The organism is Azospirillum sp. OGB3 (assembly GCF_014192915.1).
GTDB lineage: Bacteria > Pseudomonadota > Alphaproteobacteria > Azospirillales > Azospirillaceae > Azospirillum.
In genome coordinates this window covers 109675-165175 of record NZ_JACHYN010000002.1, presented here as the reverse complement: position 1 = coordinate 165175, position 55501 = coordinate 109675, and the positions used below count along the sequence as shown (strand labels likewise).

Here is a 55501-nt window from a genome sequence, read left to right as displayed (position 1 = left end):
CGGGCGCGCTGCCCGGCGTTGGGCGCCAGAGTGGTGTCGGTCATGCCGAAGCGGTCGGTGACCACCCGTTTCAATAGGGCCTCGTAGGGAATGCCGGAGGCGGTGGACAGCGCCTCCCCCAGCACCGCCATGCCGACGTTGGAGTAGCGGAAGCGCGTGCCCGGCGGCACCGTCAGGCTGAAGCCGGACAGCCACGCCCCCACCTCTTCCCGCGTCAGCGGCTTGTAGGGGTTGCGCGGGTCCTCCAGCCGGCTCCACGAGAAGCGCGGCGTCTCCGGCACGTTGGGCAGCCCCGCTGTGTGGGTGGCGAGGTCGAGCAGGCGGATCGGCGTGCCGTCGAAGTCCGGGGCGTGGACCGGCTTGGGCAGATGGCGGGCCAGCGGATCGGTCGGGGCGACACGCCCGGCGCGGATCAGCTCCGCCAGGATGGTGCCGGTGAAGGGCTTGGTCAGCGAGGCGATCTGGAACAGGGTCCGCCCGTCCGGCGGGCCGCCGTCGGGCCGCCCGCTGACGCCGCGCCCGACGACGAGGCTGCGCCCGTCGCGGATCACCCCGACGACGATGCTGCCCGCCCCCGCCTCCTCGAGACGGCGATCGGCCAACGCCGTCACCGCCTCCCGAAGACGGTCCGGGGGCACCGCATCCGCCGGCGCCGGGGCTGTCGCCCAGACGGTGAGCGCAAGAAACGACACGACACCGAGCACCGGCCCCCGCATCCCCACCCTCCGTCATCGGCGCGCGGAATGGGCGCGCTGAAGGAAGAGTGGGAAGCGGCCCCGCCCGCCGGTACGCCCGCGGACGGACATCACGCCAACGGAGCAGGCCATGCCGGGCGGGTTAGACCGGTGAGGCCCGGGCCACCCGGCCGAAATTTACCCGGCCAATTTCTACTCGGCCATTTCTACTCGGTGGGAATTTCCGCCTGCGGCGGGCGGCGGTCCTTGACGATGGTCAGCGGCACGTCGTCGGCGGCGACCTCGATGATCGGCTGGCCGCCCAGCAGGCTGGGACACTGCTTGACCTGGGTGAAGGCCATGAAGAAGTCGGCCTTGCGCCAGTCCAGACCGGTGCCGTTGACCAGCTTCAGCCAGGGCGGCAGCTCGAAGCGGACGGCCAGCGTGTTGCCGCAGACCGACAGGGTGTACTGGCGCGGCGGCGCCCTGCCGCCATTCTCGCGCTCCACCAGGGCGATCAGCTCGGCCAGCGCCTCGTGCTGGGAGTTGCCCCAATAATCCAGCTCGAACCGGCCCTCGGCGCCCTTGAGCCCGCCGGTGAACTGGTTGTAGTAGACGTACTGGTTCGGGTGCATGGCGCCGAGCTGCCACGCGTACAGCACGGCCACCGCAATGGCCGCCGCCCCGTACGCCTGCCCCGTACGCCTGCCCATCGCCTCGGCTCCGCTCCACAGCCGGTCGAAGGCGATGCCGGCCAGCACCGCCATGGGCGGCGCCACGAACAGGAAATGGCGGATGCCGTTGTAGACGGACGGGCGCATCAGCATGAACAGGATCACCGGCAGGAAGGCCGCCAGCGCCAGCGGCACCCAGCGCACCGCACCGAAGGCGCCGTCCACGCTCCGCCAGCCGCCGCGCACCACCCACAGGGCGGCCAGAACCACCGCGGCCAGGGTGCCCAGCAGCACCGCCTCCGGCAGCTTCACCCCCAGATAGACCGGCAGGTAGAGCGCCGGCGGGGCGGCGGAGCTGACCATCTGCCCCATGAACAGCGTCTGGATGTCGATGGGGAAGTGCGAGACGACGCGCAACGCCTCCAGCGGGTTCAGCGGCTTTTGCACCGCCCACGGCCAGAACAGCGCCATCACCGCGTAGGCCAGCGGAATGGCCGGCAGCAGGGGCGGCACGGCCCGCCGCACGACACCCAGCGCCGGCCGCAACCCGCCCTGCCACGCCACCAGCACCACATAGAGGGCCAGCGCCACCGCGAGGTAGAAGCCGGCCAGCACCCCGCCCACCCGGATCGACAGGGTCAGGCCCAGCGCCAGCCCGAACTTCAGCACGGCGCTGCGCCGCGGGGCCGGCATCTGGCCGATGATGCGGGTGGCGAAATAGAGCGTCCACACCATGCCCGCGGCGAAGGGCACGTCCTTGGTGTTGTTGAACATGGCGCCGTAATAGACGCCGGACAGCGCCAGCAGCGCCGCCGCCAGGAAGCCCGCCCGCGGCCCGGCCAGCAGCCGCGCGTAGCGCCAGCAGCCGGCGATGCCCAGCACCCCGACCAGCGCGCAGAGCAGGTGGCGCGTCTCGTACTCCTCGAACGGCGAGATCGGAACCACCAGCGCGGTCACCAGATCGAACAGCCCGCCATACAGGTACAGGTCCTTGAAATGGAAGGCCGACCGGTCGGTGAAGCCGGACAGGTAGAAGGACAGCAGCTTCTTGCCGTAGATGTGCTGCACCTCCTCGTCGGTGCTGATCCCGTAGTTCCGGAAGGTCAGCGCGGCGAGGATGATCAGGCACAGCAGAAGCGCGCGCGCCATGTCGTCCCACAGGGCGCCGGCGCGGCGTTGCGTCAGGGCGCCCGCCGGGGGCGACGCCCCGAGGGGATTCAGGCCGAGCGGCGGCATCAGGCTCATGAAGGGCGGTCCTCGCTTCCGGGCCGGCGCCAAGCGCCTGCGTTGGCCCCCGGATTGGCCACCAAATTGGATGCCGGAGCGGCGGCCTCGTCCTCGAAGCCGTGCGCGGACCGGACGATGTAGAGGGGACGTCCCTTCACCTCGTTGAACACGCGGCCGAGATAGTCGCCGATGACCCCCAACGTGACGAGCTGGATGCCGCCCATGAACAGCACCGCGGCCAGCAGCGATTCATAGCCGGGCACGTCGATGCCGTAGATCAGGGTGCGCAGCAGGCGCATCAGGATGTAGACGAAGGCGAAGCCGGAGATCGCCATGCCCACCAGGCTCCACACCCGCAGCGGAAAGGTGGAGAAGGCGGTCAGCCCGTCGAAGGAGAGGCTGAGCAGCTTCAGGAAGCCCCATTTGGTGTCGCCGCCGGCGCGCTCCCCCTGCTGGTAGGGGATGCTGGCCTGACGGAAGCCCACCCAGGCGAAGATGCCCTTCATGAAGCGCGTGCGTTCCGGCATGCGGTTGATGACGTCGACGACCCGGCGGTCCATCAGCCGGAAGTCGCCGACCTCGCGCGGCAGCTTGACCTCCGACAGGTTGTCGAAGATCCAGTAGAAGGCGCGGGCGAACGCCCGGTGCTTCAGGCTCTGCCCCACCCGCGCGTGGCGCACGGCGACGACCACGTCGTAGCCCTCGCGCCATTTGGCGAGGAACTGCGGCAGAAGCTCCGGCGGGTGCTGGAGGTCGGCGTCCATCGGGACCACGGCGTCGCCGGTGGTGTGGCGCAGCCCGGCCGACAGGGCCAGCTCCTTGCCGAAGTTGCGCGACAGGTCGACCACCTTGACCCGCGGGTCGGCGTCATGGACGTCCAGCAGGCGGTCGAGCGTGTCGTCGCGGCTGCCGTCGTTGACGCAGACCACCTCCCACTCGGCGTCCAGCCGGTCGAGAACGGGCACCAGCCGCTCGAACAGCGCCGCGATGTTGGGGCCTTCGTTGTAGAAGGGGATCACCACCGACAGGCGCCCCCGCTTCGTGCGGGCGGAGCGCGACGGCTTCGGGGCGGAAGCGGCGTCACCGGTGATGGGGGCGGGTGTGGGGACGGTGTTGGCGGAAGCCGCCGGAGTGGGCGCGTCGGTCGTGGGCGCGTCGGTCAGGGACATGGCCGGCCGTTGGGTCAGATGATCACGAGCCGGGTCGGAAGGGTCCAGGCAGGCGTCCCCGGCGGGGCGCTTCGCCCTTTGGCATATAGCACGATACATGTGGATGAGCAAAACGCCTCTATTGTGACCATCCACGGCCTAAGCCGTGACCAGCACGCCGCTGGAACCGGCGCCGGAACGGTCCGTCGCTGGTGGGCTAACGCCACGGTCCCGACAAATATTCCAAGGCCCCGCGAAACCGCCAGAACCCGGAAGGATAAGGACATCCCCAAGCGTGCGCGGAGGGACCCCATGCCCGTTTTCGGGGACCGGAAAGCGGTTGGCACACTTAATGAATTGGTAAGCGGACACTGCCATGTTTTGTATCTAAACCATTCAGCCTCATCCGGAGTTTTCCCGACCATGAGCCTGTTCAACCATCTTCGGGTCGGCACCAAGATCACGGCGGCGAACGCCGGGGTTCTGCTCTTCCTGGTCGCCATCGGCGGCATCGGGGTCTATGCCCTGATGGACGCCAAGCACGGCTTCGCGACCTATCAGACGCTGGCCCGCCAGACCACCGAGGTCGGGCGCATCCAGGCGACGATGCTGGAGGTCCAGCTCCAGGCCAAGACCTTCCTGCTGACCGGCAGCGAGGAGGCCGCCCACACGGTGGACTCGCTGGCCGCCGACCTGGACGGGCGGATCGACGAGGCCAAGACCCTGTTCACCGAGCCGACGCTGAACCGCACGGTGACCCAGATGGACAACGAGCTGGGCCAGTACCGCGAGGCCTTCACCCGCATCATGGAGTTCCAGGCGACCCGCAACGAGGCGGCGGCGGAGCTTGTGGACCTCGGGGCCAAGATGGAAAAGGCGCTGAGCGGCGTCATGGACAGCGCCTACGCGGACGGCGACACCGAGGCCGCCTATCAGGCGGGCATGGCGGCCCGCCACTTCCTGGCCGCCCGCAACATGGTCAACCGCTTCCTGACCGACGGCTCGGCGGAGAGCGCCGACATCTTCCGCAAGGAGCTTCAGAGCGCCCGCGAGCGCGGCAACGCGATGCTCGCCAAGCTGACCGAGCTGGAGCGCCGCCGTGGCGCCTCGTCCTTCCTGGCCTACCAGCGCGTCTTCGCCACCCAGTTCGAGAAGGCGGTCGTCGCCACCACCAAGCGGGACGAGCTGGTCGCGCAGGTGCTGGAGACGCTCGGCCCGACCGTCAACGCGCGGGTGGAGCAGTTGCGCGACGCCAGCGCACGCCAGCAGGCGGCGCTCGGCGCCACCGCCACGGAAAACATCGACCGGGCCCGCACCGTGGCCACCGCCGCCGCCGCGGTCGCCGTGCTGCTCGGCCTGATCTCCGCCCTGCTGATCGGGCGCGGCCTGTCGCGGCCCATCGTCTCGATGACCGACACCATGACCCGGCTGGCCGGCGGCGACCGCCGGGTGGACGTGCCCGGCCTGGACCGCGGCGACGAGATCGGCGGCATGGCCAAGGCCGTCGAGGTCTTCAAGCACAGCCTCATCCAGGCCGACCGTATGGCCGCCGAACAGGCCGCCGAGCATGCGACCCGCCGCGAGCGGTCGGAGCGCATCGACACCCTGACCCGCGAGTTCGACCGCATGGTGATGGAGGTGCTGTCCCGCGTGTCCTCCGCCGCCACCCAGCTCAACAGCACGGCCCAGGGCATGTCGGCCACCGCCGAGCAGACCACCCGGCAGGCCAGCGCCGTCGCCGCCGCCTCCACCCAGGCCACCGCCAACGTGGAGACCGTCGCCGCCGCCGCCGAGGAGCTGACCAGCTCGATCCAGGAGATCAGCCGGCAGGTCGCCCAGAGCAACAGCATCGCCGGGCAGGCGGTCAGCACCGCCGAGCGGACCGACGCCACCGTGCGTGGCTTGGTCGACGCCGCCCAGCGCATCGGCGAGGTGGTGCAGCTCATCAACGACATCGCCAGCCAGACCAACCTGCTGGCGCTGAACGCGACCATCGAGGCGGCCCGCGCCGGCGAGGCGGGCAAGGGCTTCGCCGTCGTGGCAAGCGAGGTCAAGAGCCTCGCCAACCAGACCGCCAAGGCGACCGAGGACATCTCCGGCCAGATCGCCGGCATCCAGCAGGTCAGCCGCGAGGCCGCCGGGGCCATCGCCGAGATCGGCCGCGTGATCGGCGAGATCAGCCACATCTCCACCACCATCGCCGCGGCGGTCGAGGAGCAGGGCGCGGCCACCCAGGAGATCAGCCGCAACGTCCAGCAGGCCGCCCGCGGCACGCAGGAGGTGTCCGGCAACATCGCCGGGGTGACCCAGGCGGCGGAAGCCACCGGCGACGCCTCCCGTCAGGTGCTCGACGCCGCCGACGGGCTGAGCGGCGAGGCCGAGGGGCTGCGCGGCTTCGTCTCCCGTTTCCTGACCGACATGCGGGCCGCCTGACGGTTTCGTCTTCCCCCTCCTCCATCCGATTGCGATGGAGGAGGGGTTTTTCTTGCGCCGCCCCGGCCCTGTTGGGCAAATAGGGGTCATTGCGCACCCCGGACTGCTTTTCCCATCATGATCCTGACCCCGATCCCGGCCGAGACGATGCCGGAGGCCCTGGCGACCTTCGAGCGCCTGCTGGCCGGCAAGCCCCTGCCCCTCGCCGCCTTCCGGCGCATCGCCGCCACATGGCCGGTGCCCGGCGGCGTCGACACGCCGGAGCAGCGCGCCGAAGCGGTGCGGCTGGCCCACGCCCACGGCATCGGCACGCTGGACGAGCCGCCGAACGCCTCCTTCATGTGGGACGGCGACGTCATCCGCACCGACGTGGAATCGACGGTCATCGTCCATGAGGTCGCCCACTGGCTGGTCGCAGCGCCCGAGCGCCGCCCGCTCTACGACTTCGGCCTGGGGCCGGGGCCGGAGACGACGCTGCGCAAGGAGGCGCGCAGCCAGCAGAAGCTGACCTTCGAGGAATGCATGCACGAGGAGCAGCAGACCTCCCTGCTGGGCGTGCTGTGGGAGGCCGAGCTGGGCCAGCCGGCGATCCTCGCCTTTCTGGAGCAGAACTGGATGGAGCGCTGGGAGCGGGAGAGCACCGCCGCCTTCTTCATCCGCCATGTCGAGGAACTCTTCACCCGCGGCCTGATCGACGCCGAGGGCCGCCCGTCCACGGCGCGCGCCTGGGCGGACAAGCGGGCGGACGAACGGATGCGGGCTGCCTGAACTTTGCACTGCCCATAAATCAATCATAATTCCCCTGGAGGCTGGACCGTCATGACCCGCAACCTGCTTACGCTGGCCTCCGCGCTGGCCCTGCTCGCCACCCCGGTGGCGGCGGACACGCTGAAGATCGGCATGATCACCACGCTGTCCGGCCCCGGCGCGGGTCTGGGCATCGACATCCGCGACGGCTTCGCGCTGGCGGTGGAGCATGCGGGCGGCAAGCTGGGCGGTCAGGACACCCAGGTCATCGAGGCGGACGACCAGCAGAAGCCGGACGTCGCCGTCGGACTCGCCAACCGCATGGTCGAGCGCGACCGCGTGCAGGTGGTGACCGGCGTGGTCTGGTCGAACCTCGCGCTGGCCATGTTGCCGACGCTGGCCGGCGGGCAGACCTTCTTCATCAGCCCGAACGCCGGCCCGTCGCAGCTGGCGGGGGCGCAGTGCAACCCGTACTTCTTCAACGCCGCCTACCAGAACGACCAGATCCACGAGGCCGTGGGCAAGCATGTCCAGGACGAGGGCTTCAAGAAGGTCTATCTGATGGCCCCCAACTACCCGGCGGGCAAGGACGGTCTGGCCGGCTTCAAGCGCTACTACAAGGGCGCGGTCGCCGGCGAGGTCTACACCCAGGTCGGGCAGCTCGACTACGCGGCGGAGCTGGCGCAGCTCAAGGCCGCGGCGCCGGACGCCGTCTACGTCTTCTACCCCGGCGGCATGGGCATCAACTTCATCAAGCAGTATGAGCAGGCCGGGCTGAAGGGCGCCGTGCCGCTGTTCGGTCCCGGCTTCTCCTTCGACCAGGACATCCTGTCGGCGGTCGGCGAGTCCGCGCTCGGCGTCAAGAACTCCGCGCAGTGGAGCCCGGACCTCGACAACGCCGCCAACAAGACGTTCGTCGCCGACTTCAAGGCCAAGTACGGGCGCATCCCGTCCATGTACGCCGCCCAGGGCTACGACACGGCGCTGCTGATCGACACCGCGGTGAAGGCGGTCGGCGGCAACCTGAAGGACAAGGACAAGCTGCGCGCCGCCCTGGCCTCCGCCAAGCTGCAAAGCCTGCGCGGCGAGGTGGCCTTCAACACCAACCATTACCCGATCCACAACATCTACCTGCGCGAGGTCGTGAAGGGCGTCGACGGTGCGGTGACCAACAAGACCGTCGCCACGGTCTTCACCAACCACGCCGACGCCTACGTCAAAGACTGCCCGATGAAGTGAGGCGCAGCCAGGACGCCGGAGAATGGACGCGCTCCTCCTCGTCGAACAGGGGCTGAACGGGCTTCAGCTCGGGGTGATGCTGTTCCTGATGGCCGCCGGGCTGACGCTCGTCTTCGGCATCATGGACCTCATCAACCTCGCCCACGGCACCTTCTACATGGTCGGCGCCTACCTGACGGCGGCCTTGGTGCCGGTGCTGGACAGCTTCCCGCTGGCGCTGGCGGCGGCGGTCCTGCTGACGGCGCTGCTCGGGCTGGTGGTGGAGGCGGTGGCGCTGCGCACGCTCTACCGCCGCGACCACCTGGATCAGGTGCTGGCGACCTTCGGGCTGATCCTGTTCTTCAACGAGCTGGTGAAGATCGTCTTCGGCCCGATCCCCATTTTCCTCAACCCGCCGGCGGCGCTGGCCGGGACGGTGGACCTGTTCGGGCTGAAATACCCGGCCTTCCGGCTGGCGATCCTGGCCGTGGGCATCGCCGTGGCGGTGTTCCTGTGGCTGCTGATCGCCCGCACGCGGGTCGGCATGCTGATCCGCGCCGGGGCCACCAACCGCGAGATGGTGATGGCGCTGGGGGTGGACGTCCGGCTGCTGTTCGGGCTGGTCTTCGCGCTGGGCTGCGGGCTGGCCGGGCTGGCCGGCGCCATGGCCGGGCCGGTGCTGGCCGTTCAGGTCGGCATGGGCGAGCAGATCCTGATCCTGACCTTCGTGGTCATCGTGATCGGCGGCATCGGCTCGATCCGCGGGGCATTGGCCGGCGCCCTGCTGGTCGGCATGGTGGACACGATGGGCCGCGCCCTGCTGCCCGCCGCCTTCCGTCTGGTGATGGACGCCGCCAACGCCAGCGCCGCGGGGGCCGCGCTCGCCTCAATGGCGATCTATGTGCTGATGGCGGTGGTCCTGGCGATCAAGCCCAAGGGGCTGTTCCCCGCCCATTGACGGCGTGCGTCACGCCCCGCCATAGGCCACCGGATCGGCCAGCCCGGCCTCCTGGAAGCCCTTCAGCCGCAGCAGGCAGCTGTCGCAGGAGCCGCAGGCCGCGCCGTCCGGCGCCGGGTCGTAGCAGGAGTGGGTCAGGCTGTAATCCACCCCCAACTCCAGCCCGCGGCGGATGATGCCCGCCTTGTCGAGGGTCATCAGCGGGGCGTGGATCGTGAACCGGCTGGTCCCCTCCACCCCCGCCTTGGTGGCGAGGTTCGCCATGGTCTCGAAGGCGGCGATGTATTCGGGCCGGCAGTCCGGATAGCCGGAATAATCCAGCGCGTTCACGCCGATGAAGATGTCCGACGCCCCCAGCGTCTCGGCCCAGGCCAGCGCGAAGGACAGGAACACCGTGTTGCGCGCCGGGACGTAGGTCACCGGGATGCCCGTCCCCAGATCCGCCGCGCTGGCGTGCTTGGGCACGTCGATGGTGTCGGTCAGGGCCGAGCCGCCGAAGGCCCGCAGGTCGATGTCGGCGATGACGTGGCGGTCCACCGCCATGGCCGCGGCGACGCGCCGGGCCGCCTCCAGCTCCACCGCGTGGCGCTGACCGTAGCGGAAGCTGAGCGCGTTCAGCCGGTAGCCCTGCTCCCTGGCGATCGCCAGCACCGTCGTGGAGTCCAGCCCGCCGCTGACCAGCACCACCGCATTCTTCGCGTTCATGTCCCTGCCCTTTTCCCATGCCTACAGGCCGGCCCGGCATAATCCCGTCCTGCCCGCAGGTCAACGGCGGCGGCCAACAGGCGGCGATTCCGCGCCCGGCAAAAAACCTCAGGCTGTTAACGCTTCAGAAATTCCCCTTGGAACACTCTTGTTCGTGAGGCGAACATTCAGAAGGCAGCCATAGAACCGGCACCAAGACATCCGCCGGTTGCGAGGGAGACATGGCCGTGAACGCAGTCCAATCGCCGCCCAGCGCCCAGGACGACCACGCGGACCGGACCGGCACAGAGCCCCCCTGTCACTGCGACGGTGCCGCCAAGGCGGCGGATTGCCAATCCTCCTGCCACCTGAAGGACGCGTCGTTCCGGGAGCGGGCCAAGGAAATCCTCTTCAGCGGCCGGGTGATCACCGCCGGGGCGGTGCATCTGATCGGTCTGGAAGACATTCGGGAGGAACTCGGCGACCGCTGGGAGCGGGTGAGGGAGCGGGTCCACGTCTACACGGACCGCCTGCTCGAAAAGATGCTGTCCTCCCACGACGTGTGGTTCCGGCACGGCGATTCCCAGTTCATCATCGTGTTCGCCCACATGGACATCCAGGCGGCGCAGCTCATCTGCGGGAAAATCGTCGAGTCCCTGCACCAGTCCTTGCTGGGGCACAGCGACACCAGCCAGATCGTCGTCAAGACCGCGCTGGTGGAGATCGACGGCAGCATCGCGGTCGGCAGCGCGCGGCTGGACGCGTTGCTCGACGCCGCCGGCCAGTCGAAGGGACCGGCCGGCCAGCCGCAGACCGAGGAGCGCCGACGCCCCTCGCTGTCGGCCTTCGCGCTCGGCAACGGCGAGCCGCCGCCGCGTCCCAAGGTGCTCTTCCGCCCGGTCTACGACGTGCGCAACAAGGTGATCTCCACCTACACCTGCCGCCCGGACCTCGTGACCTGCCGGCACATCAACCAGATCATCATGGCCGAATTCATGCAGGAGGAGGCCATCTTCGATTACGACATGGAAGCCTTGTGCCATGCGGTCTGCACCTACAACGAACTGTACAAGAACAATTTCCGCTACGCCCAGACCATCCCCGTGCATTTCGAGACCCTCGCCTCGGCGCGGCGGCGGCGGGAGTATCTCCAGTCCTGCCGGATGATTCCGGCCTGCCTGATCCCCTTCCTGGCCTTCGAGCTGGAAGGGTTGCCGCAGGGTGTTCCCAGCGGCCGGCTGGCCGAACTGGTCACCCTGCTGCGCCCCTTCGGGCGCGCCACCATCGTCATCCTGCGGGAGGAGAACAGCGACATCGGCACCTACGCCAGAGCCGGCGTCAAGGGTGTCGGGCTGTCCATGGACTTTCGGGACGGTGATCAACACTGCATCGACAAGATCAACGCCTTTTGCCCCGTCCCGCGCAGACACGGCCTGTTCGCCTATCTGGACGGCATCCGGAACGTCGAGCAGTTCCAGGCCGCGATCGAGGCCGGGGCGGCCTATGTCGGCGGGGCTGTGGTCGGCGAGGACTCCGACCTCCCCAAACACATGCGGCGCTGCACCGAGCGGCAGATGCTCATGAGGGCCAGAGTAAAGGCACGGCGCGAATCGGCATAGACAAGTCCGGCGAAGACACGCCCCTTTGCGCATAGGACATCAGGAAGCGCCAACCGGGCAGCTTTGTTAACGCATTAGCAAGTGCGAAAGGACCATTCTAAACTCAACGTCGATCCAGTGATGTCCGTACCCAGTCAAGGCGGCTGTCCTGCCGTTGGGTTCGCGCTCCCCCACAACCGGAAAGGGAAGCTCGGCCATGCTCATGCATCAATCCTCCGGTCCGGACGGCGCCATTCCGGAACAGGACGACGGCGCCACACCGTCCTCGCCCCCCACCCCCGGCCAATCGATCGACGAGTCCTTCAAGGAACGCGCCCGGCAGATCCTGGCGCACGGCCAAACGGTCACCGCGGGGTCCGTCCACCTGATCGGCCTCGACGAGATCCGGAATGAGCTGGGCGACCGCTGGGGAAGCGTGAACGAACGGGTGCACGTCTACACCGAGCGCATGCTCAAGAAGGTGCTGTCGCCGCGCGACGTCTGGTTCCGCTATGGCGAGAACCACTACATCATCGTCTTCGCCCAGGCCGACCGGAAGTCGGCGCAGCTGACCTGCAGCAAGGTGATGGAAAGCCTGCATCAGGCCCTGCTGGGCCACGCCGACACACGGCGCATCACCGTCAAGACCGCGGTGGTCGATGTCGGCGGCGGGGTCGCCCTGGACACCGCGCGGCTGGCCGATCTGCTCAAGGACGCCGCCCACAAGCCGGAGGGCGCCGCACCGGCCGCCCCCCTGCCGGCTGTCCCCCTGCCGGCCGCCCCCCTGCCAGCCTATGGCGCCGTTCCGACGGCGGAGGCGCGACGCCCGCACTGGCCCGAGATGCCGACGGACACCGTCACCCTGCAGCTTCGGCCCAAGGTTCTGTTCCGTCCGGTCTTCGACGTGAAGCACAAGGTGGTGTCGACCTACTGCTGCCGCACCGACGTCGACACCACCCGCTATCTGAACCTGATGGACGCCTTCGATCCGGAGCGCGAGGAGGCCGTCTTCGACCTCGACAGGGAGACGCTGAGCCTCGCGGTCAGCACCTACAACGAGCTGTACGCCAACAAATTCCGCTACGCCCAGACCATCCCCGTCCATTTCGGCACGCTCGCCTCCAGCCGGCGGCGGCGGGAATACATCCAGGCCTGCCGGATGATCCCGCGCGTGCTGATGCCGTTCCTGGCCTTCGAGCTGGACGGGCTGCCGGCCAGCGTACCCTATGGCCGGCTGGCGGAGATCGTGGCGATGCTGCGCCCCTTCGCCCGCGCCGCCATGGTCATCCTGCACGACGACGCCGGCGACCTGTCGGTCTACGCCACCGCCGGCGTCAAGGGGGTCGGGCTGCGGCTGGACGGGCGGGAGGACGAGCCGCACATCCTGGAGCGGCTCCAGACCTTCTGCCCCGGACCGCGCAAATTCGGCATGTTCGCCTACGTGGACGGCGTGCGCAATCCGGTGGAGTTGGAGGCGGCGGAGGCCGCGGGCGCCGCCTACCTGAGCGGCCCCATCATCGGCGAGGACTCGGAGGTGCCGGAGCACATGAAGCGCTGCACCGAACGCCAGCTCCTCCAGCGGTCGCGGCGGCGGCGCCACGACATGCCCTGGGATTGAAGGGGCGGAGGTGAGCCGGGTGACATGAGCGGGCCGACACACGCCGCCGACGCGACCTTTTGTGTTCAAGCCCGCCCAACTGTGCGAAAAGACGGGCCTACCGATTGGCCCACCGATTGGTTGACCGCCCCTCTGTTCCGGCCCTCCATGCCCCCGACCGCGCCCCGAACCGCCCTGCTCACCCGCCCCCGCATCGCCCTGCTGGTCCTGCTGGCCGTCGCACTGGCGCTTCCCACCGTCGCCGACTGGATGGGGGAACCCTTCTACGTGCGGCTGGCGACGCGCATCCTGGTCTTCGCGCTGGCGGCGGTCAGCCTCGACCTGATCCTCGGCTTCGGGGGGATGGTCAGCTTCGGCCACGCGGCCTTTGTCGGAATCGGCGGCTATGCCGTCGGCATCCTGTTCGCCCACCAGTCGGACGGATCGACGCTGTTCGGCCTTCCCGGCACGGTGAACGGGCTGATCGTCTGGCCGTTGGCCATGCTGGCCGGGGCGCTGGCGGCGCTGCCGGTGGGGGCGATCTCGCTGCGCACCACCGGCGTGCCCTTCATCATGATCACGCTGGCCTTCGCCCAGATGCTCTTCTACCTGATGACCGGGCTGAAAGCCTATGGCGGGGACGACGGCATCGCGCTGTGGAGCCGTTCCACCCTGCCCGCCCCGTTCAACATCGCCGACCACACCACCTTCTACTACGTGGTGCTCGGTCTTCTGGTGGCGGCGCTGGTCCTGGGCTGGCGGCTGGTCAATTCCCGCTTCGGGCGGGTGATCCGCGGCGCCAAGGACAACGAGCGGCGGATGGCCGCGCTCGGCTACCCGGTCACCCGCTACAAGCTCGCCGCCTTCGTCATCGCCGGTGCGCTGGCCGGGCTGGCCGGCGCGCTGCTCGCCAACGCCACCATGTTCGTCGGGCCGCAGTACCTGCATTGGAGCCGGTCGGGCGACCTGATCGTGATGGTCGTGCTGGGGGGCATCGGCACGCTGATCGGCCCGGTGCTGGGCGCCGCCGCCCTTCTGCTGCTGGAGGAGTTCGTGCCGGAGCTGATGGACCTCGCCCACGCCGGGCTGGGCGAGCATTGGAAGATCGTGCTGGGGCCGGTGCTGATCCTTCTGGTGCTTTACGCCCGCAAGGGCCTGTGGGGCGTCGTCGCGGGGAAGCGCCCGTGAACCGGCCACTTCTATGCACAGACGGACTGGTCAAGCGCTTCGGCGGTCTGGCCGCCACCGACGGCCTCTCGCTGTCCGTCGCGGAGGGGGAGCTGCACGCCCTGATCGGCCCGAACGGAGCGGGCAAGACCACCCTGATCGGCCAGTTGTCGGGCGAGCTGAGCCCCGATTCCGGGACCATCCTGTTCGACGGGCGCGACGTGACCAGCCTGCCCGTGCACAAGCGGGCGCAGCGCGGGCTGGCGCGCAGCTTCCAGATCACCTCGATCTTCCCCAGCTTTACCGCGCTCGACAACGTGGCGCTGGCGGTGCAGGCCCACGCCGGGCACAGCTTCCGCTTCTGGCGCGACGCCGCGCGCGACCGGCGGCTGGCCGATCCCGCCCGCGCGGTGCTGGAACGGGTGGGGCTGGGCGCGCGGGCCGACACCCGCGCCGACGCGCTGGCCCATGGCGAGAAGCGGCAGCTCGAACTGGCGATGGCCCTGGCCACCGGGCCGCGGCTGCTGCTGCTCGACGAGCCGATGGCCGGCATGGGGCCGGAGGACTCCGCCCGCATGGTCGAGCTTCTGCAAGAGCTGAAGGGCGGCGTGACGATCCTGCTGGTCGAGCACGACATGGACGCCGTCTTCGCGCTGGCCGACCGCATCACCGTGCTGGTGCGCGGCAAGGACCTCGCCAGCGGCACCCCGGCCGAGATCCGCAACGACCCGGCGGTGCGCGAGGCCTATCTGGGCGACGAGCTGGAGGTCGCCTGATGCTGCGCGTCGCCAACCTGACCGCCGCCTACGGCTCCAGCCAGGCGCTGTTCGGCATGAAGCTGTCCGTCGACGCCGGCGAGGCGGTGACCCTGATGGGCCGCAACGGCATGGGCAAGACCACGACCATCAAGGCCATCATGGGCCTCGTGGCGCCGACCGGCGGCTCGATCACGTTCGAGGGGGAGGAGATCGCCGGGCGCCCGCCGCACCGCATCGCGCGGGCCGGCATCGCCCTGGTGCCGGAGGGGCGGCAGGTCTTCCCCACCTTGACCGTGCGCGAGAACCTGATCGCCACCGCCGCCAACCGCTTCGCGCGGCGCGATCCCTGGACGGTGGAGCGGGTGCACACCCTGTTCCCCCGGCTGGCCGAACGCGCCGGCAACCTTGCCCGCAACCTGTCGGGCGGGGAGCAGCAGATGCTCGCCGTCGGGCGCGCCCTGATGACCAACCCCAAGCTGCTGATCCTCGACGAGGCGACAGAGGGGCTGGCCCCGCTGGTCCGCCAGGAGATCTGGGATTGCCTTGCCCGCCTGAAGGCCGAGGGGCAGGCGATCCTGGTGGTGGACAAGAACGTGCACGCCCTCGCCGCCCTGGCCGACCGCCATCACGTCATCGAGAAGGGGCGGCTGGTGTGGTCCGGCGGTTCCGCCGCCCTGCTGGCCGATCCCACGTTGAAGGAGCGTTATCTTGGCGTCTGAAGCCCTGTTTGGCGGCCCCCAATCACAAAAGTTGACCGCCGCCGAGATCGACCGCCAATACAATTTCCGCAAGCTGGTGCCGGGGCACCCGGCCTATTTCGCCCGCTGGCAGGCGGAGAGCGAGGCGGTGCGCGCCCGGCTCGGCGGCCGCTGCGACATCCCCACCGGCCCGCACCCGCGCCAGCGCGCCGACGTCTTCCCCGCCGGGGAGGGCGCGCCGGTGCTGGTCTTCATCCACGGCGGCTACTGGCGGGCGCTGTCGAAGGACCTGCACTCCTTCATCGCCGCGCCCTATGTGGAGCGCGGGGTGGCGGTGGTCCTGCTCGGCTACGGCCTGTGCCCGGACGTGACGATGGACGAGTTGTGCGGCCACGCCCAGGCCGGGCTGGACTGGGTCTTCGCCAACGTGGCGGATTTCGGCGGTGATCCGCGGCGGGTGGTGGTGTCGGGCCATTCGGCGGGCGGCCACCTGACGGCCAAGCTGGTTTCGGAGAATCGGGACCGCGTCGCCGGCGGCATCCCGATCAGCGGCATCTACGACCTGGAACCGATGCTCGGCTTCGAGGTGAACGAGCAGTTGCGGCTTGATCCCGACTCGGCGCGGCGGCTGAGCCCGATCCACGCCGTTCCCGCCCCCGCCCCGCTGATGATGCCCGCGTTGGGCGGCGACGAGACCGACGCGATGCACCGCCAGCAGGCCGACTACGCCCTGGCCTGGGCCGCTCAGGGCAACGCGGTGCGGGAGATCGTGGAGCCGGGCGCCGACCATTTCAGCGTGGTGGACCGCTTCGCCGAACCGGGCAGCGCGTTGTTCGAGGCGGCGCTGGGCATGATCCGAGGGCGATGACCCAAGACGCCGACGCGGGATGCCGCCTCCGGACGCCGACTTCGGTCGACCGCCGCCTGACGACCGGTTCGCCTCACGCGTCATGGCGTGAAATGCCCGGCATCATCAGTGTTGAACTTGTGGCCATTGCTGGATTTGTGGTGCGGGCGGCGGGACTCGAACCCGCATGCCTAAGCGAGGGATTTTAAGTCCCTTGCGTCTACCGATTCCGCCACGCCCGCGCACCGTCGCGGATCGGCCTGGAGAGCGGGTTGCCCCCGCCCGCCGGAGTTGCATATCATTGTATGCAGCCCACCGTTCCGCTGGATTGACTTAGACAATCAGCGGGCGTTTGGTCAAGGATTGAGCGCGCTTCGGGCGTCGGAGACGCAAAAATCCCCGCAACCTTGACGTTCAAGGGAGGTGAGTTTGGAATCGATCAACTGGCTGGGTGTGGTGAGCGTGCTGATGGTCGCGGTTCTGGTCGTCCCGGCCGCCTTGCGGCGCAACCGCAACACCTGGCTGCCTTACGCGGCGGTCTGGATCGCCGCCATCGTGGCGCTGGTCTGGGCGTATGACAGCTTCGGGCCGTTCTGAGTGGCCCCGGCCTGCATGGGTGTCGTCGGGGCGAGTGTCCGCCCGGCGCCGGTCAGGGCCGCGTATCCTCGTTCAGGGTCATGATGCCGATGCCCATCGCCACGCTGCCGAAGGTGAGGATGAGGCTGGCATACAGCATGATCCCAGCGACGATGCCGTGATCGCTGTTTCCCATCAGCGTCGCCAGATTGGCGACGTCAAGAACCAACAGCCCCGTCGCCAGAACAACAGCCCCGGCCACGCCGGATGCCAGATGTTTCAGCAAGAACAGGATCGCCGCTTTTTCGAAGGGTTTCATGGCACGACTTTTCATGAGCGTCACTTCACAGTCCTCAACATAGAATTACCCAGAGCGGCGACAATATGACCAAGGATGGCTTGGTGTCGTAGGGACCTCTCTAGCCTTTGGTCCCCACCGTGACGTTCGGCGTACCGCCCAAGCGCAGGACGATGCCCGCCAGTTCCTCCGTCGCCGCCGCCACGCGGCCCTCGTCGGTGCCGCGCAGCACGAGGCTGACGCCGAAGAAGCCGTTGCGGAAATAGGGATAGCTGCCGATCTCCAGGTCGGCGTAACGGTCCTGAAGAGCGCCGAGATCGGCGGCGATCTGCCCCTCGGCCAGCTCGCAGGCCACCGTGCGGGCGTGCAGGTCCGGCCCGCCCTCCAGCTGCGGCAGCACGCCGTCGAGCATCGCCTGCATGATGTTGGGCACGCCGGCCATGACGAAGACGTTGCCGATGCGGAAGCCCGGCGCGGCACTGATCGGGTTGTCGATCAGCGAGGCGCCGGCCGGGATGTTGGCCATGCGCAGCCGCGCCTCGTTCAGCTTCGACGGGTCGCCGTAATGGCGCTCCAGCCGGGCCACCGCCTCGGCGTTGCGCTCCAGCGGCACGCCGAAGGCCTTGGCGACGCAGGCTGACGTGATGTCGTCGTGGGTCGGCCCGATGCCGCCCGTGGTGAAGACGTAGCCGTAGCGGCCGCGCAGGGCGTCCAGCGCCGCGATGATCTCCTCCTCGACGTCCGGGACGACGCGCGCCTCGCGCAGGCGGACGCCGATGCCGGCCAGCTTCTCCGCGATGTGCGGCAGGTTGGCGTCCTTGGTGCGGCCCGACAGGATCTCGTTGCCGATGACAAGGACGGCGGCGGTCGGGTTGGGCGTGGCGGCGGGTGCAGCGGCAGGCGTGGACATGCGGAGTCGGCTCCGTTCTCGGTCGAGGGGGGATGGCGGGACCGGCGGGCTTGCCGGGCGGCGGGGGCGCGCTTTAACCTAGGGCCCAAGATGCGCTTCCCCACCCCCCTCCTGCAAGGCCGCCTCGTCCGCCGCTACAAGCGGTTCCTCGCCGACGTGGACCTCGACGGCGCCCTGGTCACCGCCCATGTGCCGAATTCGGGCAGCATGATCGGGGTGGACGCCCCCGGCTCCGCCGTCTGGCTGTCGCGGTCGGACAATCCCAAGCGCAAGCTCGCCCACACGCTGGAGCTGGTCGAGGCGCTGGACGATCCGGACGCCCCCTGCCTCGTCGGCGTCAACACGTCGCATCCCAACGGGCTGGTCGCCGCCGCCATCGCCGCCGACACCATCCCGGAACTGGCCGGCTACGCCCGGCTGCGCCGCGAGGTGAAGTACGGGCGCAACTCCCGCATCGACATCCTGCTGGAGGACGAGGCCCGGCCGCCGGCCTATGTCGAGGTCAAGAACGTGCACCTGCGCCGCCCTACGCAGGGCGACGGGCAAGCCGCGGAGTTCCCGGACTGCGTGACCGCCCGCGGCGCCAAGCATCTGGTGGAGATGGCCGAGATGGTCCGCCAGGGCGCGCGGGCGGTCATGGTCTACCTTGTGCAGCGCGCCGACTGCGCCTACTTCCGAGTCGCCGCCGACATCGACCCCGCCTACGCCGCCGGATTGCGCCTCGCGCTCGAATCGGGGGTGGAAGCCGTGTGCTGGTCCTGTAGGATCACCCCGCAGGCGATCGAACTGGAACGGCCGCTGCCAATCCGCCTGGGCTGATCCGCACGGATTGTCCGCGCTTTCTGTTCACCGCCGGGCCTGCCGGCGCGTTTTTTTGGGACCTGATCTGTAGGGGACGATTCTCTTGGACCACGACGACCTCGATTCCCATCGCATCCGGATTCATGGGCCGGAGGATTTCGAGGGCATGCGCAAGGCCGGACGGCTGGCCGCGGCCACGCTCGATTTCATCACGCCCTACGTCCAGCCGGGCGTCACCACCGGCGAGCTGGACCGGCTGCTGGAACAATACATCCGCGACCATGGCGGCGTCCCGGCGCCGCTCGGCTACCGCGGCTTCCCGAAGGCCAACTGCATCTCCGTCAACCATGTGGTCTGCCACGGCATCCCCGGCGACAAGCGGCTGCAGAACGGCGACATCCTGAACATCGACGTCACCCCCATCCTGGACGGCTGGTACGGCGACAGCAGCCGCATGTATCTGTGCGGCGACGTCGGCGTGAAGGCGAAGAAGCTGGTGGACGTCACCTACGACGCGCTGATGATCGGCATCAATCAGGTGAAGCCGGGCGCCACGCTGGGCGACATCGGCCACGCCATCCAGACCTTCGCGGAAAGCCACCGCTACTCGGTCGTCCGCGACTTCTGCGGCCACGGGCTGGGCCGCGTCTTCCACGAGCCGCCGTCGGTCCTGCATTTCGGCAACCCCGGCACCGGCGCCGTCCTGCGCGAGGGCATGATCTTCACCATCGAGCCGATGATCAACGCCGGCCGCTACGACGTGAAGATCCTCGGCGACGGCTGGACCGCCGTGACCAAGGACAAGTCGCTGTCCGCCCAGTTCGAGCATTCGATCGGCGTGACCAAGGACGGCTGCGAAATCTTCACCCTGTCCCCCGCCGGCTTCCACAAGCCCCCCTACGCCGTCCCGGCCGAGGAGGCGACCGCAGCCGTGTGAGTTTCCTGCGGCTGTGATTTTCGCGCGGAAGAGGTATAGTCCCGACGCACACATTCGTATGGTGGCGTCGGGATGGCGGGACGGAAGAGCGCGAAGCGGTCGGGGGAAGCAGAGGAGGCAAAGGGGCTTCCCGGGCTGGAGCCGCCCCCCGACGTCTCCGTGGAAGAGGCCCATCGCGAGGCTCATCACAAGGGCCACCGCCAGCGCCTCTACAGCCGCTTTCTCGATGGCGGGCCGGACGCGCTGCAGGATTACGAACTGCTGGAGATGATCCTGTTCGCGGTGAACCCGCGCCGCGACGTGAAGCCGCTGGCCAAGGCGTTGATCCGTGATTTCGGCGACATCTGGAGCGTCGTCAACGCCCCGCCGCCCCGCCTGCGCGGCTATTGCGTCGGGGAGGTCTCGCTGGCCTCCGACAAGGCCGTCGCGACGCTGCGGGCGGTCGGGGCGGCGGCGCTGCGCGGAATGCGGCAGCGGGTGATGGACCGGCCCGTGCTGGCCAACTGGCAGTCGCTGCTGGACTACTGCACCGCCGCCATGGCCCACCAGCCGATGGAGCAGTTCCGCCTGCTCTTCCTCGACCGCAAGAACAAGCTGATCGCCGACGAGGTGCAGCAGACCGGCACGGTCGACCACACCCCGGTCTACCCGCGCGAGGTGGTGCGGCGCGCGCTGGAGCTGTCGGCCAGCGCCATCATCCTGGTGCACAACCACCCGTCCGGCGACCCCACCCCCAGCCGCGCCGACGTGGAGATGACCAAGGAGATCCTGCGCGCGGCCCACAGCCTGGGCATCGCGGTCCACGACCACGTCATCGTCGGCAAGGGCAAGCATGTCAGCTTCAAAGCCCAAGGGTTGATGTAGCCGCAACCCTGTCCTGCAGTCCCATCTTGTGGACCGGACCGGCGCCCCCATATGTGCGGCGTTCGTGACCACAGAGGTAACACCATGGGCCTTTTCGACATGTTCAAGGGATCGGCGCCGCTGGATCTCACTCCCCGCCGGGCGCTGGTCGTCTCGCTGATCTATTGCATGGGCTCGGACGGGGAGATGGACCCGGAGGAGGTCGGCCACCTGCTGTCGGTGATGGGCCGCAGCGCCACGCGGGAGGAGCTGGACCGCTGCTTCAAATACGCGCGCAGCACCCCGCCCGACGCCTTCCTGGCCGCCGCCACGCCGAACCTGAACGAGCAGCAGCGGCTGTGCATCCTGCTGAACATGCTCGACAGCGCCATGGCCGACGGCCAGGCCGAACAGGGCGAGCGTGACCTGATCGCGCGCTTCCAGCAGGCCTTCGGCCTCGACGACGCCAAGCTCGGCCCCTATTTCCAGGCGCTGGTCGCTAAGAACGACCGCAGCGTGCTGGGCGCGTAACACCGCGCTCGCGGCGCATCGCCCGTCAGCCGACCGCCTCCCCGACCACCTCCGGGGAGTCGGCATGGCGGGCGATGAAGGCCACGAAATCGTCGTAGGGCATGGGGCGGCCCAGCAGATAGCCCTGGATCTGGTCGCAGCCCAGCCGGGCCAGCCCGCCGAACTGCTCCTCCGTCTCCACCCCCTCGGCCAGGGTCTGCATGCGCAGCGAGCGCGCCATGCCGATGATCGCCTCGGCGATGGCCCCGCCGTCGGAGCCGTCGGTCAGGCTGGTGACGAAGGAGCGGTCGATCTTCAGCTTGTCGACGCGGAAGCGCTTCAGATAGCTGAGGCTGGAATAGCCGGTGCCGAAATCGTCGATGGCCAGCGCCACCCCCATCTCGCGCAGCCGGGCGAAGGTGCCGGTCACCATGTCGGACTCGTCCATCAGGACGCTTTCCGTCACCTCCAGCTCCAGGCAGCGGGCCGGCACCTTGTAGGCGTCCAGCCAGAAGGCCACGCGGTCGGCCAGACCGGGGCGGCGCAGCTGCACCGCCGACAGGTTGATGGCGATCAGCAGCGGATGGCCGCGGGCGAGCAGGTCGGCGGCGCGGCGGCAGGCCTCGCCCAGCACCCAGTCGCCGATCGGCTGGATCAGGCCGGTGTCCTCGGCCACCGGGATGAACTGGCCGGGCGGGATCATCGTGCCGTCGCGGCGGCGCCAGCGCAGCAGGCCCTCCGCCCCCACCAGACGGCGGCCGTCCACCGCGAACTGCGGTTGGAAATGCAGCTCCAGCTCGTTGTCGGCCAGGGCGTGGCGCAGGTTGCTCTCCAGCCACATCCGCTCCGACGCCCGCTTGTTCAGCGCCGGCGTGAAGAACTGGTGGTTGGCGCGCCCCGCCTCCTTGGCGGCGTACATCGCCATGTCCGCGCATTTCAGGAGCGCGTCGATGGTGGTCGCGTCGTCGGGATAGAGCGCGATGCCGATGGACGGGGAGATTTGCAGCTCGTGCCCGTCCACCGGGAAGGAGTCGGTCATCGCGCGCAGCACCTTGCGGGCCACCGCGCAGGCCGCGTCGGGACCATCCAGGTCGTTAACGAGGATGACGAACTCGTCGCCGCCCTGGCGGCTGACGGTATCGCTGGCCCGCACCGTCTCCAGCAGCCGCGCCCCCACCGCGCGCAGCAACCGGTCGCCGACGCCGTGCCCCAGGCTGTCGTTGATGGTCTTGAACCGGTCCAGATCGACGAACAGCAGCCCCACCTTGGTGCCGTGCCGGTCGGCGGCGAGCATCGCACGCTCCAGCCGGTCGCGCAGCAGGAAGCGGTTGGGCAGGTCGGTCAGGAAGTCGTACTGCGCCAGATGCCGGATGCGCTCCTCCTGGGCGCGCTTCTCGGTGATGTCGGAGAAGGCGGCGATGTAGTTGACGGCCTCCCCCGCCTCGTTGCGCACCATCTGGATGCTGAGCCACTCCGGATAGACCTCGCCGGACTTGCGCTTGTTCCAGATCTCGCCGGACCAGTGGCCCTCCTCCTTCAGCTTCACCCACATCTCGGCGTAGAAGGCGCCGTCCTGCCGGCCGGAAGCGAGCATGGCCGGATCGCCGCCGATCACCTCCTCGCGGCTGTAGCCGGTGATGCGGCAGAAGGCGTCGTTGACCGCGACGATGCGGTTCTTCTCATTGGTGACGACCATGCCCTCGGCGGCGTTGTCGAACACCTTGGCGGACAGCCGCAGCTCCCACTCGGCGCGCTTGCGCTCGGAGATATCGCGGGCGATGGCGCAGTAATAGGCGTCGCCCTCGTAGGTGACGCGGCTGGCCGTCACCTCCAGTTCCAGCGTCCGCCCGTCACGGGCGCGGTAGAGCGTCTCGTAATGGGCCGACGCCTCGGCCGCCGCGTCGCGGAAGCGCTCCAGAAGGTCGGCATGGCCGCCGGCCAGACCGGCCAGCGGGGCGCCCAGCGCGGCACAGCCGAAGGGGTTGACGTAGGCGATGCGCAGCTCCGAATCCGCCAGCACGACGATCTCGGACACATGGTCGACGAAGAAGTTGGCGAGGTAGAGCTGCCGCGCCCGCTCGCGCAGCATGCTGTCGCTCTCCCGCATGTTGGACTGGTAGCCGCGAACGATGCGGCGCACCCAGCCGGTGACCAGCCAGGACACCCAGGCCGAAGCGCCCAGCGCCAGCGCCAGAACCGCCACCGTGGTCAGGATGCGCTTCTTCATGCCGGCACCGATCTCCGCCTGCCGCTGCTCCAGCACCGCGTCGAGATCATCGGCGTAGAAGCCGGCGACCAGCACCCACCCCCAGACGTCCGGCGCCATGGCGTAGGACAGTTTCGGCGCCGGGCGCCCGGTCACCGGATGCACCCAATCGAAGCGCAATTCCCCGCCGCCCGACAGCCCGGCCTCCAGCAGGCGGGTGACCAGGTCCCGCTCGGTCTCCCAGGGCAGGTCGCGCGCGTTCTTGCCCTCCGCCGCCGGTGAGGTCGGGGAGAGCAGCACCTCGCCATCCTCCCGCAGGACGGCGATGAAGCCCGAATCCCCGAAGCGCCGGGCGCGCAGCCGCTCCAGCGTCTCGTGCTGGAGCTTCTCCTCCACGGCGGCGACGTAGTCGCCGGTGCCGATCAGCCAGTTGAACGGTTCGAAGCGGCGGACATAGGCGAACTTGTCGGACATGCTGTGCGGGTTGCCGGGCGCGTACCAGCGGTAGCGGGTGAAGCCCTGCATTTCCGGATCGTCCACGGCGCGGATCAGGTTGCGCATGATCGGGCGCCCCTGGTCGTCGTGGTTGTCGAGCAGCGAGCTGCCCTCCCGCTGCGGGTCGGTGGGCAGCAGCACGCAGGTGCCCTGCAGGTCGTCGATGAAGTAGTAGCCGCGCCCGCCGAAGAAGCGCAGGGGCCGCAGGGTTTCCTTGATCGACTGCCGGATCGAGACTTCCGGCAGATACTCCTTCTCGCGCTCGTAGATGGTCCAGGCGATGCCGTAGGCCTCGTCCACCTTGGCGCGGAGTTCGGCGCGCAGCAGCGGCTCGGTGCGCGACCGCATGTAGGCGAGATAGGAGCGCGCGTTCTCCAGCTCCTCCTGCAGGGTCCGCCGCTGCTCCTCGCGGTAGCGGGATTCGGTCTGCTTCAGGTCGGCTTCGAAATCCAGCCGGTGCTGCCAGATGAAATAGGCGCCGAGGCCCACCACCACCGCGGCGACCAGAAACAGGGAGGCCAGGAACTGGAGACGGTAAAGCTGCCTCTCGTCCGAAGTCCGGGACGGCTCGCGCATCAACTCGGCGATCGGATCGGACAAGGAAAGCCCTCCTGGAACCACGCCCGGCTTAGCCCGTCCGCGGCGCACCGTGTAAATCATTAGTGCGCGTGACAGGGACTCGGCAAGATCAAGGTGAAGAAGCCGGCGCGACGAATTGCCAGTCTTTGCGATTTTTCCGAGAAGACCAGCCTGCCCTGGATAACCTTGTGACGCACACCCCGCGCCCGGCGGGACCGCGAAGGGGCTTTGCAGCGCCGTCCGGCGCGGTTATGGTCCCGCGCGCGAGCAACAGGGGGCCGTTTCCGCCGCGGCAAAGTCCCGATGCGCCCCCGCCCGCCGCCGAAGCGTTCAGGTCCGCCACCCCCGGAGAGTCCGATGATCCCCCGCTACACCCGCCCCGAAATGGCCCGCATCTGGGAGCCGGAGAACCGGTTCCGCATCTGGTTCGAGATCGAGGCGCACGCCTGCGACGCGCAGGCGGAGCTGGGGGTCATCCCGAAGGAGGCCGCCGCCGCCGTGTGGGAGCGCGGCAAGTGGGAGATCGACCGCATCGACGAGATCGAGCGGGAGACCCGCCACGACGTCATCGCCTTCCTGACCAACCTTGCCGAGCATGTCGGGCCGGAGGCGCGTTTCGTCCACCAGGGCATGACCTCGTCGGACGTGCTGGACACCTGCCTCGCCGTGCAGATGACCCAGGCCGCCGACCTGCTGCTCGACGACATGGACAAGCTGCTGGCCGTGCTGAAGCGCCGCGCCTACGAGCACAAGGACACCGTCACCATCGGGCGCAGCCACGGCATCCACGCCGAGCCGACGACCTTCGGCCTGAAGCTGGCCGGCCATTACGCCGCCTTCGCCCGCGGGCGCGAGCGTCTGGTCCAGGCGCGCGCCGACATCGCCACCTGCGCCATCTCGGGCGCGGTCGGCACCTTCGCCAACATCGACCCGCGGGTGGAGCAGCACGTCGCCGCCAAGATGGGGCTGACGCCGGAACCGGTGTCCACCCAGGTCATCCCGCGCGACCGCCACGCCTTCTACTTCTCGGTTCTGGGCGTCATCGCCTCGTCGATCGAGAATCTGGCCGTGGAGATCCGCCACCTGCAGCGCACCGAGGTGCGCGAGGCGGAGGAGTATTTCCATCCGGGCCAGAAGGGCTCCTCGGCGATGCCGCACAAGCGCAACCCGGTGCTGTCGGAGAACCTGACCGGTCTGGCGCGCATCGTCCGCGCCGCCGTCGTCCCGGCGCTGGAGAACGTCGCCCTGTGGCACGAGCGCGACATCTCCCACAGCTCGGTCGAGCGCATGTTCGGCCCCGACGCCACGGTGACTCTGGACTTCGCGCTGGCCCGCCTGACCGGCATGATGGACAAGCTGGTGGTCTATCCGGAGCGCATGCAGAAGAACCTGGACGACCTGGGCGGCCTGGTCTTCTCGCAGCGCGTCCTGCTGGCCCTGACCCAGGCCGGGATGAGCCGCGAGGACAGCTACAAGGCGGTGCAGCGCAACGCCATGCAGGTGTGGGAGAAGGGCGGCAACTTCCTCGACCTGCTGTCGTCGGACGCCGACGTGGCGAAGCACATCTCCCGCGAGACGCTGGCCCCGATGTTCGACATGACCTACCACACGAAGAACGTCGACATGGTGTTCAAGCGCGTGTTCGGGGAGTGAGGGTTTGGGGGGCTTCGGTCTTCGGTGCCCCCACCCTTCCCACGGCTTCGCCGCGGGCCCCTTCCCTCCCCCGCTAGCGCAGGAGAGGGAGTTTTTATCCCCTCCCCTGCGCTAGCGGGGGAGGGCTAGGGAGGGGGCAATAACCTCCCCCACCCTAGAATTCTACTCCGCGTGCACCTGCTGCCGGGCGACGTCCAGCAGACGGGCCAGTTCCTTCTCCACGCGGTGGTCGGAAATGTCGACGCCCCTGGCGTGCAGGTCGGCGGCCAGACGGTCGCGGACGTCGTGCGGACCGGTGGCCGCGATGTCGGCGTCGATGATCTGGCGGACATAGGCGTTGGCCTCGCCCCCCGTCAGGCCCAGCAGGCCCGCGGCCCAGAGTCCCGCCAGCCGGTCGCGGCGCGCGCGAATCCTGAAGAGCAGGTCCTGGTCGTGCTGGAACTTGTTCTCGAAGGCCCTCTCGCGCTCGTCGAAGGTCGTCATGGGACCCGGCTCCTTGGATTGGTTTTGCGCTCCCAGATACAAGACTATATAGCCGGTGGAACGGGCGTCGTCATCGCCCCCACCCACCGGCCAATCGGCGAATCCGGCGTGCGGCGACATACCCAAGAGGGAAGCGGAAGGCAAGATTCCCCATGTGCAGCGTGATCCTCCTGCGACGACCGGACGCAACGTGGCCCCTGATCCTGGGCGCCAACCGCGACGAGATGGCCGGACGGCCCTGGAAGGCGCCGGCGCGCCATTGGCCGGACCGCCCCAACGTCGTCGCCGGGCTGGACGAGCTTGCCGGCGGCTCCTGGCTGGGCATGAACGACGAGGGCGTCGTGGCCGCCGTGCTGAACCGCATGGGCACGCTGGGGCCGGAGGCCGGCAAGCGCTCGCGCGGGGAGCTGGTGCTCGACGCGCTGGATTTCGCCGACGCGGCGGAGGCGGCGCTGGCCATGGCGCAGCTCGACACGCGGGCCTACCGCCCCTTCAACCTGCTGATCGCCGACAACCGCGACGCCCGGCTGCTCGTCCACCGCGGCCCCTCCCCGCGCAACCGCCCGGAGATGATCGAGATCCCTGCAGGCATGCACATGGTCACCGCCAGCGATCTGGACGACGTGACGGAGGACCCGCGGCAGGCCCAGTACCTGCCCCTCTTCCGGCACGCCGCACCGCCCGACCCGGAGCGGGCCGGGGACCTTTGGGGCGGCTGGCCGGAGCTGCTGGCGAGCCGCATCTGGGACGACGGCGAGCGGGGCGAGCGCGGGGCGATGAACTTCCTGCTGCCCACCGGTTTCGGCACGGTGTCGAGCGCGCTGATCGCCCTGCCCGCCGTCGAGCGCCCGGACCTCGACCCGGTTTGGCACTTCGCCGCCGGCCGCCCCCACGAGGCGCCGTGGCAGCCCGTCTCCCTGGGGTGAGGCCGCAGCAGCCCCCGCGCATTGTGTTCCCTGGGCCAGCTTGCTATATCACTCGTGCATATCCCCTGGACCGGTCACCCATCGGCCCAGGCTACACGTTTTTGGACGATCTCTCATGACACGACGTCGGCGCATCTACGAAGGCAAGGCGAAGGTCCTGTTCGAAGGTCCCGAGCCGGGCACGCTGGTGCAGTACTTCAAGGACGACGCGACCGCCTTCAACAACCAGAAGAAGGGCATCATCACCGGCAAGGGGGTGCTGAACAACCGCATCTCCGAATACCTGATGAGCCGTTTGTCGGAAATCGGCGTGCCGACGCACTTCGTGCGCCGTCTGAACATGCGCGAGCAGCTGGTTCGCGAGGTCGAGATCATCCCCATCGAACTGGTCGTGCGCAACACCGCCGCCGGCTCGCTGTCCAAGCGCTTCGGCATCCCCGAGGGGACCCCGCTGCCGCGCTCGATCATCGAGTATTATTACAAGTCCGACGAGCTGAACAATCCCATGGTCACCGAGGAGCACATCACGGCCTTCGGCTGGGCGGCTCCGCAGGACCTCGACGACATGGTGGCGCTGTCGCTGCGCGTGAACGACTACCTGTCGGGCCTCTTCCTCGGCATCGGCCTGCGGCTGGTGGACTTCAAGCTGGAGTTCGGCCGGCTGTGGGAGAACGAGGAGATGCGCATCGTCCTGGCCGACGAGATCAGCCCCGACAACTGCCGCCTGTGGGACATCAAGACCAACGAGAAGCTGGACAAGGACCGTTTCCGCCAGGATCTCGGTCAGGTCGAGGAGGCCTACCAAGAGGTCGCCCGGCGCCTCGGCATCCTGCCCGAAGGCGGCCCGGTGGACGTCAAGGGCCCCAAGACCGTTCAGTAATCAGTTTTTCCCTAACCCATCAGCACCATCAAGCGAGCGGACATCCGATGAAGGCGAAGGTTCACGTCACCCTCAAGCGCGGCGTTCTCGACCCCCAGGGCAAGGCCATCGCGCACGCGCTGCACACGCTGGGCTTCGACGGCGTCGAGGACGTCCGCGCCGGCAAGGTCATCGAGCTTCAGCTCAAGAGCACCGACGAGGCCGCCGCCCGCAAGGAGGTCGAGGCCATGTGCAGCAAGCTGCTGGCCAACACCGTGATCGAAGATTACGCGATCGAGCTGGTGGCCTGAGAGCTGGTGGCCCAAGGCCGTCCGCGCTCAATCCTGCCTGTCGGAAAATGGGGGATGCGCAACCGCTGCGCATCCCCCATTTTCGTTCGACCATGTCCATCGACCATCTCTCCGCGCTCGATCCCATCTTCGCCGAGTCCCTGCGCGTCGGCGGTCCGACGGTGCGCGACTTCCGCCGCCCGGACGGCTTCTCCGGCCTGCTCTGCCTGATCATCGAGCAGCAGCTGTCCACCACGGTCGCCGCGGCGCTGTGGGCCAAGCTCCAGGCCATGGTCGGGACGGTGACGCCCGACGCCATCCTGGCCCTGCCCGACGAGGATCTGCGGGCCTGCGGCCTGTCGCGCCAGAAGATCGGCTACGCCCGCGGGCTGGCCCAGACCGTCGCGGACGGCCGGCTGGACTTCGACGCCATTCACAAAATGGACGACGAGGAGGCCATCGCCGCCCTGATCGCGCTGAAGGGCATCGGGCGGTGGACCGCCGAGATCTACCTGATGATGGCGCTCGGCCGGCCGGACATCTGGCCGGTCGGCGACCTCGCCATCCAGCTCGGCGTGCAGCGGCTGAAGGGCTGGGCGGAGAAGCCGACCCAGGCGCAGCTTCTCGCCGTCGCCGAACCCTGGCGCCCGCACCGCAGCCTCGCCGCCCAGCTCGTCTGGCACCATTACGTGGCCCTGCAGGAACAGGCCCGGGCCCTCAAACCGGCCAAAAACAAGAAGACGCCCAAAGGAAAGACGACACCGTGACCGAGACCACCATCACCGCCGTCCTCGTCGGCAAGGCCGCCCCCTTCGGCCCGCCGGGGCGGACCAGCGCCATCGCCAAGCTCCCGGTGGACGGCCCGCGCGCGGTCGGCCCCGAAGGTTTCCTCGACGACGAGCAAGCCGACCGCCGCGTCCATGGCGGGCCGGACAAGGCCATCCACCATTACCCGCTGGACCACCACCCGGCGTGGCGGAACGAGCTGGGCGGGGACGTGCCGCTGCTCGGCCAGCCCGGCGCCTTCGGCGAGAACATCGCCACGCTGGGCCTGACCGAGGCCGACGTCTGCGTCGGCGACCGCTTCCGCGCCGGCACCGCCCTGCTGGAAGTCGCCCAGGCCCGCCAGCCCTGCTGGAAGCTGAACCACCGCTTCGCCGTGCCCGACATGGCCAAGCGCGTCCAGACCACCGGGCGCACCGGCTGGTACTATCGCGTGCCGGAACCCGGCCAGATCGGCCCCGGCGACCGGCTGGCCCTGGTCGAGCGCCCCTACCCGCAATGGACGCTCGCCCGGCTGCTGCACGTCCTCTATGTGGACACGCAGAACCAAGACGCCCTGGCCGAGATGGCCTCGCTGCCGGTGCTGGCCCAGACGTGGCGGACGCTGGCCGAGCGTCGGCTGACCCAGGGCGTCGAGGACTGGAACAAGCGCCTGAACGGCGGCGACTGATTCCTCAGCGGCGGGCGGTCGCCCACAGCACCCCCGCCGCGCCCACCGCCACCAGCGCCAGGACGGCGGAGAGCAGAAGCGCCGCCGTCTCCCCGGCCCGCTCGATGATGACCGCGTAGCCCATCGGCGCCAGGGCGGCGGCGTAGAAGCTCGGCACCAGCAGCCGCCCGACCGTCCGCCCGTAGCTCTGCGGATCGAACAGCACCAGCGGCAGCGTGCCGCGCACGATCGTCGCCAGCCCGGCCCCCGCTCCGAACAGCAGGGAGAAGGCGACTCCGGCGGCCAGCACCGCGCCGCTCCACAAACCGATGATGAAGCCGGGCAGCAGCAGGCCGCAGGCGAGCAGCGCCAGGACGGTGGGATGCAGGCGCCCACCGGACAGCACCTCGCACAGCCGGGCCGAGGACTGGCCGACGCCGCGCACCGTGGAAATCCACACCGCCGCCGCGGGCGCCGCCCCCAGCCCGACCAGGATGCCGATCATGTGCGCCGACATCGCCGAGGTCAGCACGCCGACCGCCGTGGTCATCACCATGTAGAACACGGGCGCCACCCAGGCCCGCCGCCGCGGGTCCGCGGGTCCGGGGGGCTCCGTCCCGGCGGGCACCGGCGGGCGCACATAGCGGTCGGATGGGATGGCCGCGTGCAGCGGGATCGTCAGAAGCGCGATGACGGCGTAGGCGACCAGGGCGCCGCGCCAGCCCCAGGCGTCGGCCATCGCCTGCCCCACCGGCCACAGCACCGTCGAGGCCAGCCCGCCCAGCAGCGTGATCTGCGAGATCGGCACCCGCGCCAGCGGGCCGCCCAGCCGCGCCAGGGCGGCGAAGGCCGCCTCGTAGAGGCTCGTCCGCATCGCCAGACCCAGCACCAGCCAGGAGGCGTAGTAGCTCACTAGCCCCGTCGATGAGGCCAGCCCCAAGCAGCCCGCCGCCGTCAGCAGCGAGCCGATGACCATCACCGGGCGCCCGCCCCAGCGGTCGATGGCCCGCCCGACGCTGCCCGACACCACCCCCATGACCAGCAGCGCCGCCGTGAAGCCGCCGAAGGCCACCGGCAGGCTCAGGCCCAGGTCGGCGGCCATGGGGTTCCCGAAGATGGCGATCAGGTAATAGGAAATCCCCCAGCACAGCAGCTGCGAGACGCCGAGGAACCAGACCAGCCGGCGGGTGATGTGCGACATGACGGACCAGGAGACGACGGAAATCGGCAGGCACCCTAGCCAGCCGGTCGGACACCGACAAACGACTTGTCTTCCGCTGACCGGTGAGAAAAACTCAACGGATGTCCTCTCGCTTCCCGCCGTTGAACGCCCTGCGCGCCTTCGTCGCCGCCGCCCGCCATTCCAGCTTCCGCCTCGCCGCGGAGGAGCTGAACGTCACTCCCGGCGCGGTCAGCCGCCAGATCCGCAGCCTGGAACTCTTCCTCGGCGTTCCGCTGTTCGACCGCAGCCAGCGGCAGGTCCGGCTGACCGAGGCCGGGGCGCGCTACTTCACCCGCATCGCCGACCTGTTCACCGAGATCCAGCAGGCGACCGACACGCTGCTCGACGGCGACGGGCGGCGCACGCTGCGGGTGGACTGCATCCCGACCTTCGCCATGCACTGGCTGCTGCCGCGCCTGCCCCTGTTCCAGCAGCGCTTTCCGGAGCTGGCGGTGTCGCTGTCCACCGCCCCCGGCCCCATCGACATCGGCCGGCCCTTCGACTACGCCATCCGCCGCGACCCCGCCCATTTCGCCGGGCTGAAGCCGCTGCCGCTGATGCGCGAGCATTGCGTGCCGGTGTGCAGCCCGTCGCTGCCGGGGCTGGAGACGCTGCGCAGCCCCGCCGACCTGACCCGCCGCACGGTCATCACCATCCGCGCCCGCGCCGACCTGCTGCCGGCCTGGAGCACGGCCCACGGGCTGGAGTTGGACGCCTTCCGCAACCGGATGGAGGTCGACCACACCTACTTCGCCATCCAGGCGGCGGAGGACGGGCTGGGCGTCGCCATCGTGCCGCGGCTGTTCGTGGAACGCCCGCTGGAGACCGGCCGGCTGACCGCGCCCTTGGGGGCCGAGGGGGTGGTGTCCGGCCATTACTACCTGCTGGAAAGCCGCCAGCGCGGCCACACCGAGGCGCCCGCCTTCCCCGATTGGCTGCGCGAGCAGGCCATGACGTTCGGCAATCCCTCTCCCGCCCCGGGAGAGGGTGGCGCCGAAGGCGCCGGGTGAGGGTCGTGCGAGGATCAAGGCGCTGATCCTGGACGGCACCCTCACCCTCCCGCCGCAAGCGGCGGGCCCCTCCCTCTCCCGGGGCGGGAGAGGGGTTTGAAGGGCGATCACCTTGCGGAATGGGTCCTTGCCCTTGCTTTGGCGGGGCGGGGCCTTTAGTGTCCGGCCTCGAACCGTTCCCCCCACGACGCCGGATTTTCCAAGCCCCATGAAGGCCGCCGTCATCGTTTTCCCCGGCTCCAACCGCGAACGCGACGCCGTCGCCGCGCTGGAGGCCGCCAGCGGAACCAAGCCGCATCTGGTCTGGCACCGCGACACCGAACTGCCCAAGGTCGATCTCATCCTCGTGCCGGGCGGCTTCTCCTATGGCGACTATCTGCGCTCCGGCGCCATGGCGGCGCACTCGCCGATCATGCGCGAGGTCAAGGCGCGGGCCGATCAGGGCGTGCGGGTGCTCGGCATCTGCAACGGCTTCCAGATCATCACCGAGGCGGGGCTGCTGCCCGGCGCGCTGATGCGCAACGCCAAGCTGAAGTTCATCTGCCGCACCGTGCATCTGCGGGTGGAGAACACGGACAGCCCCTTCACGGCCAAGTACCGCAAGGGCCAGATCGTCCGCTACCCGGTGGCGCACGGCGACGGCAACTACTGGACCGACGCCGAGACGGTGAAGCGGCTGGACGGCGAGGGCCAGGTGGCCTTCCGCTACGTCAGCGACGAGGGCGACGCCGCCCCGCGCTGGAACCGGAACGACTGGAATCCGAACGGTTCGCTGGACAACATCGCCGGCATCTTCAACGCCAAGCGCACCGTGCTCGGCCTGATGCCGCACCCCGAGGACGCGGTGTCCGCCTTCCATGGCAACACCGACGGCAAGCCCATGTTCGATGGTCTGGTGGAGGCCCTGTCGTGACCACCGCGCAGCAGCCCGCAGTCTCCCTGGAGATGGCCCGCGAGTTCGGCCTGTCCGAAGGGGAATACAACAACGCCCTGGAGATCCTGGGGCGCCAGCCGACCTACACGGAGCTGGGCATCATCTCGGTGATGTGGTCGGAGCATTGCTCCTACAAGTCGTCGAAGAAGTGGCTGATGACGCTGCCGACCACCGGCCCGCAGGTCATCTGCGGCCCCGGCGAGAACGCCGGCGTGGTCGATGCCGGCGACGGCGACGCCATCATCTTCAAGATGGAGAGCCACAACCACCCGTCCTACATCGAGCCCTTCCAGGGCGCGGCGACGGGCGTGGGCGGCATCCTGCGCGACGTGTTCACCATGGGCGCCCGGCCCATCGCCAACATGAACGCGCTGCGCTTCGGCGCGCCCGAGCATCCCAAGACCCGCCATCTGGTGTCGGGCGTGGTGGCCGGCATCGCCCATTACGGCAATTGCGTCGGCGTGCCGACGATCGGCGGCGAGACCAACTTCCACCCGGCCTACAACGGCAACATCCTGGTCAACGCGATGACCGTGGGCGTGGCCAAGGCTGACCGGATCTTCTATTCGGCCGCCGCGGGCATCGGCAACCCGGTGGTCTATGTCGGCTCCAAGACGGGCCGCGACGGCATCCACGGCGCCACCATGGCGTCGGCCGAGTTCAGCGAGGATTCGGAGGAGAAGCGCCCGACCGTGCAGGTCGGCGACCCCTTCACCGAGAAGCTGCTGATCGAGGCCTGCCTGGAACTGATGGAGACGGACGCCATCGTCGCCATCCAGGACATGGGTGCGGCGGGCCTCACCTCCTCCTCGGTCGAGATGGCCGGCAAGGGCGGGCTCGGCATCGAGCTGGTGCTCGACGACGTGCCGATGCGCGAGGAGGGGATGACCCCCTACGAGATCATGCTCTCCGAAAGCCAGGAGCGCATGCTGATCATTCTGAAGCCCGGCCGCGAGGAGGTCGCCAAGGCGATCTTCGACAAGTGGGAGCTGGACTTCGCCGTGATCGGCACGCTGACCGACACCGGCAAGCTGGTCATCAAGATGCACGGCCAGACCTGGTGCGACATGCCGATCGCGCCGGTCTCCAACGCCTCGCCGCTCTACGACCGCCCGTGGGAGCCGACCCCGGCCGCCGCGGAGTTGGAGGACGCCGTGCGCGCCCTGCCGGCCGACAAGTCGCTGGGCGACATCCTGGAAAAGATCATGGCCTGCCCCGATCAGGCGTCCAAGCGCTGGATCTGGGAGCAGTATGACAGCCTCGTGAACGGCGACACCCGCTTCATGTCCGGTCAGGCCGACGCGGGCGTGGTGCGGCTGCCCGGCCAGAGCAAGGGCATCGCCGTCACCACCGACTGCACCCCGCGCTACTGCCTCGCCGACCCGGTGCGCGGCGGCGCCCAGGCGGTGGCCGAGGCCTACCGCAACCTGTCCGCCGTCGGCGCCCTGCCGCTGGCCGTCACCGACAACATGAACTTCGGCAACCCCGAGAAGCCGCGGATCATGGGCCAGTTCGTCGGCGCCATCCAGGGCATGGCCGACGCCTGCCGCGCGCTGGACTTCCCGGTCGTGTCGGGCAACGTGTCGCTCTACAACGAGACCAACGGCGAGGCGATCCTGCCGACTCCGGCCATCGGCGCCGTCGGCCTGCTGCCGGACGCCATGATCGCCGTCGGCATCGCCTTCAAGAACGAGGGCGACACCATCCTGCTCGTCGGCGAGGGCACGGGCCATCTCGGCCAGTCGCTCTACCTGCGCGAGATCCTGGGCCGCGAAGAGGGTCCGCCGCCGCCGGTCGATCTGGCGGTGGAGCGCCGCAACGGCGAGTTCGTCCGCGGCCTGATCGCCGAGGGTCTGGTGGTGTCGAGCCACGACATCCAGGACGGCGGCCTGCTGGTCACCGTGGCCGAGATGGCCATGGCCGGCGGCATCGGCGCCAACCTGTCTGGCCTCGACGGTGCGGACGCCGGTACCCTGTTCGGCGAGGACCAGGGCCGCTACGTCCTGGCCGTCCGCGCCGACAAGGCCGCCGCGGTGCAGGAGAAGGCCAAGGCCGCCGGCGTGCCGGTGAGCGTGCTCGGCAAGACCAACGGCACCGCCCTGACCGGCCGCGGCGGCGAGGCGATCACCATCGCCCGCCTGAAGGCGGCCAACGAGGCCTGGCTGCCCGGTTACATGGCCGCCGCCGAGTGATCGGACGCGGTCGTGGGGTCGAAGAACGGGAGGCCGGGCTGACGCCCGGCCTTTTCGTTTTGGGGCGGAGTTTTGCCCCCACCCTTCCCACGGCTTCGCCGCGGGCCCCTTCCCTCCCCCGCTTCGCAAGGGAGGGAGAAAAGTCCCCTCCCCTGCGTAAGCGGGGGAGGGCTAGGGAGGGGGCGAGTGCTTCGCACCGCGGAATGTCGTCTCTTCTCCGGTGACAAACCCGGTTGCTCCGCCTAATTATACGGGCAGCGCCCGCATGGGCAGGGTTTGACGGAACAGGATGACGGCCATGGCGATGGAAGCCGCGGTGATCGAGAAGCTCATCAGGGAAGGCATCCCGGACGCGACGGTGGAGATCGCCGACCTGCGCGGCGACGGCGACCATTACGCCGCGCTGGTCACCTCCGCCGCTTTCAAGGGCAAGTCGCGCGTGCAGCAGCACCAGATGGTCTACGCCGCCCTCCAGGGCCGGATGGGCGGGGAACTGCACGCCCTGGCCCTGACCACCGCCGTGCCGGAAGGCGCGTAGAACGGCATCCCGCAAGACACCCCCCAAGTCACGATGACATCGTAAGAAGGCCGAGAGACATGGTTGACCAGAACGTCAAGGATCGCATCGAGCAGGACATCAAGGGCAACGATGTCGTGCTGTACATGAAGGGCACGCCCGTCTTCCCGCAGTGCGGCTTCTCCGCCGCCGTCGTCCAGGTGCTCAGCACCGTCGGCGTGAAGTTCAAGGGCATCAACATCCTGGAGGACCCGGGCCTGCGCCAGGGGCTGAAGGACTACTCGAACTGGCCGACCTTCCCGCAGCTCTACGTCAAGGGCGAGCTGGTCGGCGGCTGCGACATCGTGCGCGAGATGTACGAGTCGGGCGAGCTGCAGTCGCTGCTGGCCGACAAGGGCGTCGCGACGGGCGCCAACGCCTGATCGGCCATCCCCGTCGAAGGGATGTGACAAAGGGCTCCGCCACCGCGGAGCCCTTTTCCTTTGGCGGAACAGGCCCCGGCCCGCCTCTGTTTTTCCAAGGACGAACCCGCGGAGGTGTCGGCACGAAAAAGGAGGCCCGGTCATGGACAGGCGCGTGTTTCCAGCGGCGGCGCTGCTGGCTCTGATGGCTCTTCCCGCTCTGGCGCAGGGTCAGGACGGAACGGTGCCCAAGCAGGAGCGGCTGACCGCCTGCCGGGACGAGGTGTCCCGCTTCTCCGACCTGTTCCTGGGCGACAAGGTGGTGGCCGGCGGGCGCAACCACACCGCCCTGACCGGTGAGCAGAAGGACCGGCTGCGCGGTCTGCTGGGCGAGGCGCGGTCCGCCACCGGCAAGGGCGACCCGGACGGCTGCGTGGACCGGCTGCGCGAGGCCCGCGCGCTGGTCCGCAACGAGGGCGTCGGCACCAACGTCCCGATCGGCCGGGGCTCGTCGGGGTCGTCCGGCGCGATGCCGCGCAGCGGAGCCCCCGCCGGCAGCGGAAGCGGCACCGCAGGCGGCGGAGGGGGCTGACCGGGAAAACCCCTGCGGGAAATGCGGCATTCCCGGCGCGCAGTGCGGGCATGAGGGGGCGTTCCTATCGCCCATTTCTTGGGCATGGTAAAGGGGAGTCATGGCCCAGACTCCCTCCCCCTCCCTGCCGCAGGCCGACGGGCGCAACCCCGCCACCCTGGGCTTCGCCGCCGCCCTGACCGCCTTCCTGATCTGGGGTGGGCTGGCGCCGATCTTCTTCAAGCAGCTCGGCAACGTCGGGGCGGTGGAGGTCGTCGCCCACCGGGTGCTGTGGACGGTGGTGCTGATCGGGCTGTGGCTGGTGCCGACGCGCGGCCTGTCCGGCATCGTGCGCGGGGTGGGAAGCTGGCGGCGGCTGGGCATCTTCCTCGTGACGACGGCGCTGATCGGCAGCAACTGGACCATCTTCATCTGGGCCGTGAACAACGGCCATTTGGTGCAGTCCAGCCTCGGCTACTACATCAACCCGATCATCAACGTGCTGCTGGGCATGGCCTTCCTTCAGGAGCGGCTGTCGAAGCGGCAGGGCGTGGCGGTCGTGATCGCGGCGGCGGGTGTCCTGAGCCTCGTCCTGTCCTACGGGGAGGTCCCCTGGGTGGCGCTGTCGCTGGCCTTGAGCTTCGGCGTCTACGCGCTGGTCCGCAAGAAGGCGGCCATCGACCCGGTGATCGGTTTGCTGGTGGAAACCGTGCTGCTGGTGCCGCCGGCCATCGCCTATCTGCTGTGGCTCGGCGCCCACGGGCTGGGGAATTTCGGCGTCCACGGGCTGGGCACCGACCTGCTGATGATCCTGACCGGCCCGGTGACCGCGATCCCGCTGGTGCTGTTCATGGTCGGCGCCGCCCGGCTGAAGCTGTCGACCATCGGCATCCTGCAATACATCAGCCCGACCGGGCAGCTGCTGCTCGGCGTCGCGGTCTATGGGGAGGCCTTCACCTCCTCCCATCTGCTGGCCTTCGTCTGCATCTGGGTGGCGCTGGCGCTCTATTCGGCGGACGCGCTGGTCACCCACCGGGCCGCCCGCGCCGAAGCCCGCGCGGAACAGGCGCGGGCGGAGCAGGCCCGCGCCGCCGCCTGCCGAGCGGACTGAGGAGGGGGTCAGGCCCGCGGCGCGAGGCCGTGGGCCATGGTGTGGGCGAGCGTCTTCACCACCTCGTTGACGCGGTCCGGGCAGCGCCCGAACACCACCTGATCGAGGAAGCCCAGCCCGAAGCTGAGCGTGGCGATGCCCGCCGCGACATGGGCGAGGTCGGCGTCCGCCGCGATCGCCCCGCGTTCGCGGAAGATCTCCAGCCGGCTGAGCAGGCAGGGGATGCGGCTTTCCGACAGGGTGCGGGCCATCTCGTTCGCGATGTCCGGATCGACCAGCGCGCGGGCCAGCATCACCCGCGTGAAGTCGCGGCATTTCCAGGCGTGGCGGAGCTGGTGCAGCAGGAAGGCCGCCAGATCCTCCTCCAGATCGTCGCCGGGCGGCGGCATGGCGCAGCCGCTCCCCTCCTCGCGCCCGTAGCGCTCCACGACGGCCAGCAGCAACCCGGCCTTGCCCGAGAAATAGCGCTGGATCAACTGCTCGTTCACACCCGCGCGTCCCGCGATGTCGCGCGTGGTCGCGGCGTCGAAGCCGCGCTCGGCGAACACCATCTTGGCCGCGTCCAGCAGCACGCCCTTGGTCGCCTCGCGGTCGCGCTTGCGCGCGGGTGCGTCGGCTCCGCTGCCGCAACTGCCGTCGTCGATCGCCGGGGCGGTGGCCGGGGTGTCGGTCTTGTCCACGATGCAGGCCCTCTCACTCGCCGCCGATCCGTGTGGCGGCTGAAATGATAATAGGTATGCACGTGCATACTTGACAAGCCCGGATGGTGCTGACAAGTATGTACCCACATACATACCGGGCGCCGCCCAACCCGCGGACCCCCGGACCTCACTTTGGGACGCCCCAACGTGGGACCCGATTTTTGAATCGAGAGGGCAACCGCATCATGACCACCGCCGATCTGTTCACGCCGCTGCGTCTTGGCTCCATGGAGCTGCCGAACCGCGTCATCATGGCGCCGATGACCCGCAGCCGCGCGGGCGAGGGCAACGTCCCGACGCCGCTGATGGCCGAGTATTACGGCCAGCGCGCCTCCGCCGGCCTCATCATCACCGAGGCGACGCAGGTCTCGGCGACCGCCCAGGGCTACCCCAGCACGCCGGGCATCCACACCGACGCGCAGACGCTCGCCTGGCGCCGCATCGCGGAGGAGGTCCACGCCAAGGGCGGGTTGATCGCCGCGCAGCTCTGGCACGTCGGCCGCATCTCCCACACGGAATTCCAGCCGAACGGCGCCCTGCCGGTCGCCCCCTCGGCGATCGCCGCCGCCGGCCAGTCCTACACCAGCAAGGGCCTCGTGCCCTTCCCCACCCCGCGCGCCCTGGAAACCGACGAGATCCCCGGTCTGGTCAAGGCCTTCGCCGACGCCGCCAAGCGCGCGGTGTTCGACGCCGGGCTGGACGGGGTGGAGATCCACGGCGCCAACGGCTACCTGATCGACCAGTTCCTGCGCGACCGCACGAACAAGCGCACCGACCGCTACGGCGGCGGGGTGGAGAACCGGGCGCGCTTCCTGCTGGAGATCGTGGACGCGGTGACCACCGCCGTCGGCCCCGGCCGTGTCGGCGTCCGGCTGTCGCCGACCGGCACCTTCAACGACATGGCGGACAGCGATCCCCGGGCGCTCTACACCCACGTCGCCGAGGCGCTGAACCCCTTCGGCCTCGCCTTCCTGCACGTCATCGAAGGCCAGCCGGGCCACCACATGGCCCCGCCCGAAGGCGCCCCGCATCTGGCGGCGGAGCTGCGCCGGATCTTCAAGGGTCCCTTCATCATCAACGGCGGTTACAGCAAGGAGCAGGCCGAGGCGGCCCTTGCCGCCGGTGCCGCGGACGCGGTGAGCTTCGGCGAGCCCTTCATCGCCAACCCGGACCTGCCGGAGCGCTTCCGCCGCGACGCGGCGCTGAACACGCCGGACAAGGCCAGCTACTACGGCGGCGACGCCCGCGGCTACACCGACTATCCGGCGCTGGAAACGGCCGACGCCTGATCCCTCTCCCCCGCGGGGATTGCCCCCGATCCCCGCACCTCAAGGCCGGGACCCGCAAGGGTTCCGGCTTTTTTCTATGAAAGCCGGCAGCTCTATCGCGGCAGAAGTCCGGAGGTCACCGCGGTCACGGTCAGCCGATCGGCCTCGGCCAGAGTGCCAAGCCCGTAGAGCACCAGATCGTTCTGGAGCGTGAAAAGTTTGCAGCGGAATTTGCAAGGCTTCTTCAGACCGGCTTCGGCATAGGCGACGAGATCGACATCTGAAGGCCACGCGCTGTGCGCGGCGCTCGTGACCATGCCGCACAGGATGTGGCCATGAGCCTGCTGAAAATTCGCCGGTGAGAGAACCAGCGCGGACCGTCGCTTGGCTGTGCCAAGATCCGTGAAGGGAAACGGAAGGACCACCGCAGACCAGCGGTCAAAGATCATCGAACGCCTCGTCGTCCTCGGGCGAGGCCCATTCCGACAGACCGCCTTCCAGCGCTTTCAGATAAGCGGTATCGACAACGGGCGCCTTGCGGATCACCGCCTGCCCGTCCTTCACGGAAAACAGGATCGGGTCGCCTTCCTTCAAGCCCAAGGCGGCGCAGACATCCTCGGGAATCAACGCCCTGTTGTCGGCGGCCAACCGCGAGATGTGCATTGCCGTCTCCATCGCCCGGTGCTCTACAACAGTAGCACCGGCGGCCACGGCCGCCCATCCCAAACGAAAAAGGCCCAAACGAAAAAGGCCGCGCCCGGAGGCGCGGCCTTTCGCGTGTCGGCTGGGCCGAACGGTCAGCGCGAGTAGAACTCGACGACCAGGTTCGGTTCCATCTGGACCGGGTACGGAATGTCGGCCAGCAGCGGGACGCGGACGAAGCGGCCCTTCAGGGCGCCGGAGTCGACTTCCAGGTAGTCCGGGGTGTCGCGCTCACCCGAGGCGGCGGCCTCGAGGATGAGGGCCATCTGCTTGGACTTGGCGCGCACCTCGATGGTGTCGCCTTCCTTGATCTGGGCCGACGGGATGTTCAGGCGGCGGCCGTTGACCAGGATGTGGCCGTGGTTGATGATCTGGCGCGCGGCGAACGGGGTCGGCGCGAACTTCATGCGGTAGACCACCGCGTCCAGGCGGCGCTCCAGCAGGCCCACCAGGTTCTCGCCGGTGTCGCCCTTGCGGCGCACGGCCTCGGCGTAGATGCGGCGGAACTGCTTCTCGCCGATGTTGCCGTAGTAGCCCTTCAGCTTCTGCTTCGCCATGAGCTGCAGGCCGTAGTCGGACGGCTTCTTGCGGCGCTGGCCGTGCTGGCCCGGACCATACTCACGCTTGTTGATCGGCGACTTGCCACGGCCCCAGAGGTTGACGCCGAGGCGGCGGTCGATCTTGTACTTGGACTGTTGACGCTTGGCCATTTTGGTCCTCGGTGGAACACGAGTTGGTTTTGTCCCGGTAGTTCCGCGGAACAGGCCGCGGACGGGGCGCAAACAAGAGGCACGCCCGCTTTCCCAGGAGTGAAGGCGCGCACTATACGGATTCGGCGCGCCTTGTCAAACCATGAGTCGGGTCAAACCATGAGTCGTGTCGACCACACGGCGTCAGCAGCACTCGTCCTCAAGCTGGCGCAGCATCGCCAGACCTTCCTCGTCCTCGTACTCTTCGAACAGGTCGGAGATGTAATAGACGTTGGCGCAGAGCAGGCACAGCCCGTCCGCCTGACGCTTCAACGGATCGTCGGCCACGGCCAGCTTCGCCCGGAAACGTTCCCAGAAGGCGTTGGTCTTGGCCGGGTCGTCGATGTGCATGTACAGGCGCTCGATGATGCGGCGGGAGTTTCCCTCGCAGTCGATGCCCTTGAAGGAGACGTAGCGGTCGGGGGTGTCGGTTGCGTCCACGGTCGTAATTCCCACAAAGGAGGATGTCTTGACATTCCTCTTCGCGGAAGGCGGGCCTTGGAACAAGACCCGCTGCACGAACGGCGGGCGGACGGCGTGAACGGCGGGTGTCCTGCGCGAACGGTTCGCGCTCTTACCATTCAGACACCCCATTCAGGCGGCGTGCGACAGCTCTTCCTCGGTGAAGTCCAGCAGCGTGTTCAGCCGCTGCGGAGTCAGCGCCTCGATCCCCTCGTGCCACATCACCTCGCCAAACAGGGCGTGCAGAGCGGCGAGACGCTCCGGCGCCATCCCGGTCAGGCGGTCGCCGTAATACTCCACCACGAGCTGGTCCACATAGGCGTGGTCGTCGTCCAGGAAAGCCATGGCCGTGTCTCCTCGTCATCCTGGCGCCCACCCGATGCGGGCGCCGGCCATGGCTTTGTTCTACGCCCGCAACGGCTCGGAGCGATTGAGGCGGATCAACCGACGCGGGATGTCACAGGGCGGCGGGAACAACCCTGATGCGCGCGAGGGGAAAAGCTAAAGAGCCAGCAGCTTCTTCAGCTGCTCGATCCGGCCGCGGCTGACCGGCACGCGGGGGGAGCCGGGGGCGGCCATGACGAAGGCGGCCCGCCCGTCGCTGCGGTCGATGGCCTGGGCGTGGCGCAGGTTAACCAAGTAACGGCGGTGCGCCCGCACGAACTGCCGCCCGTCGAGCCGCGCCTCCAGCTCCGACAGGGAGAGCGAGCAGAAGAAGGCGCCGTCCGCCGTGTGAACCCGCGTGTAATGCCCGTCGGCCTGCACATAGACCGCGTCGGCGGGGTCGATCAGAACCACGCCCTGCCGCGTCGTGATCGGCAGCTTCACCAGCGGCGTGACCGGTTCGGGCGCCGCGTCCGCGGGCGGCGGCGGTGCCGGCTCGCCAAGCGCCTTCCCGGTCACCTCGAACAGCATCAGGGCCAACGCGGCGCCGCCGCCCGGCGGCAGGGCGGTGGCCTTCACCACGATGGTCCGCCCCGGCAGGGCCACCATCATGGAGCTGGCCGCCGCCGGGGAGTCCGGGTCGTGCGCCGCGGCCAGCAGCAACTCCACCTTGGCGCGGCTGCCCGGCGGGTGCAGGTCGTGCAGGCTGGCCCCCAGCAGCGGACGGTCGCGCCCCAGCATCCGCGCCACGGACGCGTTGACCGACACGACGCGCCGGTCGCCGTCGAGCAGGACGAGGCCAACGTCCATATGCTGCAAGGTGTATTCCATGGGGCAGTATAGGCAGCGATTAGCCCCGGAAGGGAAGAGGGTTACGGTTCGCCCTTGCGCCGCCCGGTCAACGCCGCGACGACGCCGTGGAAAGTGCGGACCTCCTGCTCGGTCATCTGCATCCGCTCCAGGGCGTTGCGCAGCGTGCGGACCATGGACGGGCGCTTCTCCGGCGAGGTGAAGAAGCCGGTGCGGTCGAGGTCGCCCTCCAGATGCTCGAAGAAGTTCACAAGCTCCGCCTTGGTCGCCGGGCGGGTCTGGCCGGTGTGCAGCACGCGGTCCGGCGGGGTCTCGCCGGTCTGGAACCACTCGTAGCCGATCAGCAGCACCGCCTGCGCCAGATTGAGCGACGAGAAGGCCGGGTTCAGCGGCACGGTGATCAGCGTTGAAGCCAGCGTCAGGTCGTCGTTGACCAGACCGGTGCGCTCCGGCCCGAACAGCACGCCGGTCTTGTGCCCGGAGTCGACATGGGCGCGCAGCTCCGTCGCGGCGACGCGCGGGGTGACGAACTCCTGGATCATCCCGCGGGTGCGGACGGTGGTGGCGAAGACCACGTTCAGGTCGGCCACGGCCTCCGCCGTCGTGTCGTAGAGCTTGGCCCCGTCCAGCACCGGATCGGCGCCCGACGCCGCGGCCACCGCCTTTTCGTTCGGCCAGCCGTCGCGCGGCTTCACCAGACGCAGTTCGGTCAGGCCGCAATTCAGCATGGCCCGTGCGCAGGCGCCGATGTTCTCGCCGAGCTGGGGCTGCACGAGGATGATGGTCGGCCCGCCCAGGACGGAGGGCCGGTTGGGGTCTTTGCCGGAGGTCATGATCTGAACGTTGGTCTCAGCTTCGCGGTGTTGCGCCGCCTTTAAACAGCTTGAATGTGTAACTGTCCACCAGCGCCTCCATCGACGCCTCGATGATGTTGGTGGAAACGCCCAGCGTCGACCATTCCTGCCCGTCGCCGTTGCGCGAGCGGATCAGCACGCGCGGCATGGCGCCGGTGCCGTCCTTGGCGGCCAGGATGCGCACGCGGTAGTCGGACAGCTTCACCCCGCCGAGCAGCGGGTACAGCGGCTCCAGCGCCTTGCGCATCGCGGTGTCCAGCGCGTTCACCGGGCCGTTGCCCGACGCCACCTCGTGATACTCCTTGCCGCCGATCTTCACGCGGACGACGGCCTCGGACTCCACCACCAGCTCGCCCTTGGCGTTGTAGCGGCGCTCGTCGGTGACGTGGAAGCGTTTCAGGGTGAAATAGTCGGGCACCTCGCCCAACTCGCGGCGGACCAGCAGCTCGAAGCTGGCCTCGGCGGTGTCGTAGGCGTAGCCCTCGGTGTCGCGCTGCTTCACGACGTCGAGCAGGCGGTTCAGCCGCTCGTCCTTCGGGTCCACGGCCATGCCCATCTCGCGCAGCCGCGCGATGACGTTGGAACGGCCCGCCTGGTCCGACATGACAATCTGGCGGCGGTTGCCGACCGCCTCCGGCTCGACATGCTCGTAGGAGGATGGGTCCTTCTCCACGGCGGAGACGTGCAGCCCGCCCTTGTGGGCGAAGGCGCTGGCGCCGACGTAGGGGGCGTGGCGGTTCGGCGCGCGGTTCAGCCGCTCGTCGAACTTGCGGCTGATCTCGGTCAGCAGCGGCAGGTCGACGGGCCGGATGCCGACGTCGCAGCCCATCTTCAGCATCAGCGACGGGATCAGCGAGACGAGATTGGCGTTGCCGCAACGCTCGCCCAGCCCGTTGATCGTCCCCTGCACCATCCGCACCCCGGCGCGCACCGCGGCCAGCGAGTTGGCGACGGCGTTCTCGGTGTCGTTGTGGCAGTGGATGCCCAGCCGGTCGCCGGGGATGCCATGCTCCTCGATCACCTGCCGGACGATCGCGTCGATCTCGTGGGGCAGCGTGCCGCCGTTGGTGTCGCACAGCACGACCCAGCGCGCCCCCGCCTCGTAGGCGGCCTTGATGCAGGACGCGGCATAGGCCGGGTTGCGCTTGTAGCCGTCGAAGAAATGCTCGGCGTCAAACAGCGCCTCGCCCTTGGCGGCCTTCAGCGCGGCGATGCTGTCGGCGATCAGCGCGATGTTTTCCTCGCGCGGGATGGCCAGCGCCACGTCGACATGGAAGTCCCAGGTCTTGCCGACGATGCAGACGGCGCGCGCCTTGGACTGGATCAGGGCGGCGAGCTGCGGGTCGTTCGCGGTGCTGCGGCCGGGACGGCGCGTCATGCCGAAGGCGGTGAAGGTCGAGCGGGCGAGGTCCGGCGCCTCGGCGAAGAACTGGTCGTCGGTCGGGTTGGCGCCGGGCCAGCCGCCTTCCACATAGTCGATTCCCAGCCGGTCGAGGTCGCGGGCGATGGCGATCTTGTCGGCGACGGAGAAATCCACGTCCTGGGTCTGCGCCCCGTCGCGCAGCGTGGTGTCATACAGATATATGCGTTCGCCCGTCATTGCCGCCGCCCGAAGATATTGGTCGCCCGAAGGAAGGTCATAGGACTGTCCGGAGGGCCGGAAGAATGGACGATGCGCTCCGCCAGCTCAATGCTTTTGATCGAACCCATCAGGAATGCGGGGCTTTGCCGCGCCGGCCATAGGCACGCAATGGAGGTAATAGGACAAATGTACTGACCGAACAAACCATCGTCTGTGCTACACAGCCGCCCCTCTGCATGGCGCCCATCTCACGGGTGCGGTACTATTTTCTGGCCGGATGCCTGTTGGTCTGTAAGATCACCGGCCTTTCTGAACGGATGGATTGGACACAGTGACTTCCGCGGGTGACGACGACCAGGACAAGCTCGTCATGGTGATCGACGACGAGCGGACGGTTCTGCAGGCTCTCAATCTCCTCCTGGAGATGTGGGGGTACCGGGTCGTCACCGCCGAAAGCGAGGGCGAGGCTGTCGACCGCCTGTCCATCGCCGGGGAAACGCCGCACGCCATCCTGGCCGACTACCGGCTGCGCGAAGGGCGCACCGGGGTGCAGGCCATCGACCGCATCCGGGCGGAGTCAGGGGCCGAGGTGCCGGGCGTCATCATCACCGGCGACACCTCCACCGAAGGGCTGCGCGACGCCCGCGCCCGTGGGCTGACCGTCCTGCAGAAACCGGTGCTGCCGCCCCATCTGCAGGCGGTGCTGACCAAGGTGCTGCGGGAACAGGCCGCCGGTACGGCGTGACGGGCCGGACCGGCATGGACGTTCCCTTACCGCCGGCGCCCGCCGCACCGCTCAAGCCTAAGCGCAAGCGCGCCGCCGTATCCGACGGACGGCTGTTCCGTTCCTGGGAAAGCTGGGCGGTCTTCGGGCTGGGGTTGCTGCTGACCGGACTCGCCTGGTGGCTGCTGACCGAGCAGAACCACCGGCTGGCCGAGGCGCGCTTCCGCGCTCTGGCGCGCGATCTGGCGGGCGACGTCACGGCGCGGCTCGACACCTACGAACAGATGCTCCAGGGCGCCGTGGCGATGGTGGACGCCGGCGGCGGGCAGATCAGCCGCACGGAATGGCGGGCCTACGTCACCGGCCTGCATGTGGAGGACCGCTATCCCGGCATCCAGGGCATCGGCTACGCCAAGCGCGTCAAGGCGTCCGACCGGGAGCAGCACGAGGCGTCGCTGCACGCCGCCGGCTTCTACAGCTACCGCGTGACGCCGGAGGGGGAACGGCCAGAATATTTTCCCATCATCTACATCGAGCCCTTCGCCAGCCGCAACCTGCGGGCCTTCGGCTTCGACATGCACGCCGAGCCGACCCGCCAGGCCGCCATGGAGCGCGCCCGCGGCAGCGGCACCGCCGCGGCCACCGCCCGGCTGCGGCTGGTCCAGGAAACCGAAGAGGACGTGCAGCCCGGCTTCCTCATCTATGTGCCCGTCTACGACCAAGCCCTGCCCCTGACCACCGCCACCGACCGGCGGGAGGCTCTGCTCGGCTTCGTCTACAGCCCCTTCCGCGCGCACGACCTGATGCGCAGCATCATGAGCCGGGGCGCGTCCGAGCTCCTGGACATCCGTGTCCATGACGGGACGGAGATTACTGCGGACTCCCTGATGTTCGATTCCGCGGTCGCCCGCGACGCCGCGTTCCGGGAGACCCTCCATGTCGAGGTGTTCGGCCGCCCTTGGACGCTCGTCCTGTCCGGCACCCACGCCTTCGACGAGAGCGTGGCCAGCGCCACGCCGCGGGCGGTTCTGTTCGCCGGCCTGATCATCACGCTGCTTCTGGTCGCCACCGTCAACTCCGTGCTGCAGGACCGCGACCGCATGGCGGAGCTGCGCCGCAGCTACGATGCGCTGGCGCTGGCGCGGGCCGAGGCGGAGCAGGCGAACGCCGCCAAGTCGCGCTTCCTCGCCGCCGCCAGCCACGACCTGCGCCAGCCGCTCCAGACGCTGGGCATCTATCTGCACATGATCGGCGAGCAGGCGGACAGCCCCCGGCTGCGCAAGCTGTTGGACGCCGCCCGCGACGGGTTCGAGGCGACGCAGCGCCTGCTGAACTCGCTGATGGACATCGCCACTCTGGAAACCGGCGTGATCAGCCCGCAGCTCTCCGAGCTGGACCTGCCCGTCTTCCTGGAGCGCATCTGCGAGGAGGGCCGGCTGGAGGCCGCCGGCAAGGGTCTGGGCTTCCGCGTCACCTGCGGCGGCGCCCGCGTGACGACCGACCCGGCGATGCTGGAGCGGATCGTCCGCAACCTGCTGAGCAACGCGCTGAAATACACCCACAGCGGCACCATCCGCGTGACCTGCCGGCAGGCGCGCGGATTCACCGCCATCAAGGTGCAGGACACCGGCCCCGGCATCCCGCAGGACCGGCTGCATCTGATCTTCGAGGACTTCTACCAGATCGGCAATCCGGAGCGCGATCGGCGCAAGGGCCTCGGCCTCGGCCTCGCCACGGTGGCGCGGCTCAGCCGGTTGCTCGGCTACCGGGTGCGCGTGCTGTCGCGCCCGGGCCGTGGCGCCATCTTCCTGGTCGAGATCCCCGACGAGGCGCCCGTCCCCCGCCAAACCACCGAGACCGCGGCCTCCGTGGCCTGACGCCCTGCGGTCCTTTTGGCAATCGCCGACGCCGCGTTGCCCCGGCACGGCTGGGACCAGCCGCGGCGGAACCGGCGGGTCGCCGAGTCGGCGATTGCCAAATCCGGGACCGGATCAGGCCGTCGCCGGCCGCGCCGACCGGGCGCGCATCAGCATCCACACCGCCGACACGCCGGCCAGCTTGGACGCGAGGCTCGCCGCCCAGACCGTCGGGTCCCAGATGCCGAGCATGCCGAAGAACAGCGCCGTGTCCACCGGCACCGACAGGGCGGCGCTGATCCACAGCCGGTCGCGCAGCGGGCGGCGGGTGACGGTGAAGACGCCCCAGTCGATCAGTTCCGACACCGCGAAGGCGGTGACGCTGGCCGTCGCGACGAAGGGGTCGGCCAGCAGGAAGGACAGCAGCGTGGCGGCCAGCATGGCGGCCAGCGACCAGTGGCCGTAACGGACCTGGACCATGTCGCGCAGGATGAAGATCAACCCGGCCCAGCAGGACCACACCAGATCCAGATGCGGCGCCAAGCTGAAGGCGTAGTTGATGGCAAGTACGCTGCCGATGTAGGCGGCGAGCCAGAGCATGACGGAATCCTCCAAAAGCCACCCGCGGAAATACGGGCGCGAACGACGGCGCCACCCGCGTGAATGCGAGCGCTCCGCAGCGGTCTTGTAACAGGTCCGGGCCATCGCCGTGAACCCTTGCGTCGTGAGCCCTCGGCGCGCCGGTGCGGACGGAGCGCAACCGGTAAGAACGGCTTACCCCCACCTCGGTCCCCCGAATGCGCCACCGCCCCTAGCGCGTCCGGACGATGCCCTGGCGCGTTCGTTCGGAGAGGTGAAACGAAAGAGACCCCGAAAGGTGTGGGCGATGGCGACGGCGGGCGTATCAATTGGAATGGGCGGCACACGGGATCATTCGCTGGACGCGGCGCGCAGCCTGCTGATGATCCTCGGCGTGCCCTACCACGCGGCGCTGATCTACACGCCGGGCTACGACTGGGTGATGAATTCGCCCGACGGCATCGCCTGGATCGGGCTGTTCGCGGACTTCATCCACAGTTTCCGCATGCCCGCCTTCTTCCTGATCTCCGGCCTGCTGATCACCCACAGCCTGCGCCGCCACGGGCCGCGGGCGGTGCTGACCTCGCGCGCCTCGCGGCTGCTGGTGCCGCTGGTCGCCATGGCGGCGACGCTGAACGTCGCGCAGCTCTGGATGGAAAGCCGCGCCATCGACCCCGGCCTGACCGCAGGCGAATTCGTCACCCAAACCGTCCCCGCGGCCTTCTGGAGCGGCGGGCTCGTCTATCACCTGTGGTTCCTGGTCGAGCTGTTCATCAGCGTGCTGGCGCTCTGCCTCGCCTACCCGCTGCTGGTCGCGCTGCACCGGCGGCTGGCGGAGCGCGCGCCGGGGCCGGCCCGCTGGCTGGCCGATCCGCCGGACTGGCTGCCTCCGCTCCTGCTCAGCCTCGTCATGATGGGGGTGCTGGGCTTCGACAACATCTCCGACTGGCTGGTGACGCCGCTGGTGCCGACCAACTCGACGGCGGTGAGCATCGTCGTCTCGGCGGGCTTCTTCGCGGTCGGCGTGCTGATCGCCCATTGGCCGGGCGGGGCCGCGCGCTACGCCAAGGCGAGCTGGGGCGTGGCCCTGACCTATCTGGTCTGTTTCGCCATCCACATCGGCATGGTCGGCGTGGAGAAGCCGATGCCGGTCCGCTTCCTCGACGAGGCGCTGCGCGCCGTCGCCGCCTGGTCGGCCTTCCGCTTCGTCCTTGGTCTGACGCAGTCCTTCTTCTCGGCGGAGAGCCGCCGGGTGCGGACGCTGTCGCAGGCCTCCTACACCATCTACTTGCTGCACCACTTGGTGGTCATGGCCGCCGGCTTCGCCCTGCTGGCCGTCACCGCCCCGCCCCTGCTGGAGTTCGCGGCGGTCACCGCGGTGGGGTTGTTCGTGCCGCTGGCGTTCCATCACGGGCTGGTCCGCCGCTCGCCGACCTTGCGCTTCCTGATGAACGGCGTCCCGCCGGGCGACGCGAAGAAACGAAGCACACCGGCGCGCGGCCGCGAGGCGATGGCGCGCCGGACCGGCTGAGCATGGGCAACGCCAAGCTTTCTTAGACGATGGTCGCATGCCCGCACCCCCGCGCCGGCTTTGCCCGGCGGGCGGCGCTGAAGTAACCTATAGGTCATCCGCCCACATTCCCCGGCCGGCCTTCCGGCGTCGGGTGGCTGTCTGGGGTGTTGGATGCCATGCCGATGCTTTTCGGGACCCGCATTGTGACCAGCCATCCGGCCTCGGACGCTCTCCTCTCCGATGCTCCGCCCAGCGCCTCTGTGCCCAGCGCGCCCAGCCCGTCCCTGCCGCGGGCCGTCTCGATGGCGGAGGACGCCCCCGCCGCCGCGCGTGACCTGTTCGAGGGGCTGTGCGGGGGGAACCCCGCCGCCGCCGCGGAGCTGGAGATGGTGCTGGTCTTCTGCTCCGCCCATTACGACCGGGTGGAGCTGGCGGCGGCGCTGGCCGAGCTGTTCGGGCCGGTGCCCGTGGTCGGCTGCACCACGGCGGGGGAGATCACGCCCTTCGGCTATGCCGCCGGGTCGCTGGTCGGGATCGGCTTCCCGCGCGCCGACTTCACCATCGCCACCCAGCGCATCGACGACCTCGACCGCTTCTCCATCGCCGAGGCGCCGCGCGTCCTGCGCAACCTGATGGAGCAGCGCGACGTCGCCTTGGCCGCCCGGACCGACGCCTTCCCCGACCATGGCAGCTTCGCCTTTCTGATGATCGACGGCATGTCGCGGGCGGAGGAGATGGTGGTCAGCGCGCTGCACAGCGTGCTGATGGACATCCCGCTGTTCGGCGGCTCCGCCGGGGACGAGCTGCGGTTCGAGCGCACCTTCGTCCTGCACGAGGGGCGGTTCCACACCAACGCCGCCGTGCTGATGCTGGTCACCACGGCGCGCCGCTTCGTGGTCTTCCGGACCGAGCATTTCGTGGCGTCCGACGCCAAGATGGTGGTGACCGGGGCCGATCCGCAGCGCCGCATCGTCACCGAGATCAACGCCGAGCCGGCGGGCCGCGAGTACGCCCGCATGGTCGGGCTGGAGGGGGAGCCGCTGACCCCCCTGATCTTCGCCGCCTATCCCGTCGTCGTGCGGGTGGGGGGCGAATACCATGTCCGCTCCATCCAGAAGGTCAACGACGACGAGAGCCTGACCTTCTACTGCGCCATCGACGAGGGGATCGTGCTGACCGTCGCCCGCGGCGTCGACCCGGTGGAGAACCTTGAGGAGATGATGCGCAAGCTGGCCGCGGAGGTCGGCGGGCCGCCCGACCTCGTGCTCGGCTGCGACTGCATCCTGCGCCGGCTGGAGCTGGAGCAGCGGCAGCTCAAGCACGTCATGTCAGCGGCGCTGGCGCGGCACAACGTCGTCGGCTTCTGCGCCTACGGCGAGCAGTACAACGCCATGCACGTCAACCAGACCTTCACCGGTGTCGCGATAGGTGCGCGATGACGCTCATCTTCGACTGGCGGGAACCGTCCCGCCCACCCGCTGAAACACCGCCCGCCACCATTCCAGCCACCCCTCCCCCCACCGGCGAGGACAAGCGGCTGGAGGCGCTGGAGCGCGAGAACGCCAAGCTCCGCCGCATCAATCAGGTGCTGATGGACCGGGTGGAGCGGTCGATGGACGTGCAGGGGGGCGCCTTCTCCCTGTTCCAGACCGCCATCGTCCTTGAGCAGAAGGTGCGCGAGCGCACGCTGGAACTGGAACGCGCCCTGCGCGAGCTGGAGGACAGCCACCGTGCGCTGGCCCGCGCCAAGGAGCTGGCCGACACCATGCGCGGCCGCCTGTCGGAGGCCATCGAGTCGGTCAACGAGGGCTTCGCCATCTTCGACGCCGACGACCGGCTGGTCCTGTGCAACAGCAAGTATCTGGCCCTGTGGCCGGAAATCCGCGACCGCATCCTGCCGGGCATCCGCTTCCAGGAGATCGCCGAGCTGGCCGCCTCCTCGCGCACCATCGCCGACGCCTACCCGCGGCCCGACCGCTGGCTGTCGGAACGGCTGGCCCAGCACCGGGCGCTGAAGGGTCCCTACGTCTACCGGCTGGCCGACGGGCGCTGGGTCCAGGTCAACGAGCGGCGGACCCGCGACGGCGGGGTGGTCGGCGTCTACACCGACATCACCGACATCAAGGAGCATGAGACCCGCCGCCGCGAGCGCGAGCTGGCCGAGAAGTCGGCGCTCCTCCAGGCGACGCTGGACAACATCGCCCAGGGGGTCGGGGTGTACGACCGCGACCAGCGGCTGGTCGCCTGGAACGAGCGCTTCACCGGCCTGTTGCGCCTGCCCGCCAAGGTGGCGGAGCGCGGGGCGGGCTTCGCCGACTTCGTGCTGCACCACGCGGCCCTCGGCGACCGCGGCCTGTCGCTGAAGGCGCTGATGATGCCGAGCTGCCTCGTCGAGCAGCCCTGGCTGGACGGCACGGTGCTGGAGATCAGCCGCAACCCCATGCCGGGCGGCGGCTTCGTCCTGACCTTCACCGACATCACCGAGCGCAAGCGGGCCGAGCAGGCGCTGCGCGACAGCGAGGAGCGCATCCGGCTGGTCACCGACGCGGTGCCGGCGCTGATCGCCTATGTCGACGCCGAGCAGCGCTTCCGCTTCGTCAACAAGGCCTACGAGGGCTGGTTCAACCGCAAGCGCGAGGAGATCGAGGGCCAGCCCATGTGGGCGGCGCTGGGCGACCTGTATTACGAGGTGCGGCGCTCCTACGTGCTGCGCGCGCTGGCCGGCGAGGAGGTGACCTTCGACCTGGAGCTGCCCGGCGAGAACGGAGCGCCGCGCTACGCCGTCGCCACCTACATCCCGCATTTCGGCGAGCGGCGCGGCGGCGGCAAGCCGGAGGTTCTGGGCTATTTCGGCCTGATCCACGACATCACCGAGCGGCGCATGGCGGCGGAGGCGCTGGCCGACGCCAAGGACAGCCTGGAGCGCCGCGTCGTCGAGCGCACCGCCGAGCTGACACGCCTCAACAGCCAGCTCCAGCAGGAGATCGCCGAGCGCATCGCCGCGGAGGAGGCGCTGCGGCTGGCCAAGGCGGAGGCGGAGCAGGCCAACCTGTCCAAGACGCGCTTCCTGGCGGCCGCCAGCCACGACCTGCTGCAACCGCTGAACGCGGCGCGGCTGTTCGTCTCGGCGCTGGGCGACCTGGAGCAGCCGGAGCCCAACCGCGGGCTGGTCGACAACATCGACGTCGCCCTGGCCTCGGTCGAGGACCTGCTGTCGGCGTTGCTGGACATTTCCAAGCTGGACGCCGGGGCGGTGCGGCCGGAGATCGCCGATTTCCCGATCAAGAGCCTGTTCGGCGCGCTGGCCACCGAATACGCGGCGGTGGCGAAGGAGCGGGGCCTGGACCTCTGCGTCGTGCCCAGCCACGCCGTGGTGCGCAGCGACATCCGTCTGCTGCGCCGGATCTTGCAGAACTTCCTGTCCAACGCCCTGCGCTACACCCAGGCGAAGAGGGCGGCGCGGGGCGGCGCCGGGCGCGTGCTGGTCGGCTGCCGGCGGACGCCGGAAGGTTTGCGGATTGAGGTCTGGGACACCGGCCCCGGCGTGCCCGCCGACAAGCTGGACGAGATCTTTCAGGAGTTCCGCCGCCTCGACACGCCCTGCGCCAACGAGCGGGTGCGCGGCATGGGCCTCGGTCTCGCCATCGTGGAGCGGGTGGCGCGGATGCTCGACCACCCGATCACCGTGCGGTCGCAGCCGGGCCGGGGGTCGGTCTTCGCGGTGACGGTGCCCTTCGGGCGCTACGCGCGCCCGGTGCGCGCGCTGGAGGCGCCGGTGCAGACGGCCTCGAACCGGCTGGCCGGCACCCGGGTGCTGGTGATCGACAACGAGCCGGCGGTGCTGGCCGGGATGCGCGCGCTTCTGGAGGGCTGGGGGTGCAGCGTCGCCACCGCGGCGTCGGGCGATGAGGCGCTGGCCGGGCTTGGGGCGGTGGCCCCGGACGTGCTGTTCGCCGACTACCACCTGGACGACGGGGTGATCGGCTTCACCGAGATCGCGCGGGTGCGCGAGCGTTGCGGGGCGGACCTGCCGTCGGTCCTGATCACCGCCAACCGCACCGCCGAGGTGGTGGAGGAGGCGCAGGCCAAGGGCTGCCACGTGCTGAACAAGCCGGTGAGGCCGGCGCAGCTCCGCGCGGTGATGACGGGCCTGCTGGCGTAAGGAGACGGAATGGGCTCCACCCCGGCCGTTCCCTGGGAAGCGGGAGCGAAAGGCCGGGGCGGGGGAAGGCCGACGCGTCAGCGCGTCAGGCGGATGATCGTCACCATCATGCCGACCGCGTACAGCTCGGCCAGCGGAACGATCCAGGACGGGTGGAAAAGGATCGACAGCGGCATGATCAGCAGAAGGATCAGTGCCGGGAACACGAAGTAAGGCGAATTGCAGTAAGCCGGCAGGCCATGCACATGACCCGAGACATCGCGCGACTCTTCGCCGATCAAACGATCCGCATCACCAACAGTTTGGTCCACCATTCTCTAGCACCCACTGTATTTATGGTCTTTTTCTTCTCCATCTCTGGCGGACGGAGCGCCGTCCCTATAACACAGTTTGCCATGGCGCAGGCATGACTTCGCGCCGTCTTGCCGGATGGCGAAAACGGCGCGGGAAGTCCTGATTTTTATTGTGGCTTTACGCCGCTTCGGTCAGCGCCAGATGCGGGCGGCGAACCATCGACTGGATGGTGAAGGGCGCGCGCACGCCGCCGCTGAACAGCTCGGCGCATTCCAGCGCCTTCAGCACCCGCTCCTCCGCCGGCAGGCCGACCGTGGAGGCGAGCGAGCCCAGCGCGTAGTCGGACCCGCAGCCGATGGCGTGATAACCGCGCACCGCCTCGCCCACCTGATAGTCGGACTGGATCGAGAAGAGCCGCCCCTCGTACCCGACCATGAAGGTGCCGCCGGTCTCCACGTCGTTGGAGCGGTGGGCGTAGCCGCCGTCCTTCAGGCAGCCGCGCACGGCGTCCACGAAATCGACGACCATGTAGCGGAAGACGTCGGCCTCGGGGTCGCGGTGCGGCGGCTCCAGCCGGTAATGCAGAAGCTGGCCCATGCGGAAGCTGCTGGTGAAGCCGATCAGCAGATCGGCGTTGCGGAACACCTTGGTGTCCGCGCGTACGGTGATGTCCAGGC

General features: G+C 69.1%; 55 protein-coding genes and 1 tRNA gene (2 of these 56 running past the window's edge). 34 read left to right on the top strand and 22 right to left on the bottom strand.

Annotated elements, in window-relative coordinates:
- The 3 genes from FHW79_RS04660 to FHW79_RS04650 form a co-directional block, all read right to left on the bottom strand.
- Positions 1-716, bottom strand: the 5' portion of a protein-coding gene (locus FHW79_RS04660) for a serine hydrolase (protein WP_183177868.1). The gene continues 463 nt to the left of window position 1, outside the view; 716 of the gene's 1179 nt are visible here — the first part of the coding sequence; it begins with the start codon at positions 714-716; its stop codon lies off the left edge, out of view.
- Positions 717-901: 185 nt separating this feature from the next.
- The gene (locus FHW79_RS33205; protein ID WP_183177867.1) at positions 902-2593 is read right to left on the bottom strand and encodes a glycosyltransferase family 39 protein; all 1692 of its coding nucleotides are present in this window, start codon (positions 2591-2593) and stop codon (positions 902-904) included.
- On the bottom strand, positions 2590-3744 hold the full coding sequence (locus FHW79_RS04650) for a glycosyltransferase family 2 protein (RefSeq protein WP_183177866.1): 1155 nt from the start codon (positions 3742-3744) through the stop codon (positions 2590-2592). The genes FHW79_RS33205 and FHW79_RS04650 overlap by 4 nt, the downstream gene beginning before the upstream one ends.
- 402 nt (positions 3745-4146) lie before the next feature.
- Here FHW79_RS04650 and FHW79_RS04645 point away from each other — a divergent pair, with 402 nt between their 5' ends.
- The 4 genes from FHW79_RS04645 to FHW79_RS04630 all read left to right on the top strand — a co-directional run bounded on the left by FHW79_RS04645 (position 4147) and on the right by FHW79_RS04630 (position 9079).
- A complete protein-coding gene (locus FHW79_RS04645) occupies positions 4147-6156 on the top strand; it encodes a HAMP domain-containing methyl-accepting chemotaxis protein (RefSeq protein WP_183177865.1) in 2010 nt (669 codons plus the stop codon).
- 117 nt (positions 6157-6273) lie between these two features.
- Positions 6274-6924 (top strand): elongation factor P hydroxylase, encoded by a 651-nt coding sequence (locus tag FHW79_RS04640; protein WP_183177864.1) that lies wholly within the window; start codon positions 6274-6276, stop codon positions 6922-6924.
- Between the two features lie 51 nt (positions 6925-6975).
- Positions 6976-8142: an ABC transporter substrate-binding protein gene (locus FHW79_RS04635; protein WP_183177863.1), complete on the top strand. Its 1167-nt coding sequence runs from the start codon at positions 6976-6978 to the stop codon at positions 8140-8142.
- Between the two features lie 22 nt (positions 8143-8164).
- Positions 8165-9079 (top strand): branched-chain amino acid ABC transporter permease, encoded by a 915-nt coding sequence (locus FHW79_RS04630; protein WP_183177862.1) that lies wholly within the window; start codon positions 8165-8167, stop codon positions 9077-9079.
- Between the two features lie 9 nt (positions 9080-9088).
- Here FHW79_RS04630 and queC read toward each other — a convergent pair whose 3' ends face one another.
- The gene (queC, locus tag FHW79_RS04625) at positions 9089-9784 is read right to left on the bottom strand and encodes a 7-cyano-7-deazaguanine synthase QueC (RefSeq protein ID WP_183177861.1); all 696 of its coding nucleotides are present in this window, start codon (positions 9782-9784) and stop codon (positions 9089-9091) included.
- Positions 9785-10011: 227 nt separating this feature from the next.
- Here queC and FHW79_RS04620 point away from each other — a divergent pair, with 227 nt between their 5' ends.
- From FHW79_RS04620 to FHW79_RS04595, 6 genes are all read left to right on the top strand, one after another.
- Positions 10012-11382 carry a hypothetical protein gene (locus FHW79_RS04620; protein WP_183178297.1) on the top strand — a complete coding sequence of 457 codons (1371 nt, stop codon included), beginning with the start codon at positions 10012-10014 and terminating at the stop codon, positions 11380-11382.
- Between the two features lie 196 nt (positions 11383-11578).
- A complete protein-coding gene (locus FHW79_RS04615) occupies positions 11579-12979 on the top strand; it encodes a hypothetical protein (RefSeq protein ID WP_183177860.1) in 1401 nt (466 codons plus the stop codon).
- A 147-nt stretch (positions 12980-13126) separates the two neighbouring features.
- Complete coding sequence (locus FHW79_RS04610; protein ID WP_183177859.1) at positions 13127-14146, top strand: branched-chain amino acid ABC transporter permease; 1020 nt, start codon at positions 13127-13129, stop codon at positions 14144-14146.
- Complete coding sequence (locus FHW79_RS04605) at positions 14143-14901, top strand: ABC transporter ATP-binding protein (protein WP_348984042.1); 759 nt, start codon at positions 14143-14145, stop codon at positions 14899-14901. The genes FHW79_RS04610 and FHW79_RS04605 overlap by 4 nt, the downstream gene beginning before the upstream one ends.
- Positions 14901-15602, top strand: coding sequence for an ABC transporter ATP-binding protein (locus tag FHW79_RS04600; RefSeq protein WP_183177857.1), 702 nt, complete (start codon positions 14901-14903; stop codon positions 15600-15602). The genes FHW79_RS04605 and FHW79_RS04600 overlap by 1 nt, the downstream gene beginning before the upstream one ends.
- Entirely contained in the window at positions 15592-16449 is an 858-nt protein-coding gene (locus FHW79_RS04595; protein ID WP_183177856.1) for an alpha/beta hydrolase, read from the top strand. Before FHW79_RS04600 ends, FHW79_RS04595 begins: the two co-directional genes overlap by 11 nt.
- 138 nt (positions 16450-16587) lie before the next feature.
- Here FHW79_RS04595 and FHW79_RS04590 read toward each other — a convergent pair.
- Positions 16588-16670, bottom strand: a tRNA-Leu gene (locus tag FHW79_RS04590).
- Positions 16671-16857: 187 nt separating this feature from the next.
- Between FHW79_RS04590 and FHW79_RS04585 the strand changes: the two genes are divergently transcribed.
- The gene (locus FHW79_RS04585; RefSeq protein WP_183177855.1) at positions 16858-17025 is read left to right on the top strand and encodes a hypothetical protein; all 168 of its coding nucleotides are present in this window, start codon (positions 16858-16860) and stop codon (positions 17023-17025) included.
- 52 nt (positions 17026-17077) lie between these two features.
- On the opposite strand, the gene FHW79_RS04580 is transcribed toward FHW79_RS04585, so the two are convergent.
- Positions 17078-17323, bottom strand: a complete 246-nt coding sequence (locus FHW79_RS04580) for a hypothetical protein (RefSeq protein WP_183177854.1) — start codon at positions 17321-17323, stop codon at positions 17078-17080.
- A 100-nt stretch (positions 17324-17423) separates the two neighbouring features.
- Positions 17424-18212, bottom strand: coding sequence for a molybdopterin-binding protein (locus FHW79_RS04575; protein WP_183177853.1), 789 nt, complete (start codon positions 18210-18212; stop codon positions 17424-17426).
- 90 nt (positions 18213-18302) lie between these two features.
- On the opposite strand from FHW79_RS04575, the gene sfsA reads away from it, so the two are divergent.
- From sfsA to FHW79_RS04555, 4 genes are all read left to right on the top strand, one after another.
- Complete coding sequence (sfsA, locus tag FHW79_RS04570; RefSeq protein ID WP_183177852.1) at positions 18303-19031, top strand: DNA/RNA nuclease SfsA; 729 nt, start codon at positions 18303-18305, stop codon at positions 19029-19031.
- An 85-nt stretch (positions 19032-19116) separates the two neighbouring features.
- Positions 19117-19950, top strand: coding sequence for a type I methionyl aminopeptidase (gene map, locus FHW79_RS04565; RefSeq protein WP_137140009.1), 834 nt, complete (start codon positions 19117-19119; stop codon positions 19948-19950).
- A gap of 72 nt (positions 19951-20022) precedes the next feature.
- The gene (radC, locus tag FHW79_RS04560) at positions 20023-20814 is read left to right on the top strand and encodes a DNA repair protein RadC (RefSeq protein ID WP_183177851.1); all 792 of its coding nucleotides are present in this window, start codon (positions 20023-20025) and stop codon (positions 20812-20814) included.
- Between the two features lie 84 nt (positions 20815-20898).
- Positions 20899-21324, top strand: coding sequence for a TerB family tellurite resistance protein (locus FHW79_RS04555; RefSeq protein WP_183177850.1), 426 nt, complete (start codon positions 20899-20901; stop codon positions 21322-21324).
- A 25-nt stretch (positions 21325-21349) separates the two neighbouring features.
- Here FHW79_RS04555 and FHW79_RS04550 read toward each other — a convergent pair whose 3' ends face one another.
- On the bottom strand, positions 21350-24604 hold the full coding sequence (locus FHW79_RS04550) for an EAL domain-containing protein (protein WP_183177849.1): 3255 nt from the start codon (positions 24602-24604) through the stop codon (positions 21350-21352).
- Positions 24605-24940: 336 nt separating this feature from the next.
- On the opposite strand from FHW79_RS04550, the gene purB reads away from it, so the two are divergent.
- On the top strand, positions 24941-26236 hold the full coding sequence (gene purB, locus FHW79_RS04545; RefSeq protein WP_035671612.1) for an adenylosuccinate lyase: 1296 nt from the start codon (positions 24941-24943) through the stop codon (positions 26234-26236).
- Positions 26237-26398: 162 nt separating this feature from the next.
- On the opposite strand, the gene FHW79_RS04540 is transcribed toward purB, so the two are convergent.
- A complete protein-coding gene (locus tag FHW79_RS04540) occupies positions 26399-26719 on the bottom strand; it encodes a DUF1476 domain-containing protein (RefSeq protein WP_183177848.1) in 321 nt (106 codons plus the stop codon).
- A 152-nt stretch (positions 26720-26871) separates the two neighbouring features.
- On the opposite strand from FHW79_RS04540, the gene FHW79_RS04535 reads away from it, so the two are divergent.
- The 5 genes from FHW79_RS04535 (at position 26872) to FHW79_RS04515 (ending at position 30247) form a co-directional block, all read left to right on the top strand.
- Entirely contained in the window at positions 26872-27645 is a 774-nt protein-coding gene (locus FHW79_RS04535; protein ID WP_183177847.1) for an NRDE family protein, read from the top strand.
- A 115-nt stretch (positions 27646-27760) separates the two neighbouring features.
- Complete coding sequence (gene purC / locus FHW79_RS04530) at positions 27761-28525, top strand: phosphoribosylaminoimidazolesuccinocarboxamide synthase (protein ID WP_014239519.1); 765 nt, start codon at positions 27761-27763, stop codon at positions 28523-28525.
- A gap of 47 nt (positions 28526-28572) precedes the next feature.
- Positions 28573-28815, top strand: coding sequence for a phosphoribosylformylglycinamidine synthase subunit PurS (purS, locus tag FHW79_RS04525; RefSeq protein WP_014239518.1), 243 nt, complete (start codon positions 28573-28575; stop codon positions 28813-28815).
- Positions 28816-28907: 92 nt separating this feature from the next.
- Positions 28908-29561, top strand: a complete 654-nt coding sequence (locus FHW79_RS04520; protein ID WP_183177846.1) for a DNA-3-methyladenine glycosylase — start codon at positions 28908-28910, stop codon at positions 29559-29561.
- Positions 29558-30247: an MOSC domain-containing protein gene (locus tag FHW79_RS04515; RefSeq protein ID WP_183177845.1), complete on the top strand. Its 690-nt coding sequence runs from the start codon at positions 29558-29560 to the stop codon at positions 30245-30247. Before FHW79_RS04520 ends, FHW79_RS04515 begins: the two co-directional genes overlap by 4 nt.
- Before the next feature lie 4 nt (positions 30248-30251).
- Here FHW79_RS04515 and FHW79_RS04510 read toward each other — a convergent pair whose 3' ends face one another.
- A complete protein-coding gene (locus FHW79_RS04510) occupies positions 30252-31427 on the bottom strand; it encodes an MFS transporter (RefSeq protein WP_183177844.1) in 1176 nt (391 codons plus the stop codon).
- A gap of 101 nt (positions 31428-31528) precedes the next feature.
- Between FHW79_RS04510 and FHW79_RS04505 the strand changes: the two genes are divergently transcribed.
- The 7 genes from FHW79_RS04505 (at position 31529) to rarD (ending at position 38184) form a co-directional block, all read left to right on the top strand.
- On the top strand, positions 31529-32458 hold the full coding sequence (locus FHW79_RS04505) for a LysR substrate-binding domain-containing protein (protein WP_183177843.1): 930 nt from the start codon (positions 31529-31531) through the stop codon (positions 32456-32458).
- 208 nt (positions 32459-32666) lie between these two features.
- Positions 32667-33371 carry a phosphoribosylformylglycinamidine synthase subunit PurQ gene (gene purQ / locus FHW79_RS04500; protein WP_014239512.1) on the top strand — a complete coding sequence of 235 codons (705 nt, stop codon included), beginning with the start codon at positions 32667-32669 and terminating at the stop codon, positions 33369-33371.
- Positions 33372-33403: 32 nt separating this feature from the next.
- Positions 33404-35584 (top strand): phosphoribosylformylglycinamidine synthase subunit PurL, encoded by a 2181-nt coding sequence (purL, locus tag FHW79_RS04495; RefSeq protein WP_183178296.1) that lies wholly within the window; start codon positions 33404-33406, stop codon positions 35582-35584.
- Positions 35585-35882: 298 nt separating this feature from the next.
- Positions 35883-36122 carry a BolA family transcriptional regulator gene (locus tag FHW79_RS04490; RefSeq protein WP_038531271.1) on the top strand — a complete coding sequence of 80 codons (240 nt, stop codon included), beginning with the start codon at positions 35883-35885 and terminating at the stop codon, positions 36120-36122.
- 59 nt (positions 36123-36181) lie between these two features.
- Entirely contained in the window at positions 36182-36523 is a 342-nt protein-coding gene (gene grxD, locus FHW79_RS04485; protein ID WP_014239508.1) for a Grx4 family monothiol glutaredoxin, read from the top strand.
- A gap of 142 nt (positions 36524-36665) precedes the next feature.
- On the top strand, positions 36666-37094 hold the full coding sequence (locus FHW79_RS04480) for a hypothetical protein (protein WP_183177842.1): 429 nt from the start codon (positions 36666-36668) through the stop codon (positions 37092-37094).
- Positions 37095-37194: 100 nt separating this feature from the next.
- Positions 37195-38184, top strand: coding sequence for an EamA family transporter RarD (rarD, locus tag FHW79_RS04475; protein WP_183177841.1), 990 nt, complete (start codon positions 37195-37197; stop codon positions 38182-38184).
- 8 nt (positions 38185-38192) lie between these two features.
- On the opposite strand, the gene FHW79_RS04470 is transcribed toward rarD, so the two are convergent.
- Positions 38193-38864: a TetR/AcrR family transcriptional regulator gene (locus FHW79_RS04470; protein ID WP_183177840.1), complete on the bottom strand. Its 672-nt coding sequence runs from the start codon at positions 38862-38864 to the stop codon at positions 38193-38195.
- Between the two features lie 206 nt (positions 38865-39070).
- Between FHW79_RS04470 and FHW79_RS04465 the strand changes: the two genes are divergently transcribed.
- Entirely contained in the window at positions 39071-40174 is a 1104-nt protein-coding gene (locus FHW79_RS04465; protein ID WP_183177839.1) for an alkene reductase, read from the top strand.
- A 92-nt stretch (positions 40175-40266) separates the two neighbouring features.
- Here FHW79_RS04465 and FHW79_RS04460 read toward each other — a convergent pair whose 3' ends face one another.
- The 8 genes from FHW79_RS04460 to cimA all read right to left on the bottom strand — a co-directional run bounded on the left by FHW79_RS04460 (position 40267) and on the right by cimA (position 45714).
- Positions 40267-40602, bottom strand: a complete 336-nt coding sequence (locus FHW79_RS04460; RefSeq protein ID WP_183177838.1) for a type II toxin-antitoxin system PemK/MazF family toxin — start codon at positions 40600-40602, stop codon at positions 40267-40269.
- Entirely contained in the window at positions 40592-40864 is a 273-nt protein-coding gene (locus FHW79_RS04455) for an AbrB/MazE/SpoVT family DNA-binding domain-containing protein (protein WP_348984037.1), read from the bottom strand. Before FHW79_RS04455 ends, FHW79_RS04460 begins: the two co-directional genes overlap by 11 nt.
- An 86-nt stretch (positions 40865-40950) precedes the next feature.
- Positions 40951-41565 (bottom strand): 30S ribosomal protein S4, encoded by a 615-nt coding sequence (gene rpsD, locus FHW79_RS04450; RefSeq protein WP_094303161.1) that lies wholly within the window; start codon positions 41563-41565, stop codon positions 40951-40953.
- Between the two features lie 183 nt (positions 41566-41748).
- Complete coding sequence (cowN, locus tag FHW79_RS04445; protein WP_014239500.1) at positions 41749-42045, bottom strand: N(2)-fixation sustaining protein CowN; 297 nt, start codon at positions 42043-42045, stop codon at positions 41749-41751.
- A 153-nt stretch (positions 42046-42198) separates the two neighbouring features.
- Positions 42199-42411: a hypothetical protein gene (locus tag FHW79_RS04440; RefSeq protein WP_183177837.1), complete on the bottom strand. Its 213-nt coding sequence runs from the start codon at positions 42409-42411 to the stop codon at positions 42199-42201.
- Positions 42412-42567: 156 nt separating this feature from the next.
- Positions 42568-43260 (bottom strand): PAS domain-containing transcriptional regulator, encoded by a 693-nt coding sequence (locus tag FHW79_RS04435; protein ID WP_247884204.1) that lies wholly within the window; start codon positions 43258-43260, stop codon positions 42568-42570.
- 62 nt (positions 43261-43322) lie between these two features.
- On the bottom strand, positions 43323-44093 hold the full coding sequence (locus tag FHW79_RS04430; protein ID WP_014239496.1) for an RNA methyltransferase: 771 nt from the start codon (positions 44091-44093) through the stop codon (positions 43323-43325).
- 16 nt (positions 44094-44109) lie between these two features.
- A complete protein-coding gene (gene cimA, locus FHW79_RS04425; protein WP_183177835.1) occupies positions 44110-45714 on the bottom strand; it encodes a citramalate synthase in 1605 nt (534 codons plus the stop codon).
- Between the two features lie 313 nt (positions 45715-46027).
- Between cimA and FHW79_RS04420 the strand changes: the two genes are divergently transcribed.
- Both FHW79_RS04420 and FHW79_RS04415 read left to right on the top strand, forming a co-directional pair.
- Complete coding sequence (locus FHW79_RS04420) at positions 46028-46441, top strand: response regulator (protein ID WP_183177834.1); 414 nt, start codon at positions 46028-46030, stop codon at positions 46439-46441.
- A 14-nt stretch (positions 46442-46455) separates the two neighbouring features.
- A complete protein-coding gene (locus FHW79_RS04415; RefSeq protein WP_183177833.1) occupies positions 46456-48297 on the top strand; it encodes a CHASE domain-containing protein in 1842 nt (613 codons plus the stop codon).
- A 114-nt stretch (positions 48298-48411) separates the two neighbouring features.
- Here the strand turns inward: FHW79_RS04415 and FHW79_RS04410 are convergent, their stop codons facing one another.
- Positions 48412-48876: a preQ0 transporter gene (locus tag FHW79_RS04410; protein WP_137102420.1), complete on the bottom strand. Its 465-nt coding sequence runs from the start codon at positions 48874-48876 to the stop codon at positions 48412-48414.
- A 313-nt stretch (positions 48877-49189) separates the two neighbouring features.
- On the opposite strand from FHW79_RS04410, the gene FHW79_RS04405 reads away from it, so the two are divergent.
- From FHW79_RS04405 to FHW79_RS32510, 3 genes are all read left to right on the top strand, one after another.
- On the top strand, positions 49190-50386 hold the full coding sequence (locus tag FHW79_RS04405) for an acyltransferase family protein (RefSeq protein ID WP_183177832.1): 1197 nt from the start codon (positions 49190-49192) through the stop codon (positions 50384-50386).
- A gap of 158 nt (positions 50387-50544) precedes the next feature.
- Positions 50545-51807, top strand: a complete 1263-nt coding sequence (nosP, locus tag FHW79_RS04400; RefSeq protein ID WP_183177831.1) for a nitric oxide-sensing protein NosP — start codon at positions 50545-50547, stop codon at positions 51805-51807.
- Positions 51804-54530 carry a NahK/ErcS family hybrid sensor histidine kinase/response regulator gene (locus FHW79_RS32510; RefSeq protein WP_183177830.1) on the top strand — a complete coding sequence of 909 codons (2727 nt, stop codon included), beginning with the start codon at positions 51804-51806 and terminating at the stop codon, positions 54528-54530. The genes nosP and FHW79_RS32510 overlap by 4 nt, the downstream gene beginning before the upstream one ends.
- A 77-nt stretch (positions 54531-54607) precedes the next feature.
- Here FHW79_RS32510 and FHW79_RS04390 read toward each other — a convergent pair whose 3' ends face one another.
- Positions 54608-54844 carry a hypothetical protein gene (locus FHW79_RS04390; RefSeq protein WP_183177829.1) on the bottom strand — a complete coding sequence of 79 codons (237 nt, stop codon included), beginning with the start codon at positions 54842-54844 and terminating at the stop codon, positions 54608-54610.
- 157 nt (positions 54845-55001) lie between these two features.
- Positions 55002-55501, bottom strand: partial view of a hypothetical protein gene (locus FHW79_RS04385; RefSeq protein ID WP_014239485.1) — the 3' portion only. Its footprint extends 70 nt past the window's final position; the window shows 500 of its 570 coding nt (coding positions 71-570); the start codon falls outside the window, past its right edge — the gene reads right to left on this strand; it ends in the stop codon at positions 55002-55004.

Excerpts from the sequence above, each read along its gene's own strand:
- FHW79_RS04410 (WP_137102420.1), bottom strand. The coding sequence starts at position 48,876 with ATGCTCTGGCTCGCCGCCTACATCGGCAGCGTACTTGCCATCAACTAC.
- FHW79_RS04480 (WP_183177842.1), top strand. The coding sequence starts at position 36,666 with ATGGACAGGCGCGTGTTTCCAGCGGCGGCGCTGCTGGCTCTGATGGCT.
- FHW79_RS04535 (WP_183177847.1), top strand. The coding sequence starts at position 26,872 with ATGTGCAGCGTGATCCTCCTGCGACGACCGGACGCAACGTGGCCCCTG.
- queC (WP_183177861.1), bottom strand. The coding sequence starts at position 9,784 with ATGAACGCGAAGAATGCGGTGGTGCTGGTCAGCGGCGGGCTGGACTCC.
- FHW79_RS04615 (WP_183177860.1), top strand. The coding sequence starts at position 11,579 with ATGCTCATGCATCAATCCTCCGGTCCGGACGGCGCCATTCCGGAACAG.
- FHW79_RS32510 (WP_183177830.1), top strand. The coding sequence starts at position 51,804 with ATGACGCTCATCTTCGACTGGCGGGAACCGTCCCGCCCACCCGCTGAA.
- purB (WP_035671612.1), top strand. The coding sequence starts at position 24,941 with ATGATCCCCCGCTACACCCGCCCCGAAATGGCCCGCATCTGGGAGCCG.
- FHW79_RS04640 (WP_183177864.1), top strand. The coding sequence starts at position 6,274 with ATGATCCTGACCCCGATCCCGGCCGAGACGATGCCGGAGGCCCTGGCG.
- FHW79_RS04510 (WP_183177844.1), bottom strand. The coding sequence starts at position 31,427 with ATGTCGCACATCACCCGCCGGCTGGTCTGGTTCCTCGGCGTCTCGCAG.
- rpsD (WP_094303161.1), bottom strand. The coding sequence starts at position 41,565 with ATGGCCAAGCGTCAACAGTCCAAGTACAAGATCGACCGCCGCCTCGGC.
- FHW79_RS04440 (WP_183177837.1), bottom strand. The coding sequence starts at position 42,411 with ATGGCTTTCCTGGACGACGACCACGCCTATGTGGACCAGCTCGTGGTG.
- FHW79_RS04635 (WP_183177863.1), top strand. The coding sequence starts at position 6,976 with ATGACCCGCAACCTGCTTACGCTGGCCTCCGCGCTGGCCCTGCTCGCC.
- FHW79_RS04610 (WP_183177859.1), top strand. The coding sequence starts at position 13,127 with ATGCCCCCGACCGCGCCCCGAACCGCCCTGCTCACCCGCCCCCGCATC.
- FHW79_RS04520 (WP_183177846.1), top strand. The coding sequence starts at position 28,908 with ATGTCCATCGACCATCTCTCCGCGCTCGATCCCATCTTCGCCGAGTCC.
- FHW79_RS04465 (WP_183177839.1), top strand. The coding sequence starts at position 39,071 with ATGACCACCGCCGATCTGTTCACGCCGCTGCGTCTTGGCTCCATGGAG.
- FHW79_RS04430 (WP_014239496.1), bottom strand. The coding sequence starts at position 44,093 with ATGACCTCCGGCAAAGACCCCAACCGGCCCTCCGTCCTGGGCGGGCCG.
- grxD (WP_014239508.1), top strand. The coding sequence starts at position 36,182 with ATGGTTGACCAGAACGTCAAGGATCGCATCGAGCAGGACATCAAGGGC.
- FHW79_RS04490 (WP_038531271.1), top strand. The coding sequence starts at position 35,883 with ATGGCGATGGAAGCCGCGGTGATCGAGAAGCTCATCAGGGAAGGCATC.
- cimA (WP_183177835.1), bottom strand. The coding sequence starts at position 45,714 with ATGACGGGCGAACGCATATATCTGTATGACACCACGCTGCGCGACGGG.
- radC (WP_183177851.1), top strand. The coding sequence starts at position 20,023 with ATGGCGGGACGGAAGAGCGCGAAGCGGTCGGGGGAAGCAGAGGAGGCA.
- FHW79_RS04460 (WP_183177838.1), bottom strand. The coding sequence starts at position 40,602 with ATGATCTTTGACCGCTGGTCTGCGGTGGTCCTTCCGTTTCCCTTCACG.
- FHW79_RS04575 (WP_183177853.1), bottom strand. The coding sequence starts at position 18,212 with ATGTCCACGCCTGCCGCTGCACCCGCCGCCACGCCCAACCCGACCGCC.
- FHW79_RS04650 (WP_183177866.1), bottom strand. The coding sequence starts at position 3,744 with ATGTCCCTGACCGACGCGCCCACGACCGACGCGCCCACTCCGGCGGCT.
- FHW79_RS04405 (WP_183177832.1), top strand. The coding sequence starts at position 49,190 with ATGGGCGGCACACGGGATCATTCGCTGGACGCGGCGCGCAGCCTGCTG.
- FHW79_RS04505 (WP_183177843.1), top strand. The coding sequence starts at position 31,529 with ATGTCCTCTCGCTTCCCGCCGTTGAACGCCCTGCGCGCCTTCGTCGCC.
- FHW79_RS33205 (WP_183177867.1), bottom strand. The coding sequence starts at position 2,593 with ATGAGCCTGATGCCGCCGCTCGGCCTGAATCCCCTCGGGGCGTCGCCC.
- FHW79_RS04435 (WP_247884204.1), bottom strand. The coding sequence starts at position 43,260 with ATGGACGTTGGCCTCGTCCTGCTCGACGGCGACCGGCGCGTCGTGTCG.
- FHW79_RS04600 (WP_183177857.1), top strand. The coding sequence starts at position 14,901 with ATGCTGCGCGTCGCCAACCTGACCGCCGCCTACGGCTCCAGCCAGGCG.
- purQ (WP_014239512.1), top strand. The coding sequence starts at position 32,667 with ATGAAGGCCGCCGTCATCGTTTTCCCCGGCTCCAACCGCGAACGCGAC.
- purL (WP_183178296.1), top strand. The coding sequence starts at position 33,404 with ATGGCCCGCGAGTTCGGCCTGTCCGAAGGGGAATACAACAACGCCCTG.
- FHW79_RS04390 (WP_183177829.1), bottom strand. The coding sequence starts at position 54,844 with ATGGTGGACCAAACTGTTGGTGATGCGGATCGTTTGATCGGCGAAGAG.
- purC (WP_014239519.1), top strand. The coding sequence starts at position 27,761 with ATGACACGACGTCGGCGCATCTACGAAGGCAAGGCGAAGGTCCTGTTC.
- FHW79_RS04645 (WP_183177865.1), top strand. The coding sequence starts at position 4,147 with ATGAGCCTGTTCAACCATCTTCGGGTCGGCACCAAGATCACGGCGGCG.
- sfsA (WP_183177852.1), top strand. The coding sequence starts at position 18,303 with ATGCGCTTCCCCACCCCCCTCCTGCAAGGCCGCCTCGTCCGCCGCTAC.
- FHW79_RS04540 (WP_183177848.1), bottom strand. The coding sequence starts at position 26,719 with ATGACGACCTTCGACGAGCGCGAGAGGGCCTTCGAGAACAAGTTCCAG.
- nosP (WP_183177831.1), top strand. The coding sequence starts at position 50,545 with ATGCCGATGCTTTTCGGGACCCGCATTGTGACCAGCCATCCGGCCTCG.
- FHW79_RS04555 (WP_183177850.1), top strand. The coding sequence starts at position 20,899 with ATGGGCCTTTTCGACATGTTCAAGGGATCGGCGCCGCTGGATCTCACT.
- purS (WP_014239518.1), top strand. The coding sequence starts at position 28,573 with ATGAAGGCGAAGGTTCACGTCACCCTCAAGCGCGGCGTTCTCGACCCC.
- FHW79_RS04415 (WP_183177833.1), top strand. The coding sequence starts at position 46,456 with ATGGACGTTCCCTTACCGCCGGCGCCCGCCGCACCGCTCAAGCCTAAG.
- FHW79_RS04630 (WP_183177862.1), top strand. The coding sequence starts at position 8,165 with ATGGACGCGCTCCTCCTCGTCGAACAGGGGCTGAACGGGCTTCAGCTC.
- FHW79_RS04580 (WP_183177854.1), bottom strand. The coding sequence starts at position 17,323 with ATGAAACCCTTCGAAAAAGCGGCGATCCTGTTCTTGCTGAAACATCTG.
- rarD (WP_183177841.1), top strand. The coding sequence starts at position 37,195 with ATGGCCCAGACTCCCTCCCCCTCCCTGCCGCAGGCCGACGGGCGCAAC.